52 protein-coding genes, 3 pseudogenes and 2 other annotated features (1 of these 57 running past the window's edge) are annotated in these 57,671 nt (G+C 43.3%); of the genes and pseudogenes, 3 read left to right on the forward strand and 52 right to left on the reverse strand.

Going from position 1 to position 57,671, the window contains the following annotated elements; genetic code table 11:
* Positions 1 to 132 precede the first annotated feature (132 nt).
* The 3 genes from nadA to nadB are packed head-to-tail and all read right to left on the reverse strand — an operon-like array spanning position 133 to position 3,644.
* Positions 133 to 1,239 carry a quinolinate synthase NadA gene (nadA, locus tag UB32_RS08645; protein ID WP_044392931.1) on the reverse strand — a complete coding sequence of 369 codons (1,107 nt, stop codon included), beginning with the start codon at positions 1,237 to 1,239 and terminating at the stop codon, positions 133 to 135.
* Positions 1,211 to 2,092, reverse strand: a complete 882-nt coding sequence (gene nadC / locus UB32_RS08650) for a carboxylating nicotinate-nucleotide diphosphorylase (RefSeq protein ID WP_044392932.1) — start codon at positions 2,090 to 2,092, stop codon at positions 1,211 to 1,213. Before nadC ends, nadA begins: the two co-directional genes overlap by 29 nt.
* The gene (gene nadB, locus UB32_RS08655) at positions 2,046 to 3,644 is read right to left on the reverse strand and encodes an L-aspartate oxidase (RefSeq protein ID WP_044392934.1); all 1,599 of its coding nucleotides are present in this window, start codon (positions 3,642 to 3,644) and stop codon (positions 2,046 to 2,048) included. The genes nadC and nadB overlap by 47 nt, the downstream gene beginning before the upstream one ends.
* 142 nt (positions 3,645 to 3,786) lie before the next feature.
* Here nadB and UB32_RS08660 point away from each other — a divergent pair, with 142 nt between their 5' ends.
* Complete coding sequence (locus UB32_RS08660; protein ID WP_044392936.1) at positions 3,787 to 4,944, forward strand: IscS subfamily cysteine desulfurase; 1,158 nt, start codon at positions 3,787 to 3,789, stop codon at positions 4,942 to 4,944.
* A gap of 38 nt (positions 4,945 to 4,982) precedes the next feature.
* A complete protein-coding gene (locus UB32_RS08665; RefSeq protein ID WP_044392938.1) occupies positions 4,983 to 5,522 on the forward strand; it encodes a transcription repressor NadR in 540 nt (179 codons plus the stop codon).
* Positions 5,523 to 5,554: 32 nt separating this feature from the next.
* Here UB32_RS08665 and pheA read toward each other — a convergent pair whose 3' ends face one another.
* From pheA to hemA, 44 genes and pseudogenes are all read right to left on the reverse strand, one after another.
* Positions 5,555 to 6,397 carry a prephenate dehydratase gene (gene pheA / locus UB32_RS08670; RefSeq protein ID WP_044392940.1) on the reverse strand — a complete coding sequence of 281 codons (843 nt, stop codon included), beginning with the start codon at positions 6,395 to 6,397 and terminating at the stop codon, positions 5,555 to 5,557.
* Between the two features lie 22 nt (positions 6,398 to 6,419).
* On the reverse strand, positions 6,420 to 6,872 hold the full coding sequence (locus UB32_RS08675; protein WP_044392942.1) for an ACT domain-containing protein: 453 nt from the start codon (positions 6,870 to 6,872) through the stop codon (positions 6,420 to 6,422).
* Between the two features lie 93 nt (positions 6,873 to 6,965).
* On the reverse strand, positions 6,966 to 8,258 hold the full coding sequence (obgE, locus tag UB32_RS08680) for a GTPase ObgE (RefSeq protein WP_044392944.1): 1,293 nt from the start codon (positions 8,256 to 8,258) through the stop codon (positions 6,966 to 6,968).
* Between the two features lie 48 nt (positions 8,259 to 8,306).
* On the reverse strand, positions 8,307 to 8,846 hold the full coding sequence (locus UB32_RS08685; protein ID WP_044392947.1) for a Spo0B C-terminal domain-containing protein: 540 nt from the start codon (positions 8,844 to 8,846) through the stop codon (positions 8,307 to 8,309).
* 142 nt (positions 8,847 to 8,988) lie between these two features.
* Complete coding sequence (gene rpmA, locus UB32_RS08690) at positions 8,989 to 9,279, reverse strand: 50S ribosomal protein L27 (RefSeq protein ID WP_044392948.1); 291 nt, start codon at positions 9,277 to 9,279, stop codon at positions 8,989 to 8,991.
* Between the two features lie 12 nt (positions 9,280 to 9,291).
* Positions 9,292 to 9,624, reverse strand: a complete 333-nt coding sequence (locus UB32_RS08695) for a ribosomal-processing cysteine protease Prp (protein ID WP_044392949.1) — start codon at positions 9,622 to 9,624, stop codon at positions 9,292 to 9,294.
* 16 nt (positions 9,625 to 9,640) lie between these two features.
* Positions 9,641 to 9,949, reverse strand: a complete 309-nt coding sequence (gene rplU, locus UB32_RS08700; RefSeq protein ID WP_044392950.1) for a 50S ribosomal protein L21 — start codon at positions 9,947 to 9,949, stop codon at positions 9,641 to 9,643.
* A 15-nt stretch (positions 9,950 to 9,964) separates the two neighbouring features.
* Positions 9,965 to 10,044, reverse strand: a sequence feature (ribosomal protein L21 leader region).
* A 74-nt stretch (positions 10,045 to 10,118) separates the two neighbouring features.
* Positions 10,119 to 11,579 carry an Rne/Rng family ribonuclease gene (locus UB32_RS08705; RefSeq protein WP_241768458.1) on the reverse strand — a complete coding sequence of 487 codons (1,461 nt, stop codon included), beginning with the start codon at positions 11,577 to 11,579 and terminating at the stop codon, positions 10,119 to 10,121.
* A 64-nt stretch (positions 11,580 to 11,643) separates the two neighbouring features.
* The gene (locus UB32_RS08710) at positions 11,644 to 12,510 is read right to left on the reverse strand and encodes a M50 family metallopeptidase (protein ID WP_044392952.1); all 867 of its coding nucleotides are present in this window, start codon (positions 12,508 to 12,510) and stop codon (positions 11,644 to 11,646) included.
* A complete protein-coding gene (locus UB32_RS08715) occupies positions 12,503 to 13,279 on the reverse strand; it encodes a M23 family metallopeptidase (protein ID WP_044392954.1) in 777 nt (258 codons plus the stop codon). The genes UB32_RS08710 and UB32_RS08715 overlap by 8 nt, the downstream gene beginning before the upstream one ends.
* Positions 13,280 to 13,464: 185 nt before the next feature.
* Positions 13,465 to 14,268 carry a septum site-determining protein MinD gene (gene minD / locus UB32_RS08720; RefSeq protein WP_044392956.1) on the reverse strand — a complete coding sequence of 268 codons (804 nt, stop codon included), beginning with the start codon at positions 14,266 to 14,268 and terminating at the stop codon, positions 13,465 to 13,467.
* A 2-nt stretch (positions 14,269 to 14,270) separates the two neighbouring features.
* Entirely contained in the window at positions 14,271 to 14,951 is a 681-nt protein-coding gene (minC, locus tag UB32_RS08725) for a septum site-determining protein MinC (protein WP_044392958.1), read from the reverse strand.
* A gap of 274 nt (positions 14,952 to 15,225) precedes the next feature.
* On the reverse strand, positions 15,226 to 15,744 hold the full coding sequence (gene mreD / locus UB32_RS08730; RefSeq protein ID WP_044392960.1) for a rod shape-determining protein MreD: 519 nt from the start codon (positions 15,742 to 15,744) through the stop codon (positions 15,226 to 15,228).
* The gene (mreC, locus tag UB32_RS08735) at positions 15,741 to 16,631 is read right to left on the reverse strand and encodes a rod shape-determining protein MreC (RefSeq protein WP_044392962.1); all 891 of its coding nucleotides are present in this window, start codon (positions 16,629 to 16,631) and stop codon (positions 15,741 to 15,743) included. The genes mreD and mreC overlap by 4 nt, the downstream gene beginning before the upstream one ends.
* A 74-nt stretch (positions 16,632 to 16,705) precedes the next feature.
* The gene (locus tag UB32_RS08740) at positions 16,706 to 17,728 is read right to left on the reverse strand and encodes a rod shape-determining protein (protein ID WP_044392964.1); all 1,023 of its coding nucleotides are present in this window, start codon (positions 17,726 to 17,728) and stop codon (positions 16,706 to 16,708) included.
* 160 nt (positions 17,729 to 17,888) lie between these two features.
* Positions 17,889 to 18,029 (reverse strand): annotated as a pseudogene (locus UB32_RS19395) (JAB domain-containing protein); the annotation flags it as partial.
* Positions 18,030 to 18,108: 79 nt separating this feature from the next.
* Positions 18,109 to 19,754, reverse strand: a pseudogene (locus UB32_RS08745) (reverse transcriptase domain-containing protein).
* 586 nt (positions 19,755 to 20,340) lie between these two features.
* Positions 20,341 to 20,454, reverse strand: a complete 114-nt coding sequence (locus tag UB32_RS20770; RefSeq protein WP_336623593.1) for a JAB domain-containing protein — start codon at positions 20,452 to 20,454, stop codon at positions 20,341 to 20,343.
* Between the two features lie 73 nt (positions 20,455 to 20,527).
* Positions 20,528 to 22,177 (reverse strand): reverse transcriptase domain-containing protein, encoded by a 1,650-nt coding sequence (locus UB32_RS08750; RefSeq protein WP_084221774.1) that lies wholly within the window; start codon positions 22,175 to 22,177, stop codon positions 20,528 to 20,530.
* A 560-nt stretch (positions 22,178 to 22,737) separates the two neighbouring features.
* Positions 22,738 to 23,229 (reverse strand): annotated as a pseudogene (locus tag UB32_RS08755) (JAB domain-containing protein); the annotation flags it as partial.
* Positions 23,230 to 23,251: 22 nt separating this feature from the next.
* Positions 23,252 to 23,866: a Maf family protein gene (locus UB32_RS08760; RefSeq protein ID WP_044392967.1), complete on the reverse strand. Its 615-nt coding sequence runs from the start codon at positions 23,864 to 23,866 to the stop codon at positions 23,252 to 23,254.
* Positions 23,867 to 24,057: 191 nt separating this feature from the next.
* Positions 24,058 to 25,176, reverse strand: a complete 1,119-nt coding sequence (locus UB32_RS08765; RefSeq protein ID WP_044392969.1) for an SPOR domain-containing protein — start codon at positions 25,174 to 25,176, stop codon at positions 24,058 to 24,060.
* Between the two features lie 118 nt (positions 25,177 to 25,294).
* Positions 25,295 to 26,077: a hypothetical protein gene (locus UB32_RS08770; RefSeq protein ID WP_044392971.1), complete on the reverse strand. Its 783-nt coding sequence runs from the start codon at positions 26,075 to 26,077 to the stop codon at positions 25,295 to 25,297.
* Complete coding sequence (locus UB32_RS08775; protein ID WP_044392972.1) at positions 26,074 to 26,664, reverse strand: hypothetical protein; 591 nt, start codon at positions 26,662 to 26,664, stop codon at positions 26,074 to 26,076. The genes UB32_RS08770 and UB32_RS08775 overlap by 4 nt, the downstream gene beginning before the upstream one ends.
* Before the next feature lies 1 nt (position 26,665).
* Complete coding sequence (gene pilM / locus UB32_RS08780) at positions 26,666 to 27,649, reverse strand: type IV pilus biogenesis protein PilM (protein WP_052806994.1); 984 nt, start codon at positions 27,647 to 27,649, stop codon at positions 26,666 to 26,668.
* A 17-nt stretch (positions 27,650 to 27,666) separates the two neighbouring features.
* Positions 27,667 to 28,419 carry a prepilin peptidase gene (locus UB32_RS08785; protein ID WP_044392974.1) on the reverse strand — a complete coding sequence of 251 codons (753 nt, stop codon included), beginning with the start codon at positions 28,417 to 28,419 and terminating at the stop codon, positions 27,667 to 27,669.
* A 5-nt stretch (positions 28,420 to 28,424) separates the two neighbouring features.
* A complete protein-coding gene (locus tag UB32_RS08790; protein WP_044392976.1) occupies positions 28,425 to 28,820 on the reverse strand; it encodes a type IV pilin protein in 396 nt (131 codons plus the stop codon).
* 123 nt (positions 28,821 to 28,943) lie between these two features.
* Complete coding sequence (locus UB32_RS08795; RefSeq protein WP_044392978.1) at positions 28,944 to 30,149, reverse strand: type II secretion system F family protein; 1,206 nt, start codon at positions 30,147 to 30,149, stop codon at positions 28,944 to 28,946.
* On the reverse strand, positions 30,142 to 31,194 hold the full coding sequence (locus UB32_RS08800; protein ID WP_044392979.1) for a type IV pilus twitching motility protein PilT: 1,053 nt from the start codon (positions 31,192 to 31,194) through the stop codon (positions 30,142 to 30,144). The genes UB32_RS08795 and UB32_RS08800 overlap by 8 nt, the downstream gene beginning before the upstream one ends.
* Positions 31,195 to 31,207: 13 nt before the next feature.
* A complete protein-coding gene (locus UB32_RS08805) occupies positions 31,208 to 32,869 on the reverse strand; it encodes a GspE/PulE family protein (RefSeq protein ID WP_044392980.1) in 1,662 nt (553 codons plus the stop codon).
* A gap of 15 nt (positions 32,870 to 32,884) precedes the next feature.
* Entirely contained in the window at positions 32,885 to 33,883 is a 999-nt protein-coding gene (locus UB32_RS08810) for a VanW family protein (protein ID WP_044392981.1), read from the reverse strand.
* A 57-nt stretch (positions 33,884 to 33,940) separates the two neighbouring features.
* Positions 33,941 to 34,909: a pilus assembly PilX N-terminal domain-containing protein gene (locus UB32_RS08815; RefSeq protein ID WP_044392982.1), complete on the reverse strand. Its 969-nt coding sequence runs from the start codon at positions 34,907 to 34,909 to the stop codon at positions 33,941 to 33,943.
* Positions 34,902 to 35,318 (reverse strand): PilW family protein, encoded by a 417-nt coding sequence (locus UB32_RS19005; protein WP_052806995.1) that lies wholly within the window; start codon positions 35,316 to 35,318, stop codon positions 34,902 to 34,904. The genes UB32_RS08815 and UB32_RS19005 overlap by 8 nt, the downstream gene beginning before the upstream one ends.
* Positions 35,319 to 35,325: 7 nt before the next feature.
* Entirely contained in the window at positions 35,326 to 35,757 is a 432-nt protein-coding gene (locus UB32_RS08825) for a type IV pilus modification PilV family protein (protein ID WP_128721522.1), read from the reverse strand.
* Positions 35,758 to 35,893: 136 nt separating this feature from the next.
* Positions 35,894 to 37,207, reverse strand: coding sequence for a bifunctional folylpolyglutamate synthase/dihydrofolate synthase (locus tag UB32_RS08830; protein WP_044392985.1), 1,314 nt, complete (start codon positions 37,205 to 37,207; stop codon positions 35,894 to 35,896).
* A gap of 68 nt (positions 37,208 to 37,275) precedes the next feature.
* On the reverse strand, positions 37,276 to 39,918 hold the full coding sequence (locus UB32_RS08835) for a valine--tRNA ligase (RefSeq protein ID WP_044392986.1): 2,643 nt from the start codon (positions 39,916 to 39,918) through the stop codon (positions 37,276 to 37,278).
* A 57-nt stretch (positions 39,919 to 39,975) separates the two neighbouring features.
* Positions 39,976 to 40,217 (reverse strand) — a binding site (T-box leader).
* Positions 40,218 to 40,602: 385 nt separating this feature from the next.
* Complete coding sequence (ysxE, locus tag UB32_RS08845; protein WP_044392990.1) at positions 40,603 to 41,640, reverse strand: spore coat protein YsxE; 1,038 nt, start codon at positions 41,638 to 41,640, stop codon at positions 40,603 to 40,605.
* 153 nt (positions 41,641 to 41,793) lie between these two features.
* Positions 41,794 to 42,948, reverse strand: a complete 1,155-nt coding sequence (gene spoVID, locus UB32_RS08850; RefSeq protein WP_044392991.1) for a stage VI sporulation protein D — start codon at positions 42,946 to 42,948, stop codon at positions 41,794 to 41,796.
* Positions 42,949 to 43,355: 407 nt separating this feature from the next.
* Complete coding sequence (gene hemL / locus UB32_RS08855; RefSeq protein ID WP_044392992.1) at positions 43,356 to 44,648, reverse strand: glutamate-1-semialdehyde 2,1-aminomutase; 1,293 nt, start codon at positions 44,646 to 44,648, stop codon at positions 43,356 to 43,358.
* A 67-nt stretch (positions 44,649 to 44,715) separates the two neighbouring features.
* On the reverse strand, positions 44,716 to 45,696 hold the full coding sequence (hemB, locus tag UB32_RS08860; RefSeq protein WP_044392994.1) for a porphobilinogen synthase: 981 nt from the start codon (positions 45,694 to 45,696) through the stop codon (positions 44,716 to 44,718).
* A gap of 3 nt (positions 45,697 to 45,699) precedes the next feature.
* A complete protein-coding gene (locus UB32_RS08865) occupies positions 45,700 to 46,476 on the reverse strand; it encodes a uroporphyrinogen-III synthase (RefSeq protein ID WP_044392996.1) in 777 nt (258 codons plus the stop codon).
* On the reverse strand, positions 46,473 to 47,408 hold the full coding sequence (gene hemC, locus UB32_RS08870; RefSeq protein WP_044392998.1) for a hydroxymethylbilane synthase: 936 nt from the start codon (positions 47,406 to 47,408) through the stop codon (positions 46,473 to 46,475). Before hemC ends, UB32_RS08865 begins: the two co-directional genes overlap by 4 nt.
* Positions 47,409 to 47,421: 13 nt before the next feature.
* The gene (locus UB32_RS08875; protein WP_044393000.1) at positions 47,422 to 48,255 is read right to left on the reverse strand and encodes a cytochrome C assembly family protein; all 834 of its coding nucleotides are present in this window, start codon (positions 48,253 to 48,255) and stop codon (positions 47,422 to 47,424) included.
* Between the two features lie 13 nt (positions 48,256 to 48,268).
* Positions 48,269 to 49,615 carry a glutamyl-tRNA reductase gene (hemA, locus tag UB32_RS08880; RefSeq protein WP_044393002.1) on the reverse strand — a complete coding sequence of 449 codons (1,347 nt, stop codon included), beginning with the start codon at positions 49,613 to 49,615 and terminating at the stop codon, positions 48,269 to 48,271.
* Positions 49,616 to 49,872: 257 nt separating this feature from the next.
* Here hemA and UB32_RS08885 point away from each other — a divergent pair, with 257 nt between their 5' ends.
* Entirely contained in the window at positions 49,873 to 50,280 is a 408-nt protein-coding gene (locus UB32_RS08885) for a LiaI-LiaF-like domain-containing protein (protein ID WP_198528184.1), read from the forward strand.
* A 62-nt stretch (positions 50,281 to 50,342) separates the two neighbouring features.
* Here UB32_RS08885 and yihA read toward each other — a convergent pair whose 3' ends face one another.
* From yihA to tig, 5 genes are all read right to left on the reverse strand, one after another.
* The gene (gene yihA / locus UB32_RS08890; protein ID WP_044393004.1) at positions 50,343 to 50,927 is read right to left on the reverse strand and encodes a ribosome biogenesis GTP-binding protein YihA/YsxC; all 585 of its coding nucleotides are present in this window, start codon (positions 50,925 to 50,927) and stop codon (positions 50,343 to 50,345) included.
* A complete protein-coding gene (gene lon, locus UB32_RS08895) occupies positions 50,924 to 53,251 on the reverse strand; it encodes an endopeptidase La (RefSeq protein ID WP_044393007.1) in 2,328 nt (775 codons plus the stop codon). Before lon ends, yihA begins: the two co-directional genes overlap by 4 nt.
* 221 nt (positions 53,252 to 53,472) lie before the next feature.
* Positions 53,473 to 55,140 (reverse strand): ATP-dependent protease LonB, encoded by a 1,668-nt coding sequence (gene lonB, locus UB32_RS08900; RefSeq protein WP_044393008.1) that lies wholly within the window; start codon positions 55,138 to 55,140, stop codon positions 53,473 to 53,475.
* A gap of 151 nt (positions 55,141 to 55,291) precedes the next feature.
* Positions 55,292 to 56,554, reverse strand: coding sequence for an ATP-dependent protease ATP-binding subunit ClpX (gene clpX / locus UB32_RS08905; protein WP_044393010.1), 1,263 nt, complete (start codon positions 56,552 to 56,554; stop codon positions 55,292 to 55,294).
* Between the two features lie 497 nt (positions 56,555 to 57,051).
* Positions 57,052 to 57,671, reverse strand: partial view of a trigger factor gene (tig, locus tag UB32_RS08910; protein WP_044393012.1) — the 3' portion only. Its footprint extends 670 nt past the window's final position; the window shows 620 of its 1,290 coding nt (coding positions 671–1,290); its start codon lies off the right edge, out of view; its stop codon occupies positions 57,052 to 57,054.

Here is a 57,671-nt window from a genome sequence, read left to right on the forward strand (position 1 = left end):
AGTCGTTCTTTGACTTCATTGGCAGGACCGAAGCGACTCGAGGGGCTAGGCGCTGGAGCTGGACAATTCTCAAAGAATTTTAATACTGTCTAATTTTGAAAAAAATCCTCCTCAATATGAGAAGGATGCCAATTATGATTGTACAAGCATGCGATTTAAGGCAAGCTTTGCGTTCGATGCAATTTCTTCATCAACTTTTATCAGGTTGATCTCCTGGCCTGAGAAAACCGATTCAAGACTCCAGGCAAGATGCTGCAGGTCGATTCTGTTCATCGTTAAACATGGACACATATGAGGGTTCAACGAAATGATGTGCTTATCAGGATGCTGTGCTATCAGCCTGTTTACCAAATTCATTTCTGTCCCAATGGCCCATGATGAGCCTGCAGAGGCCGTTTTTATTGCTTCAATAATATAATTAGTCGATCCTGCCATGTCAGACAGTTCTACTACTTCACGACGGCATTCCGGATGGACAATGATTTTCATATCAGGGTATGTTTGACGGACCTCTTCTACGTTTTTGACGGTAAAATTCTCATGGACCGAACAATGTCCTTTCCAGAGGATTACCTTCACTTTTTCAAGAGGACCGTCGTACTCAAGAATGTTTTCAACTGGATTATATACGGCCATTTCATCAAGCCCGATCCCGATAGTAAAAGCAGTATTCCTGCCTAAATGCTGGTCTGGAAGGAATAGCAGGCGGTCTTTTTTTGAAAAAGCCCAGCGAACCATCTTCTCCGCATTGGACGATGTAACAGTTGCCCCACCATTTGCGCCGACAAATGATTTAATCGCTGCTGTGGAATTCACATACGTCAAAGGGAAAATGGTATCGCCAAACAGTACCTGAAGGAATTCCCAGGCTCTTTCTGTCTGATAAATATTTGCCATATCCGCCATTGAACAGCCAGCTCGCATATCTGGGAGGTAAACCTTCTGATTTTCGGTTGTTAAAATATCAGCTGTCTCCGCCATGAAATGAACCCCGCAAAAAACAATATGCTCCGCTTCTTTGTTTTCGGCAGCCACCTGGGCCAGCTTTAATGAGTCACCTGTCGCATCGGCGAATTGAAGGACTTCATCTTTTTGATAATGATGTCCGGGTAGGAATAATTTTTTGCCCATTTTTTCCTTGATACCCCTGATCAAATCCTCTAGCTCCTGGACAGACATATTTCGGTATTTTTCAGGAAGCATCCTAGATTTAACTTCGAGCGCCTCCAATATATTCATACTGTGCATCCCCTTTCGTTTCCGCCTTTACTTTAGCGCTAATATCCAAAGATTTTACAGAATGTGTCAAGAATCCAAGGGAAATATAATCAACTCCGCAATTTCTGTAACTACCGAGAGTATCAAGGGTAATTCCTCCGGATGCTTCTGTTAAGATGCCTTCCGGGACATAGGCCATCCATTCTTCGATTTGTTTTGGCGCTCTGTTATCAAACATGATGCAATCAACCTTTGCCTCAATTGCTTCCAGGAGCTGGTCTTTTGTTTCAATTTCCACCTCTACCTTCACCATATGCCCAAGGCTGGACCGAACTGCTTCAACAGCATTGCGAATCGAACCGGCGAAGGAAATGTGGTTGTCCTTGATCATCACGGCATCATATAATCCATAGCGATGGTTGAATCCGCCGCCGCATCGAACCGCATATTTTTCGAGCATCCGAAGCCCCGGGGTCGTTTTTCGTGTGTCGCAAACTCTCGTTTTTCCGCTGTCCAATGCACGGACTGCTTCCTCTGTTTCCGTTGCAATCCCGCTCATTCGCTGGACGAGGTTCAGAATGACTCTTTCCGCTTTTAGCAGGTCGGAAATCCTGCCTGTTATATTGGCTAATTCCTGTCCTATGCCAACTTTTTCGCCATCCTTCACCTTCATGATAACCTGGCTGCTTTCATCGAGCAGGCCAAAGCCAATCCGGATGATTTTTTCTCCGCAGAAAACCCCTTCATCCTTTGCTAGTAAAACAAGACTTCCTCTGCTTTCATTGCCAAATATCAATTCACTAGTAACATCCCTCTCGCCGATATCTTCAATAAAAAATTGTTCGAGCAACAAGCGAAGTTTGATTAGATTCATCCTTCTCATCCTTTTTGTTTATTCGTTGCTGGATGATTTGTTTTTTCATCCAGTTGGCGTTATCTTCGATAGGGTAATCTTTCCGAAAATGGCCGCCCCTGCTTTCTGTTCTTTCCAAAGCGGACGACGTGATCAGGGACGCGGTAATATACATAAATAATCTGTTTACTGTTGAAGCAGATAGATAATCAATCGTGGCATCAAGCCATTTTTCCAGATGAAATTGTGACAGCCACTCTGCTTGGATTGTGAGCAGCTCCTTCGTCCTAACAATCCCGGTACGGTTCATCATTGAAAGTTTGAGAATTTCTGGTTCTGGTAGTTCACCATTGTAGAAGTTTTTTTCAGGAATGTGGATATCGTTGCTGTCCACCCTGTTAGCTCGGTAGCTGTTGATCCAGTCAGCGAGCTTGCCTCCGATAAACATGCCTTCTAATAAAGAATTGCTGGCCAGTCTATTCGCGCCATGAATGCCGGAACAAGCAACTTCGCCTATTGCGTATAATCCGCGAATGCTCGTTCGTCCCTGTAAGTCAGTCTTCACCCCGCCCATGATAAAATGGCTCCCAGGTACGACAGGAATCAGCTCATTTTCTATATTTATCCCATGATCCCTGCAGAGCTTGCTAACCGTCGGGAATCTTGAGCCAAAATTCGGGATGGAGGATAGATCTAGGAAGACGTGGATTCCTTTTCGCGAGTAATCATAAATGGTTTGCGAAACAATATGCCGCGGTGCCAGGTCCTTTAACGGATGAATGCCTTCCATGATTCTTTTTCCTTCAGCCGTGACAAGAACTGCTCCCTCACCTCTGACTGCTTCTGAAATAAGGCCATGCGTCTTTCCTGCGACATAAAGCAATGTAGGGTGGAACTGGACAAATTCCATATCGGCGAGTTCAGCTCCGGCTCGATAGGCGAGGGCAATTCCATCTCCGCTGGCAGTTTCTGCATTAGAGGTAAAAGCAAATACCTGGCCGCAACCACCTGTAGCCAGAACCACATGGGGTGCCATATAGATTTCATTCGTTCCATCTGGAAGCTTCGCCTTTGCGCCCATACACCGAGTTTTTTCTTTGTTTAAAACCAATTCATAAACGAAAGTGGAGACTTCGATGGAAATGTTGGCCTCCAGCCTTTCGATTAAAAATTCCACCAGATGCTTCCCGGTTTCATCTCCGCCACTGTGGACGATTCTGTTTTTGCTATGGGCTCCTTCCATTCCCAAAAGCAGCTTGCCTTTCCCATCATCATCAAACCGGCAGCCTGATTGCCATAAGCCATTGATCAGCTCAGGTGCTTTTTTGGTCATTTCCTTAACAGCTTCCGGATCATTATGGTGGGCGCCTGCTTCTAACGTGTCGAGATAATGTAAGTAGGGATCGTCATTTGGAGCAACCGCTGCTGCGACACCACCTTGGGCGAGGTAAGAATTTCCTGAAGTCAGCTCCTCTTTTGTGAGAATAATCACATTTAAATCCTTCGTTAACTTATTGGCCAACTGCAAAGCAGCAATACCGCTGCCAATAATAATTACGTCAAATTGTTTCATAGATTGTTATCCTCCTGGATTAACAGGTGTCTTGACATATATATTTACACAGTTTTACACTATTGACAAGAACTTTTATTTAAAGGCACATGTTTCACATCCTGAAACCAGAACCTAAATAATGAATGCAGAGGAGCTCGCTATGAAATACTTCGATTACGCAGCAACTTGCCCGCTTGACCGGGATGCTGCCGATATTTATCTCAAAGCCTCGACTGATTACTTTGGAAACAGCCAGAGCCTTCATGAAGCAGGCAGTGCAGCTGCCAATCTTCTTGAGAGTTGCAGACAGGAATTTTCACGTCTACTTGAAGTAGAAGAAGCAGGGGTTTATTTTACAAGCGGGGGTTCTGAGGCGAACTATCTCGGAATTATCGCTCTTCTTTCGGCAAAAACAAAAAAGGGCAATCATCTTATTACCGGTGCTGCTGAACATTCCTCCGTTTATAACCTGATGAAAAAGCTGGAGGCGGAAGGCTGGGAGGTCACCTACCTGCCATTGGAAAAAGACGGATTGATCAAGGTTGAAAGTTTCATCCATGCTGTCCGACCTGATACTGTGCTTGTTTCCATTCAGCATGGAAATCCGGAAATTGGAACACTTCAGCCGGTAAAAACTATCGCTACCCATTGCAGGCAAAAAGGAATCCTGATCCACACGGACTGCGTACAAACTTTTGGAAAAATACCCTTAGATTCTCTGGCCCGTTCTGTCGATGCCCTGTCCATTTCCGGTCATAAGTTTTACGGACCAAAAGGAACTGGTGTGGCTTATGTCCATCCGAAACTTGCCTGGAAACCATACATTGTTGGGACAGTCCATGAAAAGGGCTTCAGGCCAGGAACAGTCAATGTCCCAGGAATAGCCGCGATGACAGCAGCGGCACAAAAAGCATATTCTCGTATTCTAACTGACCAAGCCAGACTCCAAACATTAAGGACAGCTCTCCTCCATGCACTTGCGGAGATAAATGGATCATTTGTAATATTCGGTGCGGATCGGGAAAAACAGCTGCCGGGAATTGTGGGAATGTCGCTGCATGGTTTGGAAGGACAAATGGTCATGCTCGAATGCAACCGCTGGGGATTCGCGATTTCAACCGGAACGGCCTGCCATACCGGCATGTTAACACCGGCAAAATCGATGGTGGCAATGGGAATCAAAGGCAAGGAGGCAAAGGGGTTTTTCAGGATTTCATTCGGTAGAGATACAGTGGAAGAGGATGTGATCGAGCTCGGGAAAGTGCTGACGTTAATCGCTTCCAAAACCAAGACTGTTTCGCTTCAAGCCGATTTATGATAGAATTTCGAATGAAGAAGTCGAAGGAGAGATCGGTTATGAGCAATCCTACCAAAATCCTTGGAGATGAACGCAGGAATTTCATCCTGAGGCGCCTGCAGGCAAGCCAAGCGCCAATTACCGGCAGCGAGCTCGCTGCAATTGCCAATGTCAGCAGGCAGGTCATTGTCGGAGATATTACCCTGCTGAAAGCCAGGAATGAACCAATCATTGCTACAAGCCAGGGATATTTATATATGCACGCTTCCCGGCCAACTGGAGCAGAACGAACCATTGCTTGCTCTCACGATCCTAATAGGACGGAAGAAGAACTTCTGCTGCTCGTTGATCATGGCGTTACGGTGAAAGATGTAAAAATCGAACACCCAGTTTACGGAGACTTAACTGCCTCCATCATGGTCTCAAACCGTTATGAAGTAAAGCAATTCATCGAAAAAATACGATCCACCAATGCTTCTTATTTATCAGAGTTAACCGGCGGCATCCATCTGCACACCATTTCTGCCCCAACGGAGAAGATGCTTGATGAAGCAGAGCTAACGCTAAGAAAAGCGAACTTTTTAATTGATTTAGAATAGGAAAAAGATCCATCAATCACTGATGGATCTTTCTAAATTTTATAGCTGCAATAACTTCCGAGCATTTTAACCGTACAGCCTAATGCCTCTAGTTCTGCAATCGCTCCAGGAATTAATACATCATCGATTTTCAAATTAATATCAATAATGAAAAAATATTTTCCCAACCCTGTTTTCATTGGGCGTGATTCGATTTTAGACAAATTGAGCTTTCGCCAAGAGAAAGCAGATAATACTTGATGCAAAGTTCCTGCGTGATCCGAAGGCAGAGTAACCATCAAGCTTGTTTTGGACTCCACGGTTGGATCGATGGAAATGGTCTCGCCTGACTTCGCCAGCACAGCAAATACGGTATGGTTATAGCTGTAGTCATGGATGTTTTGCTGCGCCAAAGCTAAACCATACTCCTCACCAGCAAGGCTGTTTGCGATTGCTGCGATGTTTCGTTCCGGATGGCTCTGTACAAATTTAGCCGCTGCAGCTGTAGATGACATATGCTCAAGAGGGATTCCTTTGAATTCTTTATGTAAAAATTTATGGCATTGTGCCAGTGCGTGTGGATGGCTGCAAATCAATTGCACTTCCTTCCACTTGTCGAGATGGTTCGGATGAACAAGCAGATGCTGCCTGATGGGCACCACCGCTTCTCCTACAATCTGAAGGTCGGTTTCATGCACTAAATAGTCAATGGTGAGATTAACGGACCCCTCAATCGAATTTTCCAATGGGACGATTGCTGCATCAATTTCCCCTGCTGTTGCAGCATCCATGCATTCTGGTATACTCACAAACGGAATTCGCTCCGCTTCAGGAAACAATTGCCGGACTGCATAGTCCGTAAACGTTGCTTCCGGTCCAAGATATCCTATTTTCAAGTTCAATCCTCCCCTGTTGCTTTTAAGCTCCTGTTCCTAATACTTCAACTTTTTCAACAAACTCCAGTTTTCTCAGTCGCGTGAGCAGCTCGTCCATTTCCACTCTCATTTCGGTGATATTTAAGCTCAGTGTCACATTCGCCCGCCCCTGTAGGGGAATGGTCTGATGGATGGTTAAAACATTGCAGCCGGTATTCGCTACAGTGCCCAGCAGTTCCGATAGCGTTCCCGACCTGTCTTCAAGCTGAAAAAACAGCGAAATGATCCGCTCTTTTACAATCGTATGAAACGGAAAAACAGTATCACGGTATTTGTAAAATGCGCTCCTGCTTAAATCGACTCGTTGGACTGCATCCCAAACCGACTCCGCCTTGCCGCGCTCAATCATTTCCTTTGCCTCAAGCGTTTTTTTCATTGCTTCTGGCAGGACATCTTCCCGAACAAGATAGAATTTTTTATCTTGAAATTGCTTCATCTCATATCACCCCATCAGAATGCTTGCCTACTTGAAAGAGGAAAGCCGATTAACCATTGCCTGGCTAACCGACTCGCTGTCACCACCTGAGGGCTACTCCACGAATTCAAATTCATATTCAAGCAACTTGACCGTATCCCCGTCTTTTGCTCCTCTTTCACGGAGAGCATCGTCAATGCCCATTCCACGCATCTGGCGGGCAAATCTTTGGACAGATTCATCTCTTGAAAAATCGGTCATTTTGAACAGCCTTTCAATACTGTCTCCGGAAATGACAAATGTTCCATCCGGTTCACGGGTAATCTGAAATTCCTGTTCTGCTTTAACATGTTTGTACATCACTCGAGTTTCATCATTTTCCAATACTTCTTCCTCCATGAGAGGGAATTCAGGCGTTTGATCAATTAGGTCTGCTACCGCAAAAATTAATTCACGCAAACCTTCTCTCGTAACAGCTGAGATAGGGAAAACAAGATGTTCGTCCCCAACCTTTTCCTTGAACACTTTGAGGTTTTCTTCCGCATTCGGCATGTCCATTTTATTTGCGACAATGACTTGCGGCCTTTCCGTCAGCCTTAAATTGTATTCTTTCAATTCATTATTGATGGTCAAATAATCTTCGTAAGGATCCCGTCCTTCTGTCGCTGCCATATCGATAACGTGAATGATCACCCTTGTCCGTTCAATGTGACGAAGGAACTGATGACCAAGCCCGACTCCGGAGTGCGCTCCCTCAATCAGTCCTGGCAAATCTGCCAAAACAAAGCTTCTTCCATCCTCGGTTTCAACCATTCCCAAATTGGGAGCGATCGTCGTGAAGTGATATTCAGCAATTTTCGGCCTAGCTGCTGACACTACGGATAATAACGTCGATTTCCCAACGCTCGGGAAACCTACTAAACCTACATCCGCCAACAGCTTTAATTCCATCATGATTTCGCGTTCCTGGCCTGGCTCGCCTTTTTCAGAAAGCTCAGGAGCCGGATTGGCAGGAGTGGCGAATCGTGAGTTTCCACGTCCGCCGCGTCCGCCCTTTACGATGACTGCCTGCTGTCCATGCTCCACCAAATCCGCAATAATTACGCCCGTTTCCGCATCAGACACGATTGTCCCTGGGGGAACCTTTACGATCATATCCTTTGAATTTTTGCCATGCTGGTTTTTAGACATACCATGCTCGCCGCGCGGTGCCTTAAAATGGCGCTGGTATCGGAAATCCATCAGCGTACGCAGCCCTTCCTCTACCTGGAAAATTACATTTGCGCCGTTGCCTCCATCCCCGCCAGCAGGGCCGCCCTTCGGTACATATTTTTCACGCCGGAACGCGACCATGCCATCGCCGCCGTCCCCGCCTTTTACATAAATTTTCACTTGATCGACAAACATTATGTCATTACCACCTGTCTGAATTTAGTTTTCGCTATTACTGTTTTCCTAGAGTGTTTTCATGAAAACTTCAATTGTCAGTTCTCCTTCGAGCATTCCAGCCGAGATGATCTCCAGATTCTTTCCTGGTTGCTGATCGAGAAAGCTTACTAGGCGATTTTTATCCTTTATTATTCCGCTAAAATCAAAAAAGAACCCGATTCCTTTCTCCTGTGGTTCAATTGTGACAGAGAGATGGTTTTCCTGATATGGTTCTATGGAAGAATTCAATGTTTCAAAAAGTTGCTCTGTCCAGTCCGTTAACAGCTGGTCATCTATGCAGTGGAAGGTATGGGAGTTCATGACTTCGTATTCCAGTTGGAAATGATGACACTCCCAATTGCAGGTTAACAATGTAGAGGCAAACTGAGGAAGATGTAAATTTGATAGCTTTGCATCCTGCCTGGCTTCCATGATAATTTCTTCAATGATCTCTTTAGCCCGGTCCACTTTATTCAGCGATAAATTTCCTTTAATTAATTGAAGCTTGTTCATCCAGTCATGGCGCTCATGACGCAAAACTTCAATTGTATTCCACTCTTTTTTCATACATATTCTCCCTGCTCATGAGACTTTCTTTAAGTAAGTATAACAAAAAAGCCATTCTGCGTAAGCAAATTATGTATTATATAGGGTACCTTAAAGAAAAGAAAGAAAACCCTAACCGAAGTGGTTAGGGCTTCTCTTTAGCTTACGCTTCTTGAGCTGCTGGATAAACACTTACTTGCTTGCGGTCGCGGCCAAGACGTTCGAATTTAACAACGCCGTCAACCTTAGCGAATAGAGTGTCATCTCCACCTTTACCCACGTTTACGCCTGGGTAAATTTTCGTTCCGCGCTGACGGTAAAGGATAGAACCACCAGTTACGAATTGACCATCTGCACGCTTAGCGCCTAGACGCTTTGCGATTGAGTCACGTCCGTTTCTAGTTGAACCTACACCCTTCTTAGAAGCGAAGAATTGAAGATCTAATCTTAACATTTGTTCCACCTCCTACTTTTTGAAGGTTAATTTTATGTGCTTTCCGTACTCTTTTTCCATCGATTGCAATGTAATGACCATGCTTTCGAGGAGCAGCTGAATTTTCTCCTGTGTATCCTCAGACAAATTGTCCGGAATTTCACAGCGGAGAAAACCATCTGCACCCTGCTCAATGTCCGGTGTGATTCCTGTCAATCCAATGATGGAATTGACTGTCCCAATCGAGATGGTCGAAACCCCTGCACAGACAATGTCGCTGCCTTTAGCAGCATATCCAGCGTGGCCGCTAATCGTAAACGATTGGATGCTTCCGGATTTTGTACGAGTAATCGTTGCAGTAATCATGGCAATCCGCCTTTAATTAAGCGTTGATCTGTTGAATCACAACTTTTGTGAAAGGCTGACGATGGCCTTGCTTTTTACGATTGTTCTTTTTCGCTTTGTACTTGAAAACAATAATTTTCTTTTGTCGGCCATTCTTTTCCACTTTAGCAGTTACAGTTGCGCCTTCTACTACTGGGCTACCAACTTTAACATTCTCGCCACCTACAAAAAGAACTTTATCAAAAGTTACCATTTCGCCTTCAGCAGCGTTTAGCTTTTCAATGTAGATTGCTTGACCTTCTTCTACCTTTACTTGCTTGCCGCCAGTTTCGATAATTGCGTACATTCCAGTGCACCTCCTCATTAGACTCAGACTCGCCATCAGCAGGCGTTTGCAGATCGCAAAGCTTAATGACCTGTTGTGAGCGGTTGTAGCACGGGTGCTACAAACAATAACATTAAAATACTATCATATGCCTTGCATAAATGTCAACCTGTATTCAATCGTCTTTGATTTAATCTTGTTCTGTCGTCGAAGCACCAGCTTGAAGAATTTTATAAAAAGGCTTCGCCGCTGTTGACACCGAGAATTTAATTTTAAAGCCAAGTGCTGTTTCAAGCCTCGATTTATGAATATCTCCGTCTCCACAAAAATGTCCCATCACTTCATTTGTTGCCGCAATAAGGATTTCCTCATAGTCCGAATTTTTGTATTCCCACAGTTCACGCTCAAGCCTGTAAGCAATTGTTTCTGAGCTTAGCACCTGCCCCGAGCCGCCGCATGTCCCGCATGCTTCTGTCAGTGTTTCGGCCATTGACTGTTTCGTCTTTTTCCTTGTTAGCTGAAGAATTCCAAGTTCCGTGAAACCGACAATCCGGGTTCTGCGTTCATCATGGATCAATTCTTTTTGAAGTGTTTTCCATACTCTGTCCCGCTCGTCATCGCTTTGCATATCGATAAAATCGATCAATATAATGCCGGCTATGTCCCTGAGCCTCAGCTGCCGCGCCGCTTCTATCGCTGCCTTCCTATTCGTTTCCATGACTGTGTCCCGCAAATCGGTTTTACCGGAAAATTTGCCTGTGTTTACATCGATGATCGCAAAAGCCTCGGTCTGGTCGATGACCATATAGGCACCTTTATCCAGCCACACAATTCGTTTCAGCAGCCGCTCCATCTCCGCTTCGATGTTATAGCCAGCAAAAATAGCTTGTTTTTCATGATAAAATTCAAGCTCAATAGCTGCGGGAATATAAGGTTCGATTTTTTTCTTGAACGCCAGATCATCCACTATCACAGCACCATTTCTGACAGATGCAAGCGCAGATAGTGCCTGTTCAAAAAAATAATCTCTGTTGAAAATGAGTCCCGGTTTTTTCATTGTGGAGACTTTTTTCAGCAATTCAGCATACTGACTTCGCTGCTGCTCCAGCTCCCGGATGATGATTTCCTCTGGCTGACCCAGACCTTCTGTTCGGAAAATGATGCCTTCCTCGGAAGTCTTTACCTGGCTTATAAACTCTCTCCATTTCGCCCTGGTTTGGGTGGATTCTGCCTTTTTTGACACTGCTATGTATTTTCCCTTTGGCATATAGATGATATTCTTTCCAGGAAGCTCAATAACCCCTGTCAGCCGTGCACCTTTCCTGCTTGCTGCATCCTTTTCCACCTGCACCAACAGCTTTTCTCCCTGGTGGACAAAGGCTCCAATTGGGCGGTTTGACTTGTTATCATCGTCTGAAAGTATAAAGGAGGGCAGCCGGTCTTTTTGCAAGAAACCGCTTATCCCTTCGCCAAAATGAATGAATGCAGCATTCATTCCTGGCATTACTTTTTCTACGATGCCAAGATAAATATTGCCGACCAATGATTGCTGGCCTGGCTGCTCGATATATATTTTTTCAACCTCGCCATTCTTCACCAAAGCGAAGCGTTTTTCTCTTAAATTTGCATTGATGATTAACTGGTCCATCATTTCTCCCTGCCTGCAAAAAAAATGCAGCGTGAAGTGCCATTCACGCTGCATTTATTATCCTATTTTAATAAGGATAAAGCAAATCTCCTATTTTAGCGGTAAATATTTTTTCGCTGAAGAAAGCGTGAAGCAATTCATTTTCGTCTATCATTCTTTCTTCGCCATTCTGTTTTTTGACGATAATTGGATGCTTACAGCCGCGCTGGAATCTTTGCAGCACGTGACCGATCATTTCATTTTCGCTAGTATTGATTGGTCTTAGTTCGCGCAAATCAACTCGCTTTCCGTAATATCGTTCCATCAGGAAGCGCATGAACGCAAACTGCCGCTGCTTCCATTCAAAATAAAGCGATACTGCCAGGAAACCAATGATGATCCATACATTCAAGGTTAGTGGTGCGATGAACAGCAGGATACCAGAAAAAATCAGCAGACCCCCAGCTGAAGCATATAATGTAAGTAGATGGGCTTTTTGAAACGGTGTGTTCATCGATAGGAGAATGAACAGCAACTTTCCGCCATCTAGCGGCCAAATCGGAAGAAGGTTAAACACGAGGACCATCCAATTATAGCCCACGAACAGCGAATGCCATTTTTCAGGAAAAGTCCCTGTGATGAAGAGCAAATAGGCAAGCCCCATCATCCAGACATGCTGTAACGGCCCTGCAAGCACAACGATCAGCTCTTCCTTAAGCGGCCTATTCCCATGCTCATCTACTTCTGCGACACCGCCAAAGGGCAACAATGCGATTTTCTTGATTCTCCACGAAAAAAAAGAAGCTGCAGCACCATGTCCCATTTCATGAACAAAAATAATCAGCAGCAACATCATCAATTCTATGAAATGCGCGGTCGCAATAGCAAGCGCGATGACAACCCAAAGCAACGGATGGATTTGCAGTTTTCGCACTAATTCAAACAGTTTATTCAAACTTAATCACCTGGACGGGATCGACGAAATCATTCCCTTTTTTAATCGCGAAATAAAAGGACCCTTTCAAACCGTCCTCGCTATCCATCGCCGTTCCAACCTTGGTCCCTTTGGATATATATTCATAAAGTTTCACGTCGATCATGTCGAGATTACCGTACCATGTTTCACTTTTATCGCCATGTTGGACAATCACCGTCTTCCCAAACCCGTCTTTTATGCCGACGAAATGGACAAGTCCTTCATTCATCGCCTCAACATCTGCACCTTTTCCTGTTTCAATCGTGATCCTTTGTCCATTGTCGCCAAAATCTTCAAGAATTTTTCCAGAAGCAGGTAGAGCGTATTCACTTCCCGCAGCTATTTCCTTCCTGCTGTCTGCTTCGGTATTTTTAGCCGGAAGAAGTGCCAGCGGCTTGCCAAATTTGTCTTCATACCAGGCTGAAACAGCCGCAAATTGAAACTCCTGCTCCATCGTATGCTGGACATATTGCTGGATTGGCGCCGCTTTTTCCGAAGGACTCCGGTCTATAATTGCCACAATCAACACCAGACAGGCAGATGCTAGCACCTTGAACAAAAACACTTCCTTCTTAAATAACGGATGGCCCCCTCCATTTGGCCCAATATCATAGGATGGCAGCCTGTCAAAACCATGCCGTTCTTCGTCGGTCGAAAATAACCGGTTAGGGTCCAGCTTTTCCACCCTTTCTCGCTCCCGTTTCCGCTTCATCATCCTTCTCCGTATATCGTCCGCTCTCGAGTTCATTTCATCCCACCTAACCCCTTGTACTCCATATTAGTACAATTCTATGACCTGTCCGACTAGAGTATGACAATTTCGGGGCATAGTACCAAAATGGCTAGGTTTACAGAAGAAATTTATTCCTTCTTATTCTATAAAAAAAACAAAGCACCTGCTTTCCCGTCATAGACAAGAAGCAGGTGCTTTGTTTAGCGCACACCAAAGAATTTTTTAATCTTCGAAAAGACGCCCTTGCTCTCTGTATCGAGCAGCTGCAACGGAACGGATTCGCCAAGTATTCTTCGGGCAATGTTTCTGTAAGCGATGGAAGCTTTGCTGTTTGGGTTCAGCACAATTGGCTCGCCGTGATTGGACGCTTTGATAACTTCATCGTCATCCAAAACAATTCCGATCAAATCGATCGATAAATGTGTGGTAATTTCATCAATATCGAGCATATCGCCATTTTTCATCATATGGCTGCGGATTCTGTTGATTACCAATTTTGGCGATTCCACATTTTCTTCTTTTTCCAGCAGGCCGATAATTCTGTCAGCATCTCTTACAGCGGAAGTCTCCGGTGTAGTGACAACGATTGCCTTGTCTGCACCGGCAACTGCATTTTTGTAGCCTTGCTCAATTCCTGCAGGACAGTCGATAATGATATAATCATAATCCTGCTTCAGTTCATTGACCAATTTCCTCATTTGTTCAGGTTGAACTGCTGTTTTGTCGCTCGTCTGGGCAGCCGGAAGCAAATAAAGGTGATCATCGAAGCGCTTATCTTTTACAAGTGCCTGATGGATTTTGCATCTTCCCTCAATGACATCAACAAGATCATAAATAATGCGGTTTTCAAGTCCCATCACTACGTCTAGGTTACGCAAGCCAATATCTGTGTCAACGAGACAGACTCTTTTGCCTTGCAGAGCCAAAGCTGTACCTATATTGGCAGAAGTGGTCGTTTTACCGACCCCGCCTTTTCCGGATGTAACTACAATCGCTTCTCCCACTTTTAAAGGCCTCCTTCGAATCTAGTTAAATTAGGTCTTTTTTTCATTAAAACTTGCAATCTATCAACGGCGATTTGTTGTGATTCTGATATGTACGCACATTCCATTGAACGACTCTCGTTCTCTGGCATCTCGTCGGGAGCCCGGTTAATGCAGTTGCTGATTCTTAACTGGGAAGGCTTCATTACAGATGCAGCGATCACCGCCTCCGCATTCCCAGCAGAACCAGCATGTGCTATTCCTCTTAAATAACCCATCACAAAAATATTTCCGGTAGCCCTTACTGTTCCACCTGGATTCACATCGCCAATGAGCAGCAAGTCTCCCGCAATTTCTAGTACCTGACCCGATCGAATCACCTTGGCAACAGGAACAATTTCCGTTTCCCGGCAACGTTTTTCAGCTTCTTTCCTGGAAATGACGTTCGTTTCAATGTCCTCAACGATCAAATTCCGCTTTTGCCGGATCAAATCTTTCAGCTCTTCTTCCTGTTCGTTAGTAAGGAATCTATTCCCAACCTTTACCTTAACAGAAAGCAACTGTTGCTCCTCCTGGAAAAGAGTGGAACTGGATAATTTTCGCTCTACTTCTTGTTTTAAATCATCATAAGAGCAAATGTCATCCAAATGGAGCGTAAGACCATCTTTTGTTCCTTTAATTATCACATTTTGTGTTTTCTTCATACCGGATGTTCACCTCAAACGAAAAGCGTTGCCCGCCAACTACATTTTGTGCTGCTGCGGGGAATTTATTAGTCGAACGAAAGCCTTCCGAGTAACTGGGCGCTGGGCTAAACACTAATCTAAGTTTTAAAGAAAAACTTGTAAAAACTTCACAATAATTTTGCATGGTTATCTGCAAGGAATTCGACAATTGTCCGCTAATTTCCTTTATTTCTATCCGCAAATGCTTTGTCAAAAAAACCTTTGCACCCTTTTTGAAGATCGTGCAGGTACATTAATCATGACTAAGCCTGTCTGCGATGGTTTCGAATTGCTTTTTAAACGGATAAGCAGCAAGAATGATAAAAGCCAGATTCAAAATTATCGTCGGAACTAGTCTTATTTTAACATAGGTCAAAAAGTCCAAATCGGTAATGTTTATTAACAACATCATTTCATAGACTCCGAGTTCCAATAATGCGATCCCGAAAAGAGTCAGGATCGAAACAACGAGTACATTCGTTTGAAGGATTTTGATCATGTGTGCGAACAAATAAGCAATGACTGGGAACATGAACAAGTATATCCCGATGATTTCTGTGTAGACAAGATCAAACAGCAGTCCGAAAATAAATCCATACAGAATTCCGTGCTTGGGACTTAAATATGCGGTCAAAAACAATATCCCAGCCATCAGGAAATGCGGCACAAGAATACGGTCGCTATGAAATAATTCAGCAGGCAGCAGCTCGACAAATAAACTCTCCAGAATGAATAAGAAAACGAAAAGCGCAGGGAGCAGGAGACGGATCATTTGCCGCCCTCCTGACTTTTGCTATCTTTCAAGCTTTCCTCGATGTCTACAGAGATCATGGATTTCTTGACAACCATGACATGTTCCAAATCATATAAATCCGCTTGCGGTTTTATATAGGCTGTTTGGTTAAGGCCAAATTGATCAGGGACAACATCGACAACCTTGCCAATTGGCAGGTCCTTTGGAAAAATGCCGCCCATTCCTGTCGTAACGACGTTTTGTCCTTTCTCAATCTTGGCATCGAACGGCAGCCCTTTCAGTAACAGAAGCTCTTTTTTCTTGTCGTATCCTTCAATGGTACCGTATAGCGGCTTATCAGCTTGAAGAATGGCCGAAATTCGATTTGTCGGGTCAATCGAGCTGATCAATTGGACTGTGGCTGAAAATGGCGTCGTGTTCTTTACCTTCCCAATCAGCCCTTTCGCCGTGATGACAGCCATATTTTTTTCCACGCCATTGGTCGCACCTTTATTGATGATAATCAATTCATTCCATCTTTCAGGGCTTCTGGCAATTCTGACCGCCTGGATTGGTTCATAGTCTGCAAGTGACTCTTTTTTACCTAAAATCTCCTGAAGCTCCCCGTTTTCCTTTTCAAGGGAGTATACCTTCGCTTCCAGTCGGGCAATGTCATCGACGCGTTTCTTCAATTCTTTATTTTCTTGATATGTATTTTGCAAGTCTTGAAGGTTTTCAATGATGCCTGCAGCATAATTAGCCGGCCTGGATACAATGGATTGCACCCAGCTGGTCGAGTCTTTGACAAACTGCTCCGGCCATGTCAATCGTTCTCTTTCCCTTAAAGAAAACCCAATCAATGCCACGAGGACAATAATGCTTACTAACAGCATTATCAGGCGTTTATTAAAAAAGAACTGTGGCATGATTCACACCTCTTATCTAAAAATATGGATGACAGTAGTTGAGGGAAGTGGATGAATTCCGCTTCCCTTGTTGATTATCTTGATTCTCTTGCTTTGTTCTTGAATAAATCGATATGATCCAATGCCTTGCCTGTTCCGGCGGCGACACAATCCAGTGGATCTTCAGCAATCAACACTGGCATCTTCGTTTCTTCGCCGATGACTTTATCGAGGTTGCGCAGCAGCGCGCCTCCTCCTGTTAAGACAATCCCACGATCCATAATATCGGAGGCAAGTTCCGGCGGAGTTTTTTCCAGCGTCAGCTTGACTGCATCGACAATTGCATAGACCGTATCACGTAGCGCTTTGGCGATTTCTTCCGCAGTGATTTCAATCGTTTTCGGCAAACCGGTCAGCAAATCCCGGCCGCGAATGTCCATATTTGCAATTCCTTCCGCGTTGCCTGCTGAACCAATTTCCATCTTGATTGCTTCTGACGTTCTTTCTCCGATCATCAGATTGTACGTTTTGCGGATGTAATTAATGATGGCTTCATCCATTTCGTCTCCGGCAATCCGGATTGACTGTGATGTTACAATGCCGCCGAGAGAAATGATGGCAACCTCTGTTGTTCCGCCTCCAATATCGACTACCATACTTCCTGTTGGTTCCCAAACCGGAAGGTTAGCACCGATTGCCGCGGCAAACGGTTCCTCAATCGTGAAAGCGTCCCTTGCGCCAGCCTGTCGCGTCGCGTCGATTACAGCGCGCTCTTCTACCGCAGTGATGCCAGATGGAACACAGATCATGACATAAGGCTTGCCAGCAAACCAACTTTTGTTTTTCGTCGCCTGCTTAATATAGTACTTCATCATTGTCGCGGTTGTTTCATAATCCGCGATGACGCCGTCCTTCATTGGCCTTAATGCGACTACATTTCCAGGCGTACGTCCAATCATATTCTTCGCGTCATTTCCAACCGCAACGATATTTTTAGTATCTGTCTGCAGAGCCACAACGGACGGCTCTCTTAAAACAATCCCTTTTCCTTTTACAAAAACAAGTGTATTCGCAGTACCAAGGTCGATTCCCAGGTCTCTTGTTCCAATCCCAAACATTGTTGTATCTCCCTTTCTTAACAAAAAATGCAATAAAAGAACAGGCAATCTATCCTAAAATTAGTTGAATGTTCCTAGTCAAAATTTCCGGAAAAGGCTTATGCTCGTCCGCAAAAATCATAAATTAAATTATAACGTAACGTTTATCAAAATCCTAGTATCATACATACCCTTTTTCCTTCAAGCTTATATATTTATTTTCTCCAATAATCAAATGGTCTAGCAATTCAATTCCAACAATTTTCCCTGACTCACTAAGCCGTTTGGTAACCTCGATATCTTCCCTGCTCGGGGTTGGATCGTAGGGTAGAGAGCATGCGCCTTACTTGGTCACGCAAGCAGATTTCACACTCCCCCCCTCAGAACCGTACGTACACCTTTCAGCGTATACGGCTCGCCAATTGACTAATCGGAATATGCTTCTCATCGTGGTCATGATCGCACTTAAACACAAGGACAATTGTCTTTCGGTTCCGTTGAATCATTATTTGTCCCGGTTAAGTTTGATTTAATGTGATGGACCCTTCTGACCTTCTATTGTACCACACGCTTTTGCTAATAAACGTTTTTTAAAGTCTGTTCTATTGTAAATCTCATACTCATCCACTTTGATTGCCCCATGATGTTTAGGCATGTCTTTGAGCTTCACCAACTGATGGAGTTTATCGTTGCCATGTTTATCTTTTCTAACTAAACATAAAGCTCCTTGTTTGTGTGTTCTCATGCTTGAGGCGACCTTCCTAGATGTACTTCTTCGTTTTTTAGCAATGGTTTTGAGGAAACTACTTTCTGCTAGGTAAAATAACTTATCGAGATGGTGATAATTATTTGCCAGCTTGTAGTAATTGGCAATTCCTCTTAGTTCAGCGTTGTAGGTATACAAAATTTCTAATTCGGAATGGTTCATAAGATTGGCTCGATGCATACTTTTAAAATTGTCTAGATTCCCATATCCGTTTGCAATGGCAAAATCCTTGATTTTCTTTTCCGGAATTTCCAACTTAATTGCTCCTGAAAGAGTTGTCTTTCTCATTGGTTGTTTATGGCTTTTATACGAGACCCTGGTTCCCTTCCTTTCATCCCATTTACGAAATTCGTATCCAAGAAAAGGAATTGGATTTTCCAAGTGAGTAATAAGTGCTTTTTCTTCCCTTAATTCAAGGTGGAGTTTTTGTTCAAGGAAATCCTTTATCCATCCCTTCACATTGATCGCACTATCTTTGCAACCTGCTATCCCTATTACAAAGATATCTGCATAACGGACATATTTCATTCTCTGATCGATCTTATCCATAGGGTCCGTTATTTTATCGAAATTCTCCATTTGCTTTTCCACAAAAAGGTCGAATTCATGAAGATAGATATTGGCTAATAGAGGGGAGATCCTACCGGCCTGTGGTGTACCGCTGTCGGTATTATGATATGTGCTAGTTTCGATGACACCACTTGTAAGTGCATTGTGAATAAGTAGAAGAAAACGATGGTCATCGATTCTTTTAGAAATAAGATTTACTAGTACAGAATGGTCCATATGGTCGAAGCAGCCTTTTAAGTCTCCTTCAATACACCATGTTAACCCTTTCCACGTGTTTTTAATTTGGGACAATGCTGTATGACAACTTCGTCCCTCTCTGAATCCATGTGAATGATTGGAGAGGATAGGTTCGTAGACGTTTGCCAATATCATCCTCATTACTTCCTGTACTAACTTATCTTTAAAGTTGGGAACTCCTACCTGTCTCTTTTTACCATTTGCCTTTGGAATACAAACTCTTCTTACAGGTGCAAAGCGAAACGTCCCATTTTTGAGTTTTTCAATGGTTTCATCCATCTTTTGCAAACTTAAACCATCGATTATTACTTCAGACGTTCCTTTTGTTAGATTCGCAGCATTCGGATATAGTTTTGCATATGCTTTCATCCACAATTCTTTGTTATACATGAGACGATAACAATCCGTAATGATGTTTCCTTTTTGAGAAGCATTCCTTATAACGTCCAACTGATGAAATGGATTTGTTGCCATATTCATGACTCCTTTCTCATTGACGTTAACATCAACCTGTCTCCCTTCCCCCTGCTAAACTCATTACAAGCAAACGTTGGGTACTATGGAGACTCCGTTACCATATGCAATTTTCATAGACCAAGGTCTATTTCATAGACCAATGTCTATTTCATAGACTAATGTCTAATAGCCAAATGGCATTTGCACTTAGGTAATCCCTGCATTATGACATAATTTTAGATACGTGATGGTTAGGTATCCCTTTTGACGGTTTCCTCTAGTTTGAGGATTGAAGGACAAACCTTACTATGGACAGGAAAGAGATTTCCAATAGACGCTCTGGAGATACGTCTCCCATTTTGTCCTCATTGCCTATTATCTATCGTAGACAGTGGCGCACCCATCGCTCATTCGTCTAGGATTCAAGCAGTATAGCTTTTACCGTACATCACTTGGTCTGAAGAACTGACTCGACGTTCGATAGATTTGCCGTCTTTTCTCCTTTTCACATCATGCTCTTTTCCCTCTGTGGGTTTCCCCTTAAGGTAAGATGCTGACCATAGAACACTGTAAGGAGTTCTAGATTTCTGAGAAACCACTAAAATTACGCACCTTGCAGGCGCACTCCTGATGGATGATTATGGACGCAAATGACGGAAGCAGCCGACCTGCGAACCGCCTCTTTGTAGTAGGGTAAGTACCCAGCGCCTTGCTTAATTACTTAAGTAGGTTTCCAAGCACTTCCCTCCAAACCGTACGTACTCCTCTCAGAGTATACGGCTTTCCATTTATCAATCTAACTTTCCATTGTGTAAGTCATGGTGGCATTTCATACTGCCACCGCAAACGATTGTATTTTCGATTATATCCATTGACTGTTTTTTGATTTCCGAGTTCTTTTCCATTCGTTGTTCCGTAAAAAAGGCAATTTCAGGACCATCCTTCGTTATATAACGTATCCCTAATTTCCCGTTAATTTTAAATTTTGCAATGATTTTACTAACGGTACTTTTGTATTTATTGGCATACGTTTTAATCATGCTGTATTTCATTGTTTGCCTAAAAGACTGAAGGACATAAGCATTACTTGCTAGGCGATAGTAATTATATAATCCGACAATCTCCGCATTATACGTACGAAGAATTTCAAGGTCATCATCATGCACTAGATAGGGACGATGAACAGGTTTCCAGCCATTGTTACTGCCAATTTTCAATGCACCTAAATCGATGAGTTTTTTGATGTATTTTTCATGAGGAACGAATAGTTTTGTTTGATAGGTACACTTTCGTTTCTTTGTGCCATTTGACATTTTCAGTCTGTGCCAATCTCTTACTACTCGTATATCGTATCCTAAAAATCTAGCGTTTTTCTCACTATGTGTTATCAACGTTTTCTCAGCACTTAATTCCAATTTGAGCTTTTCGGCAAGGTACTCTGTTACATCTATTTTGATTTGTTCAGCTTCCCTTTTACTACCAATGACACCGATCATAAAACCATCCGCGTACCTTACATATTTCATTCGACGATAGTTTGGGTCAAAAAGGTCTTTGCTATCATAGCTTTGCAGTTTTTTGTACAGAGCTTTTAATTCTCCAAGCCTTTCAGCTTTTTCTTCTTTGGTTAGTCGCTCCCAATCACGTTTATTTTTACTTTTACAGTGGTTAATTTTTAATGCTAGGTTATGATAAACAAGATTATCCCTACGTTTTTCACCTTTCTTAAAGGATTCCGCATATCCTTCAGCATATTTATCTAATTCATGCAAATAAATATTTGAAAGTAACGGACTAATGATTCCACCTTGTGGTGTCCCGCTGTAGGTTTTATGAAAAGTCCAATCTTCTACATAACCTGCTCTTAAGAATTTCCAAATTAAATTAATTAATTTTTCATCCCTAATGCGCTTTCGTAAAAGTCCAACTAATACATGATGGTCGATGTTATCAAAGAAACCTTTTATGTCCCCTTCAATAAACCATCTCGTACCCGTAAAAGTATTGCGTATTTCTTTTAAGGCAGTGTGACAGCTACGATTTGGTCGAAAACCATGTGAATGATTTAAAAATTGAGGTTCGTAGATACTTTCTAAAATTCGCCGAACAACCTCTTGCACTAGTTTATCCTCAAAAGTCGGAATACCAAAAGGTCGTGTTTTACTGTTTTTCTTTGGGAGATATGTTCTGCGTGCTGGATGTGGTTGATACGATTGTTCCTTTAGTTTTTCGATTAAACGCTCGATTCTTTCTAAACTCATACCATCGATTATGTCATTGTTAACACCTTTTGTGTTGCTCCCTTTATTAGGGTGAAGTTTGGCATAGGCTTCTAGATAGAACTCGATATTATATAGATTTCGATACAATCTTTCGAAGATATACGTATCGTTTTGTGCTTTAGAAGTTAGACTGTTTAACACTACTTTTGGATTTCTCATAGAGCCTCTCGCTCCTTTCCAATTTTGTATTAAACTGATAAACTACTCTCCTTCGCCATGTAATAGGCTTTCCCTATCTCGGACTACTACGAGAGCTCCGTTGCCATATTGGATATTTAGACACATTTGTCATAGCCTTTTGTTTGGCATTCCAACTTAGGCAATCCCCATTTAGACATTTAGAAACATAGCATTTCATAGTTTCGGATGTGACTTTCGCTCTTCCTTCCATATAGAAGTTGGACGAAGTAGTATCACTTCATGTTCCTCGAAGTATATAAGGAGCATGCATACTTCATACAGCGTGTGTCGCTACCTCCCGCTGAAGGTCCCCGTGGTCCTCCTTGAGCTATCATTCAGGCAATTCAGCTTTCATCCTTGTCTATGAATTTTCATCTCGCCATTCAGTCGTACCCTGGTAACTAGGCAACTTATGGCTTTGTCAACATGCTACACTCCCCGTTCCGTTTCCCTCGCGGATAAGTTGACTGATGATAGGGCTTTGAGTGTGATATTTCCCTACTGCTTTGCTAAAGCAGATTTTCTAAATGCCCTTATGGGCGCACTACCTCTCTAGGATGAACGATCGAAGCGTTAAGGCTTCCGATGAAAATGGTCTGCTTGTGGATTACTTGATTTTTGGTATTTAAATACAGGCAGACGAAATGTTCTTGTGTTAAAAAGCGCATATCATTCATGAGGTATTTTGCACCGTCCTCCGGCGACCGGATGACATAGCGTTCATCGAGGGTATGGTTGGCAATGCGCCTGCCGATTTCAACGGCAGCAAGAACATGGATCGCTTTTGCTTGGCCAATCCCTTTCATTTGCGTCAGCTCTTCAAGGGTTGCATCCTTTAACATACGCAGCCCCTCAAACTGAGAAAGCATCCGGTTGGCAAGCTGGAGGACTGATTCCTCACGCGACCCCGTACCTAATAACAGCGCAAGCAATTCATGATTGGAAAGGCTTTGGGGACCGTTTTGAATAAACCGCTCCCTAGGCCGTTCATTTTGAGGGTAATCTCTGATCTTTAATGAATGTGTAGACAATAGAATTTCCTCCCAGTCATGATTATGACGAGGGAAGTGTAGAAGAAGTTTCTGTAGTTTTCTTTTCATAAGGAAGGCTATAACCGATTTTTCTTAACTCCCTGATCAATCTTGATACAGGAAGTCCAACAACTGTGTAATAATCCCCATCGATTGCTTGGACAAGCATGCTGCCGAATCCCTGAATCCCATAGCCGCCAGCCTTATCAAATGGTTCACCGCTCTTAATATAGGTGTCGATTTCTTCGTCTGACAATTCCCAGAACGTCACATCTGTTTTTTCATAAAAACGCGTTTCCTTCTCAGGGGAGATGATCGATACTCCGGTAAAAACTGAATGAGTATCTCCAGACAGTTTTTTAAGCATCTTTGAAGCTTCTTGTCCGCTTACAGGTTTTCCAAGGATCATTCCATCATGGACCACGACCGTATCGGCACCAATCACGAAACAATCTGGAAATTGCTGAGCTACTATTTTCGCTTTTCTGGAAGCAAGCTCCATCACTGCTTCAGATTGGCTCAAGTTCTCACTGAAACTTTCATCTGCGTCACTGCTCGAGATTTCGAATTTCAAGCGGAGGTTTTCAAGAAGTTCTTTTCGCCGTGGAGAAGAAGAGGCTAAAATGAGGCGTTGCATAACATCACCTTTCTTTATGGATTGCATCAAGGGAGATACAAGCTAATACTATCAGAGTTCACCATTTGCGACAATCCTTATCTAACAATTCGCAAAAAAAAATCAGAGCTTGCCGACAAATGTCGAAGGCTCTGTTAATTTGTACAATTTCCCGGAAAATATTCTTTTTTTGCTTTTTTTGCTACTATTCTTTACTTTCCAATCGCTTGATAGGCAGCTAGAAAGGAGAGGAGGCTTTTCTCCATTTCTGCAAGCTGATTCGCATCCTTTGTTGTCTGGTACCCAATGAATGATCCGCTTGCCTTTTCCATACTAGCAATGGCTTTTTGGATGTTCCTATCTTCTATGGACCTATTTGCAATTGTTCCGTGCAGCGCGTTGAAATCTTCTACTTTCTTCCTTTCATCTGGTGACACTTGCGAACCGCTCATGAGGATCGGATAGATCTCTGAAGACTGCTGAAGGAATGCCGCCTCCTCTGCACTCACTCCAGAGACTTTTCCGCCAGAGATTTCAAAAGGTTTTGCAAAAACCTCCAGCCCTTGAAGCTTAAGTTCATCTGCCTGTTGTTTCGCTTCCTCGATGCTGCCAGCTGTACGTAAATAGACAGCAAATTGGCCATTTACAGAAAACTGTTCCGCTGCGATTCCCTGATCTGCAAGCAGCTTTACTCGTTCCTTCGCACGATCCTCAGTCGTAAAAATACCGTTCTGAACGATGAACACAGGGATCGGTTTCAACTCTAGTTCTTGTCCGCCGCTCGCCTGATCTTTTGCTTGTGAACCTGCTTGTGGTGGATTTGCAGCCGGTGAAGCAGTTGTTCCCTGTTCCGATGCGACAAATTTAAGGAACGTAACCCCAAATGCTGTACCGATCAATACTGCCAACAAAACAGCCACAATGATGGTTTTGGAAAACCAGTTGCTTCGCTTTGTTTTTGTGTTCCAAACGGATATTCCCAGACTCTTCTTTTTCTTTTGCTGCTTTGGGATGAATTTATATTCTTTCACGCTCTGCTGTTCGCCTGAATCAGGCAAAATCCAGTCAAAATCATCCTCAGTCTTTTCCTGAGCAGCAGCCGTTTCCTTTACCATTGCATCATTATCGAGCGGATACACTTTGCTCCGATCCTCACGATGTTCATTTATTGGAACATTGCCACTTCGTTCTGTTTCCTTTTTACTAATTTCTGTCCAATCTTCTGTTTGCCTCTTTTTTTCACTGTCATGTTGCTGACTCTGGCTGACTTCCTGAACCGGTTGGTGCTTGCCATTAATCTTGATCGTAATCGTTTTTCCATGTTTGTCCAAAACTTGTACCTCCCCCTGCCCGTTCCTGTATTGCTTCATCCTATCACACAGACAAAAAAAAATAACAAGACTTTTGTCGTCTTGTTATCGAATGCTTTCGTCAATTTTTTCACTAGATTTATTGAGCAGCCATGCCTGCCCCATCCGCTGATTGGTCCTTCTCTAACAAATTCCCATTTGAACCGTCAAAAGTCGGAAACGGATTGCGCTTATTAGCCGGGGCTGGGGTTTCGATCTCCATTCTGTCGCCTTTGTCATTCTCCACAGGAAGGTAGAAAGCAGAAACAGTAATAGTGGACAAAAGGATTTCCTTTGAATTGGTTACATAATCTGCTTTCTTAGGCCCTTCGAAGTCAATGGTCTCTATCGTGATTTCTCTTTTCGATTCTTCAAGTGCCTGAATGAATTTCTCCAAACCTTGATATCCTTTCGCTTCGACTGAAAGGGTTACGAATGTTTTTTGCAGGCCTGTCGGCAAGCTGTCTGGTACTTTCTTAATTCCATTAGTAGATTTTGAATCAGTGGATGGAAGATTCGAAACCGCTGCTATCTTTTGGTCGGGAGAACTGCTGCTTTCCCCAAACTTCATCAAGGTAATGGTACTGTCAGAAACTACTTCAGCTTTTTCAAAATTCAGGATCAATTGTTCCGTGAACGGTTCTTTCGGAATAATTTTATATAATTCCGCGACACTCTTTATTTCCCCTGAAGGCCCTGCAGTCATTCTCTTCTCGTAGGCAGCCTGTATTTGTTTCTCCGTTTTAAGCAGCTGTTCTTTCTGAATAACCTTATCTTGGAGCGGTTGTAAATAGGTGGCTGAGAGTAGCCAATACAAAAGTATTACGATGACTGCGCCGAAAATCAGAATCATCATTTCTTTTTTTGAGAATTGGAGATTCATGATTCATTCCCTCCAACTTTTTGGGATGCCTCTGTAAAGTATTCCCTCTTAAAGTGTATTTCGAATTCTGAATAATAAGTCGGCATGATCTCATTCGAATTACTAGCTTCTCTCACTGCTTCAACCGTCAAAATCGAGGCAGTATCGACCCATTTGGAATGCTGGAGGGAACTCAGAAAATACGCAGCCTCTCTTGCAGATTCAAATTCAACCTTTACCCCGACGATTCCCTCCCCATTATAATTAAGTGATTGAATGAAGCCTTGTTCTGGAAGCAAAGCAATCAGGCTCCTAAGCAATCTGACTGTATCGGGAGTGGAAGTTTCAGCCCAGGTGACAGCTTCTTGAAGTCCTTTTGGAGAATCACTGCTTGCTTGATCAGTAATTTTGGTCTGTATGGCTGCATTTAATTGCTGTACAGATTGAATCTGCTGATTTACTTTGTTCAAGGACGTTTCATTTACGCGTACCTGGACAAATACTCCAATGAAAACAAGCGCGAGGAGAAACAGGAAAATAAGGGCAATGGAAAACGAGGAAGACGCTTTATGTTCTTTTTTGGGAAGTAAATTAATGTCTACAAGCATGTTATCCCTCTTTCAATCCAAGCCCTAAAGCCAGATGATATTCCCGCGAAACTCCGAAAGCTGCTTCAGGAAGACTTGTTTCGATTGTCGCCACCTGGATTTCAAACCGTCTACTCATTTCGTTTATAATAGTTGTCATCCTAGGGTGATCGCCATTGACGAGAATTTTAGTGATCGAGTTTTTGCCGTGGGTAAGGGAATATCGATAAAATTCGAGCAATTTGTCGATTTCTTTATAGATATCTTCGAATTGAAACACAAATTCGTTCGCATTTCCCGCAAAGGACATCTCCTCTGTTTTCGCGCGTCCTAACTGGACTTCCCAATTAGATTGGATCTCAACCGGAATATGCCTCATGAAGATGGGGAATGTCCCTTCAAAAATACACATACTAACCACCCCAATATCAAATTGAATGGTCATTAGCGTTTCCTTTTCCTCTACAAGACCAAGAAAATGATAGAGTCTATACGAAGCGAGCGGTGAAATATCTGCGGCCACTGGTTTAAGTGATGCTCCTTTTAGAAGATTGGTATATTCTAAAACATACTCTTCCGGTGCTGCAACCAAAAGGATCTCCCTTTTGTTTTTCTCCAAACTTAGCGGTACGGTATCAAACACTGGTTCATCAAAAGGCAAATGAATGCTTGAACCAAACTCGAGATACAGAAACCCGTGAATCTCATCCTCTTTGACATCAACAGGAATGGAAACTTTACGGATGATCACGAGCGAATCAGGTACAAGGAATCTCACTTCCCTATTTTTTATCCCCCAATCCGCTATACATTCATCTAAAATGAGCGAAAGAGTTTCGATATCTTGAATTTTGCCTTCGGAAATAATCCCAGCTGGAAGAAGGCGTTCTCCTTTGGCGGCTATAACAATCGGGTTTCTTTGTTTTACTTCAATATACCGAATCGAATGGTCATTGATAACAAGATTCATTACCTTTTTTCGACCGGTAAAGATGGAGAAAGCCATGTTCAAAACTCCTTCAATCATAATCCTGATGTTAACAGCCTCATATACTCTACGATCAAATAATCTCCGAAAAAGTAAGCGACAAGTGAGCCTAACGCAATAAATGGACCGAAGGGAATTGTTTGTTTGCGTTTAATAGCTCCAAGAAGAAGGCCAATGACACCGAAAAACGCTCCAAACAATGTGGATAAGAAGAAGGAAAGCAGCAGCAGTTTCACTCCTAATGCGAAGCCGATAACTGCAAACAGCTTGATGTCTCCTCCACCCATTCCGCCCTTACTGACAACAGCAATTGCTAGTAAAAGAAAGAAGCCTGCAGCAGCACCCGCGAGTGAATCCCACCACGGAACTAGAGGAAATAGAAGGCGTTCAAAGAAAAACAGACCCGCAAAAACAATCAGCACTCGATCAGGAATGATCATATAGGCAAGATCGGAAACGGTAATAATAACCAGCATAGAAATGAGTGTTAAAGCAATTAGTAACTCCCCACTCCAGCCAACGCTAAATGGTGCGATCGCGAACAGCGCAGCGGTTAATAGCTCAAAAAAAGGATAAATGGGCGAAATGCGCGCCTTGCATTGGCGGCATTTCCCCCCCTGGATAAAATATGAAAACACCGGGATAAGTTCTAAGAATGTCAATCGATGACCACACTTCGGACAAGCAGACCGCGGGGCAACAATTGACTTTCCGTCTGGGACACGCAAGGCTACTACGTTATAGAAAGAGCCCAATACTAGACCGTAAAGGAACAAAAGAATCTGCATCTTTTTTATTGTGGTGGATTTGCAAAATTAATTAAATCAGCCTCTGTAATCGGATCTGTGCCTCCCACCGCAGCAGCAGCAGCCTCATGACCTGCAATGGAGAATTTACCATCAGCATCGATTGTGACAGTGAATGTAGGATCTCCTGATTTTGTTAAATAGGTTCCCAATTTCGTTTCGTCCCATGGGTCTGGTACATTTGCTGCATTTGCTAATTTCGCAGCATTGATAATTTGCAATGCATCTGCGACTGCGGCATCCTTTTTGGACTTTTCGATAATTCCACCAATACTTGGTACAGCAATCGAAGAAATAATTCCCAAAATGACAATTACCCCTAAAAGCTCAACCAATGTAAATCCTCTTTGACTTTTCCACTTCTTTTTCATGTTTTCTAGCATGTAATCTCGCTCCTTTTAGGTATTTTTCCCTATGACAATGGCTATATGAATCTATCAATCAGTATAACGGATTCCTTTAAGAAATAGAATGAAAAATATTGTATTTTGTTTGTATTTGTCGTTTCAGCCTACTTGATTAAAAATCTCGAACATTGGCACCATGATGGCCGTGACAATTGTGCCGACCAGCGCCGCCAATAAAATGATCATGAGCGGTTCAATTAGTGATTTTAATTGATCTGTGCTATGTTCGACTTCTTGCTCATAAAAGTCGGCGATCTTACTGAGCATAGCGTCCAAAGAACCAGTTTCTTCCCCAATAGCAATCATTTGCGTCACAAGGGGAGGAAAAGCCCAGTGATTTTTCATCGCTTCAGTCAGTGATTGCCCTTTTTCCAAAGAATCTCTAGACTCTCTTATTACCTTGGCCAGCACTTCATTTTCAACTACCTTTTCGACAATAGCAAGCGCCTGCAGGATGGGAACAGAGCTTGCAAACAAGGAACTTAACGTCCGCGAGAATCTAGCTATCGCTCCTTTTTGTAGCAGTTTACCGAAAATTGGAATTTTTAACAATGCGTAATCCAAATAGTATTTTGTCTGTCGGTTGTTTTTCAGGACCATGAAGAGCAGAGTGATTGCCAACGATAATAAAATAAGTAGCCACCAAAACGATTGCACCCACGCACTCACATGGAGGACGAATTTCGTGATCCCCGGAAGCTCGCCGCCAAGATTGGAGAACATGTCAACAAAGGTGGGTACTACTGCCACCAGCAGGAAAATAACGACGATGATTGCCAGTGCACCGATAACTGCCGGGTAACTTAAAGCGGCGACGATTTTCTTTCTAGTATGATGTTGTTTTTCAAAATGGACCGCCAATCTTTCTAATGTTTCATCCATATTGCCGCCAGCTTCTCCCGCTTTGATCATATTGATATACATCGCTGAGAAGATTTTACTATGCTTTGCCGCAGCAAACGATAGCGGATTTCCTTCCCGCAGCTCTTGTTCGATATCAAGAAGCGCTTTCTTTAGCGCTTTGCTCTCGGTCTGGGCAGCAAGAATCTTTGTCGATTCCACAACAGAGACACCTGCTTTCAGCAAGGTAGCAAACTGTCTTAAGTAAATGACGAGATGTTGCAGTTTAACTGGATTGCCAATCGTTATTTCTTTTGTCAACAGCGATTCCTGGACCTCTTGGATCTCAGTCGTTCTGATTCCCTCTGTGCGCAACTTTTCCAGCGCTTCCCTTTTAGTCGCAGCGGAGATCGTTCCCGAACGCTTTCCTGAACGGTGTCTGCCGGTATAGTGAAATCTAGCCATAACTTATACCATAGTTTTCCTGAAGATATGGTTCTGCAGAATCTCTAGTTATTATTCCTTTTTGAACAAGCTCCTTCACATTCATTTCGAGGGTATGCATGCCATAGGAGCGAGATGTTTGCATGATGCTGATGATTTGATGGATTTTTTCATTCCGGATCAAATTGGCGACTGCCGAGTTATTAATCAGAATTTCTGTTGCTCCGATCCTTCCTTGCTTTGCTATTGTCGGAAATAAGCGCTGCGAAATTACCGAAACAAGAACAGAAGCTAACTGAATCCGAATCTGCGCCTGCTGTGTTGGCGGGAAGACATCAATGATTCGATTGATTGTAGCGGGTGCACTTGAGGTATGCAAGGTTCCGAAAACAAGATGGCCAGTTTCAGCCGCCGTAATCGCTGTTTGAATTGTTTCTAAGTCCCGCATTTCTCCTACCAAAATGACATCCGGATCCTGCCGGAGGGCGGCTCGCAATCCGTTGGCAAAGTTATTTGTGTCAAATCCTACTTCGCGCTGATCGATAATCGAGTTTCCATGCTTGTGTAAGTATTCAATCGGGTCTTCCAGTGTAATGACGTGCTTCTTCATTGTTTCATTCATATGCCGGATCATTGCTGCAAGAGTCGTAGACTTCCCGCTTCCGGTAGGACCCGTTACAAGTATCAATCCTTGTGGCTTTTCCGAAATCTTTTTCAGAATTTCCGGCAGTTTAAGGTCTTCGATCGTTGGAATACTTGTAGGGACGATTCGAAAGGCCATGGAAACACAGCCCCTTTGATGATACGTGTTCACTCGAAAGCGGGATACACCTGGGATTCCGTAGGAAAAATCAAGCTCTCCTTGTTCCTTAAACTTTGTCCACATTTTTTCCGGAATGATCGCTTTTGCCATTGCCTCGGTTTCTTCTGGAAGAAGCGATTCGTTGCCATACTTTCTAAGCTCCCCATTCACTCTCATAACGGGTGGAACCCCTACTGTTATATGGATATCTGATGCTTTTAGCTCAAAGCCTGCTTGAAGCAGTCGGTCCATTTTATCTTTCATCCGCTCTCCCCCGCTATTCTATACTGGCTACTCGGAGAATTTCCTCAGTGGTAGTCAATCCTTGTTTTACTTTCAATAAGCCATCATCAAGCAAGAAAATTGTTTTATTTTTCACGGCGATTTCATGAAGTTTGGTGACCGTTTCTTCATTCATAATTGCTTTTCGAAGTTCTTCATTTACCGCAAGAACCTCATGGACGGCCAGCCTGCCACGATATCCGGTCATATTGCAGGAAGCACAGCCTCTTCCTCGCCATACGGTAGAAATTTCGAGTCCTCTTTTCGCGAAAATATCCAGTTCGCGTTTTGTAGGAGAATGCGCTTCGGCACAATCTCGACAGACTTTTCGAACGAGACGCTGAGAAATAACTCCGCTTAAAGAAGATGCGACTAGGAAAGGCTCAACCCCCATATCCATTAGCCTCGATACGGAGGTTAAAGCATCGTTCGTATGCAAAGTACTTAGTACCAAATGCCCAGTCAACGAAGCTCTTATTGCTACCTCTGCTGTTTCCCGATCCCGTATTTCACCGACCATAATAATATTTGGATCCTGCCGAAGAATCGATCGTAAACCGGCTGCAAACGTCATCCCAACGGTCTGATTAACTTGTATTTGATTGATCCCTTCAATTTGGTATTCAACTGGATCCTCTATCGTGACGATATTTACTTCTTCACTGTTCAATTTATTTAAAGCTGCATATAAAGTCGAAGATTTCCCTGATCCTGTTGGTCCAGTAATCAAAACAATCCCATTTGGCCTGGAAATCATACTAGTGAATCTTTGTAAATGTAAAGGATGAAACCCTAATTTGTTCAAATCATTTAAGGTGCTGCCCATATCAAGCAGGCGCAGCACAATTTTTTCTCCATAAACAGTTGGAATGGTGGATACCCTCAAGTCGACTGGATGAAAGTCAAGGTTGACTTTAAACCGGCCATCCTGCGGCACTCGGTTTTCCGTTATATCCAAATTAGCCATAATTTTCAATCTAGCTGTTAATACATTCTGCAAATGTTTAGGAAGGACTCTTTCTATTCGCAGCATGCCATCGATCCTATAACGAACTACTACCTTTGTTTCCTGGGGATCGATATGGATATCGCTCGCTTTATTTGCCCCTGCATTTGATAGCAATTGATTAACAAGCCTGACAATTGGCGAGTCTGCATCTGTTGCCTTTTCTTCTTTCACCGGTTTCATCGCATATTCTTGTCCGAATAATTCTTCAAAATCTTCATCGATATCATAGAATTTATTTATCGCCCGTATGATATCATCCTTAGTCGCAATTGCTGTCTCTATATGGAAGCCGGTTGATAAGCGCAAATCATCAATCGTGAAAAAGTCCATCGGATCTGCCATCGCAACATAAAGTTTATCTCCGTCTTTTTTTAGAGGAATAACCAAATTGCGCTTCGCTGTTTCCTTAGAAATAAGATTAAATAAACTTGTATCAAATGGATATCGGTATAAGCTAATATGCGGGATTCCCAGTTGAAATTCCAGCACCTCAATTAATTGCTGCTCTGTTATATAACCTCGATGCAGCAGAGCATCCCCCAACTTCTGTTCTGCTGGTTTATCCTGTAGAGTGATTTGCAGTTGTTCTTCCGTTAGCAGCCCAGATTCAATCAATAAGTCTCCAAGTCTTCTGCGAGTTTGTTTCATCTGTTTGCCTCCTGATTATTTGGGTACTTCATTCGGTTTCCCCCACAATCTATCTTCCACACTGCCATCTGTTCCTTGCCCAGGATCTTGTTGAGGGTTTTGTTCATTTGGTGCAGGTGCCAGGTTCTCTGTACTTGCAGTGGGAGTTTCACTCACGGAACTACCATTCGTGTCCGGATTAGCCATCGATTCCGTCCCCAAGGTTCCCTGTTGTGGTGGCAGTGGACTACTACTCGGAACGATTCCAATGAGTTCAACTCGATAACTAGGCTGATAAAAATCTTCCGCTATCCATTCTGATTCCATCCATTCCCCCGTAGCTGAAATAGATTCGCGATACACTTTGATCAGAAAGCCGGGCTTCCCCTCGGTTTCTACGTATTTCTGACCAGGCTGCAACAGAGGTGTGTAACGCTTGATTGTTCTCGGCTTAAATTCTTGCTTTTCCGTAAGATTTGCCTCGTATTTGTGAGAAAAGGGGATACCGATAATCGAAATTTCTAATTCCCTCTTGTTCATTGATAGTTTCATATCGTATGGATGCTTATTTGGATTATAAAATGAAAAGTCCATGTTCTTGCTAAAATCGACTTTCGCTTCAAGACCGAGTTGAGTGTTTTTTGGAAGTTCACTTCCAATATTTCTTTCGGATATGATAAAATTGGTTGCTAATAATGCCTCGAAAAGAGCTGATGAAACGATGCTAATCTGCTCGGATGATAGTTCAGTCAGCTTTTTTTCTTCTATGAATTTTTTCATTGAAAAGCTTGTCAGCGGCTCGATCGGCAGCTGAGAAAATGCTTGTACGAATTTTTCCGTATCCGCATACTCTTCCCCTAACTGTCTCGTAGCAGTGGCAACGACAACGGGCTCTTCTTTTGGCAAAATATCCTGAGAAGTATTCTTTTCAGCAACCGAGCTGAGAACAACAGGTGACCACTGGGAGAAAGCAATGGTTAATAGCGAGGCAATGGTTAATGCCAGTGTGAATGTATACCTCCTAAACTTGCCCATTGACAAACCTCCCTTTTGATTAGCTTTCATAACATTCCACCAGACTCCATTTTAGAATTATCGGTATGATGCCTCAAGTTTCAGGGTATTTACTTCCCATTTCTCCGTGTCGGATTCCTCGGAGGGTTTTACAACTTCCTTTGCATAAATTCCACTATAATGCTTCGCGGATGTGATCGTTTCGCAACTTTGTGAAGTAATAGTAACCGTACTCTCGATATCGCCATAAAGTCTTACAGTTCCTTCGACACAAAGAAGCCCTTGATTCCCTTTGCCTGAAGGATTCTGTTTTACGTCCATGTTTTCTATATATGCATCCCCGTAAACAACGATATTGCTATTGCTTTCAATAAAGGACTCTCCTTTGAGATATAGGTTGCTCTCAAATGCCACTTCCGTATTCGCACGCGCGGTTAAACCATTCTTAAAATAAATGTCCTTTTCAAAGACCGGATTATGGTTAGAGGAAATCGTCAGATGAGAATCATACAGAATAGGTGTTAAAAAAGGACCATTGGAAGTAATTTCATCTTCCTCGCTCACTTCCATTCCCTTGTCCGGCTCGGGGAATTCGCCATTCCCTTCTCCTCGTGCGATCTTTAACTCCGCATTTATTCTCCTTTCTTGATAGTCTTCGGCAATCCCAATGGAAGTAAAAACAATCTTTATTACCTCTTGCTCCTCATTGTTAGTAGCTAAAATATCCACATCTTCCATTTTGTATAATGGGTACGAACTATCCTTGTTTATTGGGAAAGCAATCCCTGACGGAAGTGCAGTTTGTAGCAGCTTTTCCGTATCCGATAAGGATGCCTCCTTATTTTCAGCTAAAATAGCAGCCGTCGCACGTTTCATATGGGCTACCCCCATTTCCGCAAGATTTGTCGCTTTTATCCCACTTCCGGTATATGCTATTTGTTTCGCATTATTGGCTTCCATTCCCATTAATGTAATTCCGATAATTGAAAAGACAGTCATCATCAGCAATACGATTAGCAATACAGACCCTTGTTCGTTCTTACTCATCCGAAATTCCCCTTGCAAATATCGTTCTTAATGTATAGGATTGATCTCCTTTTTCTATCTTCAAAGTAATTTCAAGAGGCAGATTAGAGTCAATTAGTAATGGTTCACTTGTATAAGGATGATTTTCATAGACTATGTTAGCTAGATAGCGATAGTTTTTTGAAATCGTCATTCCATCAATTACTACCTCATCCGCTTTTATTTCTAATTGATAAGCAGGATTTTTCAAATGCTTGTTACGGATTGCTTCGGCAATAAGCTCGGCTTCCTGCTGAAGGAATGCTTCCTTTTTACTCGTGTCTCCCTGTTTGATCCCGCTATGAAAAATAGCGTATGCAAGTATGAGGACTACGCTCGTTATTGTCAGGGCTGCTAATAATTCTACAAGGGTAAACCCATTTCTCTTCATAACCGGTTCACTCCTTGTACCCATAGGTTTCATAAACATTTTTATATGTATCGTTCCGTTTCTCTTGAATCGAAACTACTATTAAATTCAAATCCATTGGCAAATTTTTTTGAAAGGAATTCGCTTGCTTTATTACTACAACAGGATAATACTCTTTTTCTCCTACTGTTAAAAAAAACCGCTCGCTAGAAGCAAAACTTGTGCCATATAATTGATTCCATTCTTCGACTGTTACATCGGCTGTATATGGAGATTTTTTAATAATATGCAAAATTTCCTGACTAAGCTGGGCAGCCGCACTTCTGCTTTCATTATCCGAATTGAACATCTTTGCCTGTAAAAAAAAGCCCGCAAAAGAAAGGAGTACGATCGAAAGCAATGCGACTCCAAGTGTAACTTCTACTAAATGATACCCTTGCTGGTTTATTCTTTTCGCCATCGGCCGCTCCTTCTTTCGCAGCATCCTCATACTTTCTTCCTATTATACTCGCAAACGACAAAATATGACACTATGCATCTGCAGATCCATTCCAGGAAAATCTCCTTTTTTTTGCTGAATGAGCCGGATAAAATGATCAATTATTTTTCAACCATTTTACGAGAAAGGGCTTTGCCTCTGATAAAAAATAGAGAGAGCCTGTGACAATCAACATGTCTGCTTGATCCAATTCATTTATTTTCCTTTGAAGAAAGTCCTGATAGTCTGCTGCAATCCTTTTGTTTCCTTTAGTGCTTCCGGCATCGATTAAATCCTTCGCTGAAGCTGCACGCGGAAAATCAAATGTGGTAAAAATCAATTGATCGGCCACCTCTTCAAGCGTTGCAATCATCTTATCCAATTTTTTGTCTTTTAGAGCTGCAAAGAGAATGCTAATATTTTTATCGGCAAAGCGAGCGTTTATTTCACTTGCCAGTGCCTTTATTCCTTCTTCATTATGTGCGCCATCGATCAGGACGAGTGGATCTTCACTTAAAATCTCAAGCCGGCCAGGCCAGTATGCTAGTATCAGGCCTTCCCGGATATGCTCTTCCTCGATTAGAAATGAATAGTAATTAGCAAGGACCTGGCTTGCCATTACTGCACATGCAGCATTTTCTACTTGATGCGCACCGATCATCGATGTTTTCAGCTCATGAATTTGTCCGAACATACTTGTAAATGTAAACTGTTCTCCGCGCTCTAGAGGTTCTTTTGAACTTGCCGCAAAATCTTCTCTGAGGTGGTATAGAGATGACTTACAATCAAACGCTTTTTTTCGTATCACCTCGAGTGCTTCCGGCTGCTTTACGCCAGTAATAACGCTTACCCCGTTCTTGATGATGCCTGCCTTTTCGAAAGCAATCTCTTCATAGGACTCCCCAAGGATCGCTGTGTGATCGAGTCCAATGCTGGTGATGATCGAAAGCAGCGGATGGATCACATTTGTAGAGTCGAACCTGCCGCCCAAGCCTACTTCATAGAGGACGACATCAACAGGGGACATCTTGGCAAAATAATAGAAGGACATCGCAGTAATTACTTCAAATTCAGTCGGCCCGCCCAACTCGCTTCGATCCAGTTCATCGGCAAGCGGCTTGATCACATTCGCCAGTTCAATCAGTTCAGCATCACTGATTGGCTGCCCATTCACGCTGATCCGCTCATTGAATTGTTCGAAATAGGGAGAGGTAAAGGTGCCGACCCGGTATCCTGCAGTCTGCAGGATAGCGCGCAGAAAGGTGACAGTAGACCCTTTTCCGTTTGTGCCGCCGACATGTATCGTTTTGATCCGTCTTTCGGGATGCTCCAGTCTTTCCAGCATCCATGCCATTCTAGAAAGGCCTGGCTTGATTCCTAATCTTAGTCTTGTATGAATCCAATCAATTGCTTGTTCATATGTATCAAACATCTTATAACACACCTCTATTTAAGATGAAGACGAACCAAAAAAATAGTTCGTCTCCAAAGTATCCTATATTAGTTTCTCCATTCCTTAATGCGAGCTTCCACAGCTACCCGTTTTTCCAAATAATCCTTTTCCTTCGCACGCTCTTCCTCAATGACTTTCTCAGGAGCCTTTTTAACAAAGCCTTCATTGGCAAGCTTCTTCTGAACACGCTCCACTTCTTTATCAAGTTTTTCCTTCTCCTTTTGAAGTCGGGCGATTTCTTCGTCGATATTGATCAGGCCTTCAAGAGGAAGGATGATTTCGATGCCGGTTGCAACAGCTGTCATTGCTTTTTCAGGTGCGGTCACTTCCAGGCCGATCTCAAGATTTTCCGGATTACAGAAACGAATGAGGTAACCGCGGTTATTTTCCAGCATGCTCAGTGTCGTTTCGTCCTTCGCTTTCAGGAACATATCAACCTTTTTGCTTAGAGGCGTGTTCACCTCAGAGCGGATATTCCTAACAGAACGGATCACTTCCACAAGCAGCTTCATCTCTTCTGCAGCTTGTAGATCTGTAAGTACTGGATCAACCTCAGGCCAACTGGCAACGGTAATTGATTTCCCCTTATGAGGGAGGTTCTGCCAAATTTCTTCCGTGATGAAAGGCATGAACGGATGCAACAGACGCATTGTGTTATCAAGTACATACGCAAGAATCGATCTAGTCGTTTTCTTGGCCGTCTCCTCTTCGCCATATAACGGCAGCTTCGCCATTTCAATATACCAGTCACAAAGATCATCCCAAATGAAGTTATAAAGTGCGCGGCCTACCTCACCGAATTCATAGCGGTCCGACAGCCTTGTCACTGTTTCAATTGTTTCGTTCAACCTTGTCAAAATCCATTTGTCAGCAACCGATTTCTCGCCACTCAAATCGATTTCATCATATTGGAGCCCATTCATATTCATTAACGCAAATCGTGATGCGTTCCAGATTTTATTTGCAAAGTTCCAGGTTGCTTCCACTTTCTCCGTGCTGAAGCGAAGGTCCTGCCCCGGCGCGCTTCCTGTTGTCAGGAAGTAGCGGAGGGAGTCGGCACCGTACTGGTCGATGACGTCCATCGGATCGACACCGTTTCCAAGTGATTTACTCATTTTCCGACCGTCTTCTGCACGAACAAGTCCGTGAATCAAAACATCCTTGAATGGACGCTTTCCTGTGAATTCAAGTCCCTGGAAAATCATCCTTGACACCCAGAAGAAGATAATATCATACCCTGTAACGAGTGCATCGGTTGGATAGTAGCGCTTATAATCAGCTGCCTCCTCATTCGGCCAGCCCATCGTCGAAAATGGCCATAGGGCCGAGCTGAACCATGTATCTAGAACGTCATGATCCTGCTCCCAATTTTCAGGGTCAAGAGGAGGCTCATGGTCAACATATATCTCGCCTGTTTCCTTATGATACCAGGCTGGAATCCGGTGGCCCCACCATAGCTGGCGGGAAATACACCAGTCACGAATATTTTCCATCCAGCGCATATACGTATTTTCAAAGCGCTCAGGGACGAAGTGTACTTTCTCTTCTTTGGTTTGCAACGCAACTGCTTCGTCGGCAAGCGGCTGCATTTTAACGAACCATTGAGTGGATAAATACGGCTCCACAACCGCTCCGCTTCGCTCTGAGTGCCCAACAGAGTGCAGGTGCTCTTCCATCTTGAAAAGAATGCCTGCTTCCTGAAGGTCCTTGACGATTTGCTTGCGGCACTCAAACCGATCCATGCCCTGGTACTTGCCGGCTTTAGCATTCATCGAGCCATCTTCGTTCATGACAAGAACTCTTTCCAGTTTATGGCGGTTGCCGATTTCAAAGTCATTAGGGTCATGTGCCGGCGTGATTTTCACAGCCCCAGAGCCAAATTCCATGTCAACATAATCGTCGCCGACAATCGGAATCTCGCGGCCAACGATTGGCAGAATGACCGTCTTGCCGATCAGATGCTTGTAACGGTCATCTTCCGGATGGACCGCAACCGCCGTATCACCAAGCATCGTTTCCGGTCTGGTCGTAGCGATTTCGATATGTCCGCTGCCATCAGCCAGAGGATATCTCATATGGTAGAAGGCACCCTGGACATCTTTATGGATAACCTCAATATCAGATAAAGCTGTTTTAGCTGCCGGGTCCCAGTTGATAATGTATTCGCCGCGGTAGATCAGCCCTTTGCGGTATAAAGATACGAATACTTCTTTAACAGCCTTCGAAAGGCCCTCGTCCAAAGTGAAGCGCTCCCGGCTGTAATCGAGGCCAAGTCCTAGCTTAGACCATTGCTTGCGGATATGCTGCGCGTATTCTTCTTTCCATTTCCATGTTTCTTTTAAAAACTTTTCGCGGCCAAGCTCGTAGCGGTTGATGCCCTGGCTTCGTAGCTTTTCGTCCACCTTTGCCTGTGTGGCAATCCCGGCATGGTCCATTCCCGGCAGCCAAAGTACGTCATAGCCCTGCATCCGCTTCATCCGCGTAAGGATATCCTGCAGCGCAGTATCCCATGCATGGCCGAGATGAAGCTTCCCAGTTACGTTTGGCGGCGGAATCACAATAGTATAAGGTTTCTTCGTTTCATCATCCTTTGCTTCGAAAAACTTTCCCTTAACCCACCATTCATAGCGTCCCTGCTCAATTGCAGACGGATCGTATTTAGTCGGCATCGACAAATTCTCTTCCATCATTTTTTCCTCCTATCAACTGCTTTTCCTTTTGTAAAAATAAAAAAACTCCAATCGCCATAAAAGGACGAATGGAGTATGTTCGCGGTACCACCTTTTTTTCCAGCAACGGTAAAAACATCTGTCGCTGGCTCAAATCTGGATAACGGCTCTTCACCGTCGCCTGTTACTGAGAGTCATTCCGTTCCCAGGCGATGCTCAAGGGCGACCTTCCATGGTTCCGGCTTAGAAGTCCTCCCAGCAATTGGACTTCCTCTCTTCAAGCGGATTGCTCATGTACTCTTCCCTATCCATGCTTTGCTTTATTTATATTAGTAATACTACCTAAAAAAGATGATTGACGTCAATCATCCTTTCCTATTTTCCTTTATTTTATTCTTTTAGGTACGTTCTGTGCCAATAATCGGCACATCTTGGGCCAATGCCTCATAGAATAAAAATAGGATATCATATTTGCTTGGAGGGATGGCTATGAAAAGAAATAGGTATAATCCGTATTCACTCCCCAAATGGGCGAGGACGACGAGGGCAGTATCCGCGCAACTAATTATTCCTTTTTGTGTCTTTCAAGGATTAAGAACCCTTTTCTTCCCGTCGACCTTCGATGTTTTTCTGCTGTCCATTTTCATTCTGATCGCTTTGGCAATCAAATTTGACATTTTCTAAGGAGCCTAAGAGCTGCTGCATTCAGCTCTGAGCTCCCTCTTGCTTTGCCTGCTCTTTCTGCTTTTCGAGATCGTCGATTTTCGTTACTACATAGCCAGTGTTGTTCAAGAGCCAATATTGACGCTGCAGCTTCTGAACAAATTTCCTTTCATCTACGTCCTTCTTGCGTTGATGATAAGTCTCTGCAACCCGGATAATGCCGGATGGAAAAGCAAGATAACTCATGAATAACTGCATTTCATCATCCCGGAAAGGAAAATGCTTCAGATATACATAAATCCAGTCAATGACTTCGTCCCCATACTTTGGCTGCGTTTTTAACGACCTTGCCAGAAATGGCAGCAAATCTTGAATGGGAGAACCTATCCTTGCTTTTTCGAAATTGATGAAGTAGCCGTATCCTCTTTCATCAAACAAAAAATGCTCTGGTGAGACTTTTCCGTGTAATGTCACCGTCCTTGTTTTCTTCTGTTCCTTCGTTTTTTCATTCCACGTCTCCAGCTTTATTCTGGCAAACTGTATCGCCTGCCGAATCTGGATGTAATACAGACAAAAGTTTAATTCAAATGGAGACATATAAGTCTTGTTCTCACAGCTTTCAAGGAACCCATTTACAAATTCTTCTTCTTTTTCCCATTCTTTCAAAGTGTTCTCATAATGCTCTTGCTTCACTTCCGGCCTGATTTCCAGTTCCTTAGCTGACAGGGTATGCATTCTTGCCAGCTCCCTGAACAGCTGCTTATGCTTTTCCGATTGATCCTCCCTGTTAGCATTTGGCACCCATGGCATTAAATAATAGAGTGAATTGTTATGCAAAATGGCATATCTGCCGTCGCTTGATGGATAAACAGGAACGATCCTGTTGTAGTCTTTTTGATAAAGAGTCTGGATATGCTTGATAAAATCGGACCCTTCATACGGATGGATCTTTTTCAAAGCAAAGATACCTGATTTCGTATAGATCTTCTTTATTTTTCCAAATCCTTCCGCAAAATAGGGCTCGATTGGATAGTGTTTCAACACAGCAGATACTTCATTTAAATGATTGTGCTCATCCATCGGATCCCTCGCCTACTTTCTGAAACTTCTATCGATGAATATAGTTGGGCAGGTGCTTGTATACACCTGCCCAACTTACCTATTAGTTGTCACAATCCAGCCGAGCCCTGACAACCAGCTTCCTTTTGGACAAGGCATTGCTTTGTTTCCTTATTAAGATTGGTGAATAGCCGCACCAGGTACATATAATACTTGGCCTTCCTGTACTTCATGATCGATGTTCAAATGGTTGACTCGCAACAGCTGTTGTACAGATACATCATAGCGATCCGAAATCGATTGAAGCGAATCTCCTTGCTGGACGATGCAAACTCTTATTTTCGCTACTTCCGTTTCCTCTTCTTTCCGCGCTAAAAATTCAGCTATGGAGATGCCTTTTTTCATGTTCGGTTTTTTCTTTTTCATCAATGGAGAAGAGGAACTTTCTACCGATTCTTCTTCCACTTCAGCAGACATGTTTTCTGGTATCGATTCTTCTTCTTCTGCCTCCTGCTCAACTTCGACCTCTTGCTCCCCTCTAAAATCCTGAAAAGCAAATGCTGGTTCTGGTTGTTCTTGAGTCTGCGGTTCTGGTTCTGGTTGTTCTTGAGCCTGTGGTTCTAGTTCTGGTTGTTCTTGAGTCTGTGGATCCAGTTTCGCTGCAGCTGTTTTTTTCGCTTCTGCCCTGAACGGCGCATATAATTCATCCTCATAGGAATCTTCCTCTTGCTGGTTCAACGCTTCATTCTGCTGAACAAAAGAGTACGCCGGGGGATCTGGAAAATCCTGTTCATCCGCTTCTCTTGATGGATTGATGTCTGCCTCGGCCTCCTCTTCTATTTCATTTTCACGGTAACTAATTTCCAGTTCCTCTTTTTCTTCGTTAACCGCTTCATGCTGCTGCTCTCCATATAGACCGGTAATTGCCAAATCAGCATTCAGCTTCAGGCGCTCCTTTTCTGGAAAAGCATAATCGAACGCTTCTACATGGATATCAATGTCATAAATACTTTCAATCCGGTTTTTCGGAATGGTGATATCTACCGGGAAGCGGTGAAGAAATTCAAATAACCCTTCTTCCCTCTCCATGACAGAATGGACGTACTTAAGCGCCGATAATTGTTCTTCCTCCTCCTGCTGTTGTTCATAGCATGTATACTCCCCAGTCAGCTCTAGAGATCCGCGAATAGAAACATATTGCTCATTTTCCTGGATCGTTATATTCGGATCGAGTGAAATCGAGACAAGCTCTGCGACTTCCTGTCCTCTTTGAAACCACACTGACTCCTCTAGTGAAAATCGCAGGTACGATGGATTCCCCTGAGACAAAGCGACTCCTCCTTTCATTCCTTAAACGTAAAATCACTATGTCATTAACACTTTATGAACCTTAATTTGCTTTTATGATCATTTAGAACATAAAAAGGAGTTGGCGTGTGCAGCCTTTGATATATAGAATGGTATATTCGTTAAAAGTAAGCAAAACCGGGCAAACTGCGCCCGGTCCTATTTTAGTTTGGCGGATCATCGGGGCTGTTGATTGGAACGGAGTGCAAACATTATAGCGAATTGAAATCACAACTCCTCAAATTTTATATGATTCGTGTTTTTTTATTAAAACAACTGCCATAAGGGTACCTTTCATGCGGAAAGATACCCTTATGCGAGCATTCCCACCTACATAAGGGTACCTTTCATGCGAAAAGACACCCTCCAAGTGAAGGGTGTCTTTTCGTTTAGTGATTCTGCAGCTTGGCAAATGCTTTTTCGGCTGCTTCGATTGTTTTTTGCAGGTCTTCGTCTGTATGTGCTGTCGACAGGAATAAGCCTTCAAATTGAGATGGTGGCAGGTACACTCCTTCGTTTGCCATTTCCCGATAATAGGCGGCGAAGAATTTTAGATTCGATGTCTTGGCTGCTTCGTAGTTGATCACTTCTTTATTGGTGAAGAAGATGCCGATCATGGAGCCTGCACGGTTAATAATATGCGGAATTCCATATTTTTCTGCCGCGGCTTTCAGTCCTGTTTCAAGGATATATGCTTTACGCTCAAATTCTTTGTAGGAATCAGGAGTAAGCTGCTTCAAAGTCTCGAGTCCGGCAGTCATCGCCAGTGGGTTCCCTGATAGGGTTCCCGCCTGGTAAATTGGACCGCTCGGAGCAATTTGCTCCATAATTTCCCGTTTTCCACCGTAGGCACCGACTGGAAGTCCTCCGCCGATTACCTTTCCAAGACATGTCAGGTCAGGCGTTACATTGTAATAACCTTGCGCACAATGATACCCTACTCGGAAGCCTGTCATCACCTCATCGAAAATCAATACGGTGCCATACTGTGAGGTGATTTCGCGCAAACCTTCTAGGAAGCCCTCTACTGGCGGCACAACACCCATATTTCCGGCAACCGGTTCCACGATTACACCGGCGATGTCATCCCCATACTGTTCAAATGCGTAGCGAACACTCTCCAGATTGTTGTAAGGTACAGTAATCGTATTTTTAGCGACACCCTCAGGAACACCTGGACTGTCAGGCAAACCGAGCGTAGCGACACCAGAACCAGCTTTGATGAGCAACGAATCGCCATGTCCATGGTAGCAGCCTTCAAACTTCAGAATTTTGTTACGGCCAGTATACCCGCGCGCCAGGCGCAAGGCACTCATCGTTGCTTCTGTTCCCGAAGATACCATCCTCACCATTTCAATCGATGGTACCCGGTCAATGACAAGCTGAGCCAGTTCATTCTCAATAACTGTAGGCGCTCCAAAACTCGTCCCAAGCTCTGCTACTTTTTTGATCCCGGCGACAACGCGATCATTGGTGTGGCCGAGGATTAGCGGTCCCCATGATAATACATAGTCGATATATTCATTGCCATCAATATCATAGATTTTTGACCCCTTGCCTTTTTCCATGAAAATCGGATCCATATCAACGGATTTAAACGCGCGAACAGGGCTGTTAACACCACCTGGCAATAAGTCCACCGCTTGTTTGAAAGCTTTTATCGATTTATCATATGAGCGCATAGTATCCCTCATTTCTATAATCTAGCTACTCTTGTTTCCTTTATTTTTCACAGCACTCCAGCTAAAATTACTGTTCCTGCAGCCAGCGTGCTGCATCCTTCGCGTGATAGGTGATAATCAAATCTGAGCCTGCACGCTTCATACCAGTGAGCATTTCCATGACAATGCTCTTTTCATCCACCCAGCCGTTTTGTGCTGCTGCTTTTACCATTGAATACTCGCCGCTGACATTGTAAATAACCACTGGCAGGTTAAAATTATTTTTTACGTCGCGGACAATATCAAGATACGGCATGCCAGGCTTGACGATTAGGAAGTCAGCACCTTCGGCTACATCGGATTCCGCTTCGCGCATTGCTTCTAGGCGGTTGGCTGGATCCATCTGGTAGGACTTGCGGTCACCGAACTGCGGCGTACTCTCTGCCGCTTCACGGAATGGACCATAAAATGCGGAAGAATACTTGACTGCATAGGACATGATCGGCACATCCTGGAAACCAGCTTCATCAAGCGCAAAGCGAATCGCGACAACGAATCCGTCCATCATATTGGACGGTGCAATGATATCTGCTCCGGCCTTAGCCTGGCTGACAGCAGTCTTACCAAGCAGCTCCAATGACGGGTCATTCAACACCTTGCCATTCTCGATGACGCCGCAGTGACCATGACTTGTGTATTCGCACAGGCATGTATCGGCGATGACCACCATATCTGGAAAATCCCTTTTGATTACACGGGTGGCTTCCTGAACGATTCCGTGGTCATGGTATGCCTGGCAGCCTAATTCGTCTTTTTCCTTTGGAACACCAAACAGCAGCACCGATTTAATTCCTAATGCTTCTACTTCGGTGATTTCTGCTTTCAGGCGATCAAGCGATAAATGATAGACACCGGGCATAGACGAAACTTCCGTCTTCACATTCTCTCCCTCTACGATAAAAAGCGGATAAATCAAGTCTTCGGTGCGAAGATGATTTTCACGTACAAGTGCGCGCATGTTCGCAGACTGACGAAGCCGGCGATGGCGGCTGAATTCAAGGTGTTTCATAAATTACCCTCCAATTTTTACATACTCGGCAACGCTTTTTAGCATCTCTTCCACGGTGTATTTCTCCGGCATCGCATCAACTTTCAAACCCCATTGCTCAGCCTTTCTTTTCGACACAGGACCGATGCAGGCAACAATGCAATGCGCAAGCTTGTCTCTTAAATGATAGTCCTCTACAATTCCCATAAAGTGATCGATTGTAGAAGGGCTTGTAAAGGTAAGTATATCAAGTCTTTCCTCACTTAGCATCTGAACGAGCTTGTCCTTGCTGTCCTGAGGAAGATAGGTCTCATAGATAATAATCTCCTCCACGATAGCACCTTTTTTCTTCAAGGACGAAGAAATGTAGTCCCTGGCAAGGTTCCCTTTTGGGATGAGGACTTTATCGCCAGCTTTCACATATGGCAAAAATTCTTCCGTGAATCTTTCTGCAACATACTCTTGAGGGAGAAAGTCTACCTTTTCTCCCCTTTCCTCAAGGGAGGCTTTTGTTTTGTCACCAATCACAGCTATTTTTGGAAGCGATGGCTTCTTTTTTTCAAAAAAAGAAAAAAAGGTTTCCACTGTAACATTGCTTGTGAAAATGATCCAATCATAATGATGTAAGCCCTGAAGTGTTTCCAGCAGTTTTTGCGTAGCTGCAACCGGCTGAAAGGCAATAAGAGGGATTTCCACAGGAATCCCTCTATGTCTGGCAACCAATTCAGAGAAACGTTTCGCATGGGCCTTTCCCCGCGGAATCAGGACAGTTCTATTTTGCAGCGAAAAAGCGGCGATCATTCTCCATCAAGCTCCAGTTTCACCTTATCAATCAAATCTTTTGCTCCCAGACTGATTAAACGATCGGCAGCCTGCTTTCCAAGTTCTTCTGGATTCGTTCCAATTACCTGCTCTTTAAAGATTGTTTTTCCATCTGGAGATCCAACAATGGACGTCAGAACGATTTCTTCGTTGTCATTGAAATGCGCATATCCACCAATTGGCACCTGACAGCCGCCCTCCATCTTGTGAAGGAATGCCCTCTCTGCTTTTACTGTTGCGCTTGTTTCTGCTGAAGTGAATTTCTCAAGAAGCTCAAGAAGTTCTGTATCATCACTGCGGCATTCAATCGAAAGCGCACCCTGGCCAACTGCCGGCACACAGATGTCCGGTTCGATAAATTCAGTGACAACATCACTTGCCCACCCCATCCGTTTTAAACCGGCAGCTGCAAGGATGATCCCATCATACTCATCTGTTTCCAGCTTCGCTAGCCTCGTATCAATATTTCCGCGAATCCATTTCATTTCAAGATCCGGACGCTGGGCGAGAAGCTGAGCGCTTCTGCGAAGGCTGCTTGTTCCAATAACAGAACCTGGTTTTAATTCTTTAAAAGGAATATGTCCATTTGAAATCAAGACATCGCGGTGATCCTCCCGCTCCGGGATAGACCCGATCACAAGTCCTTCAGGCAGGATGGCAGGCATATCCTTCATGCTATGTACAGCCATGTCAATCTCTTTATCTAGCATGGCCTGTTCGATTTCTTTTACGAAAAGCCCTTTTCCTCCGACTTTAGAAAGTGTGACATCGAGGATTTTATCTCCCTTGGTCAAAATTTCTTTGACTTCAAATTCAAAAGGAGCACCTAAATTTTTAAGCTGTTGGATTACCCAGTGTGTTTGTGTCAACGCCAGCTTACTCCGTCTGGAGCCTACGATAATTTTTCTCATGACAGCCTCCTATTTACTGATACCAAAAGTGGAAAGAAGATAATTTTCCAGATAGAAAGAAGTTAATCAATACAATCAGGAATGACGCTATATTTAATAATGAAAGTGATTTTCCATGCATCCCTTTGCCGGCCTTTAAGTACAAGTAGATGCTATAGATTGCAAGGACGATGAAGGAGCCTAATAGCTTGGCATCATACCAGGCAAGATCAGGAACCTTGATCCATGCCCACTGCAGTCCAAGAATCAGACTAAGGATCAGCATTGGCACCCCGACGACGTTCAAGATGTAGGACCAGTAATCAAGCCGCGATAAATCGGAGATCCTCCATAACAGCTTCCCCCACTTTTTCCGCTTTAAAAGGTCATATTGGATCAGATATAACAGCGAAAAGACGAATGAGATAGAAAAAGCTCCATAAGACAGGATTGCCATCGTGATATGAATCAGCAAAAGCTCTGATACGAGCTGATCCGACATCACATTGGAATCATATTGGACAGGAGCGAATGTATGGATTGCCATGATCATGAAGCCAAGGATATTCGTAAAAAAAACAATGAAATCCACTTTTAGCAGTTTGTTGATAGCCAAAGACAGCGTCACCAGCACCCATGCATAAAAATAGAGCCCCTCAAAAAGAGTCAGGACCGGGAACCGGCCTGTATCAAACATGTAATACAAGAGGAAAATCGTCTGGAATCCCCATACAAATGCAAGTAACCAGAAGGCAACTTTATTCGCCATCCGGTTACGGTTAAGAAAATCAATGAAATACAAAAGAACGCTAACCGCATAAATCACAATAGTTCCTTCATGGAGACGAGTTATATAAAGATCACCCATGGTCACCACCTCTTTATGGCTGAAAGGAAGCCTGAGGCGAAGGAACTTTTGCCCGCTTAGTCTCAGCCGTTTTCATTCCTTCTTGTTCTGCGACGAGCTGTTCTATATTGAAAATTTTGATGAAAAGTTCGAGAGCATCTTCCGCATTCGGTGCAGCTGCAAGCTCTTTTGCCTGCAAGATCGGGTCTTTAAGCAGCTGGTTAATAATGCTCTTCGTATGCTTGTTCAGCACCTTTTTATCATGGTCAGAGAGATTTGGCAATTTCCGTTCGATGCTTCTCATTGTCTCTTCCTGGATTGAAAGCGCTTTGACTCTAAGCGCTGAGATGACCGGGACAACACCAAGTGTGTTCAACCATTGCTTGAATTGGACAATTTCCCCTTCAATCATGACTTGGATCTTCTCTGCTGCTTTTTGGCGTTCCAGCAAATTCGCTTCGACGATCCCTTCCATATCATCGATATCATATAGGAAGACATTTTCCAATGTAGCAATTTCGGGATCGAGATCACGCGGGACAGCTATATCGACCATGAATAATGGCTTGCCTTTTCGCCTTTGCTCCACCTTGGAAACCATTTCCTTTGTAACAACAAACTCCTTGGCTCCTGTCGAACTAATCAAAATATCAGCATCCGCCAAAGCAGTTTGGAGCTCATCGAGGCTTTTGGCAACTCCCGAAAAACGGTTTGCCAACTCTTCGGCCTTTTCGAAAGTTCGATTGATGACCGTCACTTTCTTCGCACCATTCGCATGAAGATTTTGAATCGAAAGTTCGCCCATTTTGCCGGCACCAACGATCAGCACATGCTTATTGTCAAGAGTGCCGAAAATCTTTTTGGCTAGTTCTACAGCCGCATAACTGACCGACACAGCGTTCGCACCGATATCCGTTTCGGAATGGCCGCGTTTTGCCAGCGTGACAGCTTGTTTGAACAACTGGTTAAAAACGGTTCCCGTTGTGTTTTCTTCAAGGGCCAGCATGAAGCTGGAACGCACCTGTCCGAGAATCTGGGTCTCACCTAGTACCATTGAGTTTAGGCCTGATGAAACCTTGAATAAATGCTCAATTGCTCCGTCTTGTTCGTAGACGAACAAGAAAGGGGCGAATTCTGGTTGAGGGATTCCGAACCATTCTGATAAAAACTCTTTAAGATAATATTTGCCCGTATGAAGCTGATCCACGACGGCGTATATTTCTGTACGGTTACATGTTGAAACGATGACATTCTCAAGGATGCTTTTCTTTTGCTGAAGTGCGCGCATTGCTTCTCCAAGACTCGCTTCATTAAATGTCAACCTTTCGCGGATTTCGACAGGGGCAGTTTTATAGTTAAGACCGACAACAATAATATGCATTATGAATTGACACCCCCACAAAGAAATTGCATAATTGGCTAAGGTAATTATACATGAGTTTCTCCACTTTTAACGTTGTAAATGTGAACAACTGTTGAAACCATCTATTTAAATAAACGTGTATAAAATAGAAAGAATATTCCTGTATGATTGTTATCCTTTTATTCTATCTGTCAAGCAATCAAACATACTCCCTAATGTACCTTATCAAAGTTTTGCCCTTAATTCAAGTGAGCTTTATTGGAAGTGGTGGAAAAATGAAAAAACAAAAAATCGTACCTGCGATTCTCTTAATCGGTTTTGGTATCTATTTTTATCTCCAACAGGAAACGAATTCACTATTCCATGAATTTTCTACCTGGCCGACGCTGCTGATCATTGTCGGAGTCGCCTTTTTGGTTCAGGGATATTGGGGCCGAGATTATGAATCGATTTTCCCAGGGGTTATTCTAAGTGGCATTGGTGTCCATTTTCATATAGCCAATAAGTTTGCGCTCTGGCCCGATCATCTCGGGGCATTCCTCTTAATCATCGCCCTTGGATTTTTCCTGCGGTATCAGAAAACCGGCAATGGTTTATTTTATGGAGTCCTCTTTCTTATTTTAGCAGGTGTGCTGCTGTTTTATGACAAGCTACCAGCATCGTTCGGGTTATTGCTTAGTTAGAAAAAAGACGAAAACTTGCACCAGCTAACATGGTGCAAGTTTTCGTTTTTAGCTTCCTTTTTTTATTTCATAAAGCTACCCATGACAGACCATGCTTTGTCTTTCCCTTCCCCTGTTTCTGATGAGAAAAGAATGATCGAATCCTCAGCTTTTAATTCTAAAGTTTCTTTCGTGATCTTCATATGCTTTTGCCATTTGGATTTCGGGATTTTATCCGCTTTTGTAGCAATGATAATAACCGGGATTCCATAATGCTTAAGGAAATCATACATCAAGACATCGTCCTTAGATGGCGGATGCCTAAGGTCCACAATCAATAGCACAGCCTTAAGCTGCTCACGGGATGTGATGTACGTTTCAATCATCTTTCCCCAAGCATCGCGTTCTGATTTTGATACTTTCGCATATCCATAACCAGGAACATCAACAAAATGAAGGATTTCATTGATTAAATAAAAATTCAAGGTCTGCGTCTTGCCAGGCTTCGAGGAAATCCTTGCAAGAGCTTTCCGGTTTAGCATTTTATTAATGAAAGAAGATTTACCAACATTCGATCGTCCCGCAAGAGCGAACTCCGGAAGATTTCCTTCCGGATACTGATTCGGTCTTACAGCACTGATTACAATTTCTGCACTGTTTACCTTCATTGGGAATCACCGTTTACAAGTGCGTGCTTCCATACTTCATCTACATGTGAAACTAACACAAATTCGAGCTCGTTACGGACGCTTTCCGGAATATCATCAATATCTTTTTCATTATCTTTTGGACAGATTACCTTGGTCAGTCCTGCTCGGTGAGCGCTCAAAGACTTCTCCTTTAGGCCGCCGATCGGTAGAACTCTGCCCCTTAAGGTTATTTCACCTGTCATTCCTACTTCCTTGCGAATCGGTTTGCCGGATAAAGCCGAAACGAGTGCCGTTGCAATCGTTATCCCCGCTGATGGTCCATCCTTAGGGACAGCTCCTTCAGGAACGTGGATGTGGATATCATTTTTCTCATAAAAATCTGGGTCGATATCCAACTGCTTTGCTTTTGACCGGACATAGCTGAATGCGGCCTGCGCCGATTCTTTCATGACATCGCCTAGCTTCCCAGTCAATACCAGCTTTCCTTTTCCCGGAGATAATGAAACTTCGATTTGCAGCGTATCTCCTCCAACCGTTGTATAGGCAAGTCCTGTTGCCACGCCTATCTGGTCTTCCAATTCTGCCTGTCCATATCTGTACTTCGTTTTGCCAAGGAATTCCTCCACAGTCTTCTCGCTTACAATCACACGCTTTTTCGTGCCCGAAACGACAATTTTCGCCGTTTTCCTGCAAATAGCAGCAAGCTGCCTTTCGAGAGAACGAACACCAGATTCGCGGGTATAATAACGGATCACCTTTGCAATGGCTTCATCCTTTATTTGCAGCTGCGATTTTGACAAGCCGTGGTCCTTAATCTGTCTAGGAAGCAAATGATCTTTGGCAATATGCAGCTTTTCCTGCTCCGTATAGCCAGCGATATTAATGATCTCCATCCTGTCAAGCAATGGACCTGGAACAGTAGAGAGATTATTGGCTGTAGCAATGAACATCACTTTCGAAAGATCGTATGTCTCTTCAATATAATGATCGCTGAAGGAATAGTTCTGCTCCGGATCCAGCACCTCAAGCATCGCAGAAGATGGGTCTCCACGGTAATCATTGGACATTTTATCGATTTCATCGAGAAGAAAAACAGGGTTGATCGTTCCTGCCTTTTTCATCCCTTGGATAATCCGCCCCGGCATCGCACCAACATAGGTCCGTCGATGTCCGCGAATTTCTGATTCATCGCGCACTCCGCCAAGGGAAATGCGGACAAAATTCCGATTCAAGGACTTAGCAATTGATTTAGCCAAGCTCGTTTTTCCTACCCCAGGAGGCCCAGAAAGGCATAGAATCGGGCCTTTTAGTGAGTTTGTCAGCTTTTGGACAGCAAGATACTCAAGGACGCGCTCTTTCACTTTTTCAAGTCCATAATGATCCTTATCAAGGATTCTCTCCGCTTTGCTGATATCAAGATCATCCTCAGTGGATTTGGACCATGGCAAAGCGATCAGCCATTCAAGATAATTCCGGATTACCGCACTTTCAGCAGAGGTTGTCGGTACCTTTTCATAACGGTCAAGCTCCTTCAACGCTGTTTCCTTCACATGATCAGGCATTCCGGCAAATTCGATTTTCTCAGTAAGCTCGGATATTTCCCCTGTCTTCCCTTCCTTATCGCCAAGTTCTTTTTGGATAGCCTTCATTTGCTCACGAAGGTAATATTCCTTCTGAGTTCGCTCCATTGAGCGTTTCACACGCTGACCGATTTTCTTTTCCAGTCCGAGCACTTCTTTTTCATTGTGGATAATTTCGATGACACGATTCATCCGATCCTTTATATTGATCATTTCAAGGATCTCCTGCTTTTCCTTCAGCTTGAGTGGAAGATGAGAAGCAATGATATCTGCCATTCTCCCAGGCTCCTCTATATCTGAAACAGATGCATACGTTTCCGCAGAAATCTTCTTCGACATTTTTATGTATTGTTCAAAATAATCAAGCATCGTCCTCATCAATGCTTCATCTTCGACATCCTTTGTTTCATCATCTTCGAACGTCCTAACTTTACAAGAAAAATGATCATTTTCGTCGTTAAGTTCCATGATTTCTGCCCTGGATAATCCTTCGACCAGAACACGGATTGTTCCGTTAGGAAGCTTCAGCATCTGCTTGACGCGGGTAAGCGTACCCATCAGGTAAAGGTCTTCCTCACCCGGTTCATCTATGGATATATCTTTTTGGGTTGTAAGATAGATCAGATGGTTATCTACCATTGCCTTCTCCAGTGCCTGTACCGATTTTTCTCGTCCTACATCCAAATGAAGGACCATCGTTGGATATACAAGCAACCCGCGCAGCGGCAGGAGAGGGACAGTGTACTCGTTATTATTCACCATAGCATTGCACCTCCAATATGCATTGAATCAAACCCATAAGCATGTTACTACTTTGTTGTTCAATTCTATCGCATTTAATTTCAAGTGTCTAATATTCTAGAGCGATTGCCCTATTTTCGTACTAATAATTAGTATCCTGATTTTCTTGTAAAAATATGTCTGGTGTTGTGCTTGCTTGTAAATGAAAAAAAACGCAGCTACGCGTTTTTTTCATTATTCCATTAGCTAGATTCTATTTGTGGGAAATCCATGGCAGCCTTGATGAGCTGCTCTCGCGAATGTTCTTTTAACAAAGCGATTTCAAAGACCTCCTCGAGATGAGAAACGGGAATAATTTCGATTCCAGTGATATCATTCAGGATGGACTGAACATTTTCTTTTGGAATGATTACCTTAGTGGCGCCTGCTTTTTTTGCAGCCTTCACTTTTGGATAGACACCGCCAATCGGCTTCACGTTTCCGTGGATGCTAATTTCTCCAGTCATTGCAACGGTATTGTCCATCGGGATTTGATAGATGGCTGAATAGATGCCAGTTGCCATTGCGATTCCGGCAGATGGTCCATCAATCGGTGTCCCGCCCGGGAAGTTAACGTGGATGTCAAACTCATCTGCCGGCACGCCCATCGATCTAAGGACTGTTATGACATTTTCAATCGAACCCCTAACCATGCTTTTTCTACGAATTGATTTTCCTTGTCCGCCAATGCTTTCTTCTTCCACGATGCCAGTAATATTGATCGACCCTTTTTCCTTCGCTTTAATGACGGTTACCTCGATTTCAAGCAGGGCGCCTGTGTTTGGTCCATAGACAGCAAGCCCATTCACCAGCCCAACAGCTGACTTTTCATTAATCTTTTTTTCCATTCTTGGTGTCAGCTGACTGGAATGGACGACCCACTCGATTTCCTCTTCCTTGATATATGATCGGTCATCTGTAATCGCAAGCCCTGCCGCAATTTGAACCATATTGACAGCTTCACGGCCATTTCTTGCATAGTTTGCCAAAATCCCAATTGCCTTTTCACTCATGGTCAGCTGTATTTTTTCAGCGGCATTTCTGGCTACTTCGGATATCTCCTCTTGGGTTAGCTCGCGGAAAAATACTTCCATGCATCTTGACCTGATCGCCGGAGGGATTTCGCTTGGAGTTCTCGTTGTCGCCCCAACAAGGCGGAAGTCTGCTGGAAGCCCATTTTTAAAGATATCGTGGATATGACTTGGAATTTGTGTGTTATCCTCATTATAATACGCACTCTCTAAAAATACCTTCCTGTCTTCCAGTACTTTTAAAAGCTTATTCATTTGGATTGGATGCAGTTCACCGATCTCATCGATGAATAAAACTCCACCGTGTGCATTGGTGACTGCCCCTTGCTTTGGCTGAGGAATGCCTGCTTGTCCCATTGCCCCAGCCCCTTGATAGATTGGATCATGCACCGAACCGATTAAGGGATCTGCAATTCCTCTTTCATCGAATCTGGCTGTCGTGGCATCCAGTTCAACGAATACAGATGCCTTTTTGAATGGCGATTTTTGATTTTGCTTTGCTTCTTCCAAAACCAGTCTCGCTGCCGCTGTTTTCCCTACTCCAGGAGGTCCGTAAATGATAACATGCTGCGGGTTAGGACCGCATAACGCAGCTTTCAATGCCTTTATTCCATCCTCTTGCCCGACAATATCATGGAAGCTTGATGGTCTTACTTTCTCAGCAAGTGGCTCAGTCAGTGAAACCGACCTCATCTTCCTTAATTGTTCCATTTCCTTTCGAGATTCCCGATCAATTGATACCTTTTGCGTCCTCTGACTCCTTAATAGATTCCAGAAATACAGCCCGATGATGATGCCAAAAAACAGCTGTATAAATAAGGCGATTCCGGTCCAACTCAATATACATTCCCTCCCAGTTGATGCTAGTCGTTTTAACCTAGTATCTCCCTGAGCGTGTTGGAATAAACAATATTTTAAAGTGAATTTTCCCACCTGAAAAGACCTTGAAGTAAAAAAATCCCGGTGAGTATTCACCAGGATTTAATAAGCATTATGCTGAATTTCTTTCGTCTTTCAGAACTGTGCCATCTTCCAGGACCAGATTTGGGGGCATATTATGTTCCACTGTGTCCTTGGTGATGATGCACTTAACAATGTCATCACGGGATGGAAGGTCAAACATCACATCAAGCATGATGCTCTCGATAATGGAACGCAATCCGCGGGCACCTGTTTTGCGCTCAATTGCCTTCTTGGCTATTTCAACCAGTGCCTCGTCTTCAAATTCGAGCTCGACTTCATCAAGCCCCAGCATTTTTTGATACTGTTTCACGAGTGCGTTTTTCGGCTTTGTCAGTATTTCGACTAACGCTTCTTCATCAAGTGGCGTTAAGCTGGCGATGACTGGAAGACGGCCGATAAATTCAGGAATCAACCCGAACTTTAACAAGTCCTCAGGTAGCACTTTTGCCAGCAATTCATTTTTGTCTATATCTTCTTCCTTTTTCTCCGAACCGAAGCCAATTACTTTCTGGCCAAGGCGGCGTTTGATAATTTGCTCAATACCATCGAATGCCCCGCCGCAAATGAACAGAATGTTCGTAGTATCAATCTGGATAAATTCCTGATGAGGATGCTTACGGCCGCCTTGTGGCGGTACACTTGCAACTGTACCTTCAAGAATTTTCAGGAGTGCCTGCTGCACACCTTCACCGGAAACATCTCTTGTAATAGATGGATTTTCGGATTTTCTTGCAATTTTATCGATTTCATCGATATAAATGATTCCTTTTTCAGCCTTTTCTACATCATAATCCGCGGACTGGATCAATTTCAACAGGATATTTTCAACATCTTCACCGACATACCCTGCTTCCGTTAATGATGTTGCATCTGCGATCGCAAATGGAACATTGAGAATCCTGGCTAATGTTTGTGCCAGCAATGTTTTACCACTACCGGTTGGGCCGATCATCGCAATATTGCTTTTTGAAAGTTCAACATCATCAATCTTGCTGTTTGAGTTGATACGCTTATAGTGGTTGTAAACGGCAACAGACAAGTTTTTCTTTGCCTTGTCCTGGCCAATTACATACTCATTAAGAATATCGCGGATTTCCTGTGGCTTTGGAACATCCTTGAACTCTACTTCTTCCTCTGTACCCAGTTCTTCTTCTACTATTTCTGTGCACAGTTCTATACATTCGTCACAGATATAAACACCTGGACCGGCTACCAGTTTGCGGACCTGATCCTGTGTCTTGCCGCAGAAAGAACATTTGAGCTGCCCTTTTTCATCATTAAATTTGAACAATTTCTTCACCCCTTGAGAACTTCTAAAACATATATAAAGCTGCAATCATAAGCAAACGAACAGTTAAGTAGCGCGTTTTTTTTCTGCTGCCTTATAGCAGGTATGTATTGCATTGTATCATATTTTGCCAAGGTACAGGAAATAATAACCCTCGGCTTTTACAGGTTCGCGCTTATGACGCAATAAATATGTACTAAATCATCATAACCATAAATCCGGCCATTAAATCGGCTTGCAGGAAATTACTAAAAAATTATCTATGTATATTCGGGTCAATGGTAGAAAACAAGGCACGATACACTCGCGCCTTGTTATTACTTTTATACTAAGTATAAAATTCACTTTGAGAAATGTCTAGCTTCAGCACCTGACACAACGAATCACTTGGCTGGATTCCTCCGTGTAATTCCGTTCTCAACAAGACACGGTAGCAACGCAGGCAGCTCTTGTCAAGGCGGAGCCAGACGCTTATGATTTGTTATTTATTTATTTATTTATTATGCAACAGGTTTGCTGTTTTCTACAAGAAAATCAATTGATTTTTTCAGTTGAAGGTCGCCCTTGATTCCTTCAAGGCTTCCGCCAAGTGCTGCCTGAATTTGGTCAGCAGTCATATTATACATTTCTGACATCTTTTCAAGTTCTGCAGCTACTTCTTCCTCTGTTACTTCGATGTTTTCCGCTTTTGCGATTGCTTCTAGAGTCAGGTTTACACGAATGCGCGTAGCTGCCTCTTCTTTCATCTGTTCGCGAAGAGCATTTTCATCTTGTCCTGTAAACTGGTAGTAAAGTTCCATGTTCATGCCTTGTGTTTGCAGACGCTGTTCAAATTCGTCCACCATCCGGTCGATTTCAGAGTCGATCATCGCTTCTGGAACTTCGATTTCCGCATTGGCTGCTGCCTTTTCAACAACAGTATCGCGCTCGAAATGTTCTTTCTGGTGCGCTTTGTCGTGTGCAAGACGATCTTTGATTTTTGTTTTAAGCTCAGCTAAAGTTTCGACTTCTTCTTCAGCATCTTTCGCGAATTCGTCATCAAGTGCTGGGAGTTCTTTGCCTTTGATTTCGTGAACTTTTACTTTGAAAGTTGCAGGCTTACCAGCAAGTTCAGCAGCAT

It is taken from the genome of Mesobacillus subterraneus, from assembly GCF_000934845.1.
Taxonomy (GTDB): domain Bacteria; phylum Bacillota; class Bacilli; order Bacillales; family Cytobacillaceae; genus Mesobacillus; species Mesobacillus stamsii.

Bases quoted from the DNA above. Each gene is read 5' to 3' on its own strand.
- UB32_RS08785 (WP_044392974.1), bottom strand. From the start codon at position 28,419: ATGCAGATTCTTTTGTTCCTTTACGGTCTAGTATTGGGCTCTTTCTAT.
- pilM (WP_052806994.1), bottom strand. From the start codon at position 27,649: ATGGCTTTCTCCATCTTTACCGGTCGAAAAAAGGTAATGAATCTTGTT.
- hemL (WP_044392992.1), bottom strand. From the start codon at position 44,648: ATGCGCTCATATGATAAATCGATAAAAGCTTTCAAACAAGCGGTGGAC.
- UB32_RS08875 (WP_044393000.1), bottom strand. From the start codon at position 48,255: ATGGGTGATCTTTATATAACTCGTCTCCATGAAGGAACTATTGTGATT.
- UB32_RS08810 (WP_044392981.1), bottom strand. From the start codon at position 33,883: ATGGGCAAGTTTAGGAGGTATACATTCACACTGGCATTAACCATTGCC.
- ysxE (WP_044392990.1), bottom strand. From the start codon at position 41,640: ATGGATGAGCACAATCATTTAAATGAAGTATCTGCTGTGTTGAAACAC.
- UB32_RS08790 (WP_044392976.1), bottom strand. From the start codon at position 28,820: ATGCTAGAAAACATGAAAAAGAAGTGGAAAAGTCAAAGAGGATTTACA.
- rplU (WP_044392950.1), bottom strand. From the start codon at position 9,949: ATGTACGCAATTATCGAAACTGGCGGCAAGCAAGTAAAGGTAGAAGAA.
- UB32_RS08660 (WP_044392936.1), top strand. From the start codon at position 3,787: ATGAAATACTTCGATTACGCAGCAACTTGCCCGCTTGACCGGGATGCT.
- UB32_RS08775 (WP_044392972.1), bottom strand. From the start codon at position 26,664: ATGCTTGTAGACATTAATTTACTTCCCAAAAAAGAACATAAAGCGTCT.
- hemC (WP_044392998.1), bottom strand. From the start codon at position 47,408: ATGAGAAAAATTATCGTAGGCTCCAGACGGAGTAAGCTGGCGTTGACA.
- UB32_RS08805 (WP_044392980.1), bottom strand. From the start codon at position 32,869: ATGAAACAAACTCGCAGAAGACTTGGAGACTTATTGATTGAATCTGGG.
- nadC (WP_044392932.1), bottom strand. From the start codon at position 2,092: ATGAATCTAATCAAACTTCGCTTGTTGCTCGAACAATTTTTTATTGAA.
- UB32_RS08795 (WP_044392978.1), bottom strand. From the start codon at position 30,149: ATGGCTAGATTTCACTATACCGGCAGACACCGTTCAGGAAAGCGTTCG.
- UB32_RS08740 (WP_044392964.1), bottom strand. From the start codon at position 17,728: ATGTTTGGGATTGGAACAAGAGACCTGGGAATCGACCTTGGTACTGCG.
- yihA (WP_044393004.1), bottom strand. From the start codon at position 50,927: ATGAAGGTAAACAGTGCAGAAATTGTAATCAGTGCTGTAAGACCGAAT.
- lon (WP_044393007.1), bottom strand. From the start codon at position 53,251: ATGGTGAATAATAACGAGTACACTGTCCCTCTCCTGCCGCTGCGCGGG.
- UB32_RS08770 (WP_044392971.1), bottom strand. From the start codon at position 26,077: ATGAATCTCCAATTCTCAAAAAAAGAAATGATGATTCTGATTTTCGGC.
- mreC (WP_044392962.1), bottom strand. From the start codon at position 16,631: ATGCCACAGTTCTTTTTTAATAAACGCCTGATAATGCTGTTAGTAAGC.
- minC (WP_044392958.1), bottom strand. From the start codon at position 14,951: ATGAAGAAAACACAAAATGTGATAATTAAAGGAACAAAAGATGGTCTT.
- UB32_RS08760 (WP_044392967.1), bottom strand. From the start codon at position 23,866: ATGCAACGCCTCATTTTAGCCTCTTCTTCTCCACGGCGAAAAGAACTT.
- nadA (WP_044392931.1), bottom strand. From the start codon at position 1,239: ATGAATATATTGGAGGCGCTCGAAGTTAAATCTAGGATGCTTCCTGAA.
- UB32_RS08825 (WP_128721522.1), bottom strand. From the start codon at position 35,757: ATGGCGAAAAGAATAAACCAGCAAGGGTATCATTTAGTAGAAGTTACA.
- obgE (WP_044392944.1), bottom strand. From the start codon at position 8,258: ATGTTTGTCGATCAAGTGAAAATTTATGTAAAAGGCGGGGACGGCGGC.
- UB32_RS08665 (WP_044392938.1), top strand. From the start codon at position 4,983: ATGAGCAATCCTACCAAAATCCTTGGAGATGAACGCAGGAATTTCATC.
- nadB (WP_044392934.1), bottom strand. From the start codon at position 3,644: ATGAAACAATTTGACGTAATTATTATTGGCAGCGGTATTGCTGCTTTG.
- mreD (WP_044392960.1), bottom strand. From the start codon at position 15,744: ATGATCCGTCTCCTGCTCCCTGCGCTTTTCGTTTTCTTATTCATTCTG.
- UB32_RS08675 (WP_044392942.1), bottom strand. From the start codon at position 6,872: ATGAAGCAATTTCAAGATAAAAAATTCTATCTTGTTCGGGAAGATGTC.
- rpmA (WP_044392948.1), bottom strand. From the start codon at position 9,279: ATGTTAAGATTAGATCTTCAATTCTTCGCTTCTAAGAAGGGTGTAGGT.
- UB32_RS19005 (WP_052806995.1), bottom strand. From the start codon at position 35,318: ATGAAGAGAAATGGGTTTACCCTTGTAGAATTATTAGCAGCCCTGACA.
- hemB (WP_044392994.1), bottom strand. From the start codon at position 45,696: ATGAAACACCTTGAATTCAGCCGCCATCGCCGGCTTCGTCAGTCTGCG.
- UB32_RS08705 (WP_241768458.1), bottom strand. From the start codon at position 11,579: ATGATGGACCAGTTAATCATCAATGCAAATTTAAGAGAAAAACGCTTC.
- hemA (WP_044393002.1), bottom strand. From the start codon at position 49,615: ATGCATATTATTGTTGTCGGTCTTAACTATAAAACTGCCCCTGTCGAA.
- UB32_RS08695 (WP_044392949.1), bottom strand. From the start codon at position 9,624: ATGATTACTGCAACGATTACTCGTACAAAATCCGGAAGCATCCAATCG.
- UB32_RS08800 (WP_044392979.1), bottom strand. From the start codon at position 31,194: ATGAAAGATAAAATGGACCGACTGCTTCAAGCAGGCTTTGAGCTAAAA.
- UB32_RS08685 (WP_044392947.1), bottom strand. From the start codon at position 8,846: ATGAAAAAAGAGTGGAATACAATTGAAGTTTTGCGTCATGAGCGCCAT.
- UB32_RS08865 (WP_044392996.1), bottom strand. From the start codon at position 46,476: ATGATCGCCGCTTTTTCGCTGCAAAATAGAACTGTCCTGATTCCGCGG.
- UB32_RS08835 (WP_044392986.1), bottom strand. From the start codon at position 39,918: ATGATGGAAGAGAATTTGTCGATGCCGACTAAATACGATCCGTCTGCA.
- UB32_RS08830 (WP_044392985.1), bottom strand. From the start codon at position 37,207: ATGTTTGATACATATGAACAAGCAATTGATTGGATTCATACAAGACTA.
- UB32_RS08885 (WP_198528184.1), top strand. From the start codon at position 49,873: ATGAAAAAACAAAAAATCGTACCTGCGATTCTCTTAATCGGTTTTGGT.
- UB32_RS08750 (WP_084221774.1), bottom strand. From the start codon at position 22,177: ATGAGAAATCCAAAAGTAGTGTTAAACAGTCTAACTTCTAAAGCACAA.
- UB32_RS08815 (WP_044392982.1), bottom strand. From the start codon at position 34,909: ATGAGTAAGAACGAACAAGGGTCTGTATTGCTAATCGTATTGCTGATG.
- UB32_RS08715 (WP_044392954.1), bottom strand. From the start codon at position 13,279: ATGAACTCGAGAGCGGACGATATACGGAGAAGGATGATGAAGCGGAAA.